At 74.7% G+C, this 55398-nt stretch carries 63 protein-coding genes (1 of these 63 only partly in view); 35 read left to right on the top strand and 28 right to left on the bottom strand.

Annotated features, from left to right (window positions below):
* The 3 genes from ABD994_RS14295 to ABD994_RS14285 form a co-directional block, all read right to left on the bottom strand.
* A protein-coding gene (locus ABD994_RS14295; RefSeq protein ID WP_345415617.1) for a sensor histidine kinase crosses the window boundary here: on the bottom strand, positions 1-413 show its 5' end (the start). The gene continues 1540 nt to the left of window position 1, outside the view; only the first 413 of its 1953 coding nucleotides appear in the window; it begins with the start codon at positions 411-413; its stop codon lies beyond the left edge, outside the window.
* The gene (locus tag ABD994_RS14290; protein ID WP_345415615.1) at positions 410-1066 is read right to left on the bottom strand and encodes a response regulator; all 657 of its coding nucleotides are present in this window, start codon (positions 1064-1066) and stop codon (positions 410-412) included. Before ABD994_RS14290 ends, ABD994_RS14295 begins: the two co-directional genes overlap by 4 nt.
* Positions 1067-1129: 63 nt before the next feature.
* Positions 1130-1645 carry a phospholipase A2 family protein gene (locus tag ABD994_RS14285; protein WP_345415612.1) on the bottom strand — a complete coding sequence of 172 codons (516 nt, stop codon included), beginning with the start codon at positions 1643-1645 and terminating at the stop codon, positions 1130-1132.
* Between the two features lie 158 nt (positions 1646-1803).
* Between ABD994_RS14285 and ABD994_RS14280 the strand changes: the two genes are divergently transcribed.
* Entirely contained in the window at positions 1804-2955 is a 1152-nt protein-coding gene (locus ABD994_RS14280) for a sensor histidine kinase (protein ID WP_345415607.1), read from the top strand.
* Positions 2952-3614, top strand: a complete 663-nt coding sequence (locus ABD994_RS14275) for a response regulator (RefSeq protein WP_345415604.1) — start codon at positions 2952-2954, stop codon at positions 3612-3614. Before ABD994_RS14280 ends, ABD994_RS14275 begins: the two co-directional genes overlap by 4 nt.
* A gap of 1 nt (position 3615) precedes the next feature.
* On the opposite strand, the gene ABD994_RS14270 is transcribed toward ABD994_RS14275, so the two are convergent.
* From ABD994_RS14270 to ABD994_RS14260, 3 genes are all read right to left on the bottom strand, one after another.
* Positions 3616-4833, bottom strand: a complete 1218-nt coding sequence (locus ABD994_RS14270; protein WP_345415601.1) for an MFS transporter — start codon at positions 4831-4833, stop codon at positions 3616-3618.
* Positions 4834-4901: 68 nt separating this feature from the next.
* Positions 4902-5873, bottom strand: a complete 972-nt coding sequence (locus tag ABD994_RS14265) for a LysR family transcriptional regulator (RefSeq protein WP_345415598.1) — start codon at positions 5871-5873, stop codon at positions 4902-4904.
* Between the two features lie 31 nt (positions 5874-5904).
* Positions 5905-6402 carry a putative immunity protein gene (locus ABD994_RS14260; protein WP_345415595.1) on the bottom strand — a complete coding sequence of 166 codons (498 nt, stop codon included), beginning with the start codon at positions 6400-6402 and terminating at the stop codon, positions 5905-5907.
* A gap of 220 nt (positions 6403-6622) precedes the next feature.
* Between ABD994_RS14260 and ABD994_RS14255 the strand changes: the two genes are divergently transcribed.
* From ABD994_RS14255 to ABD994_RS14230, 6 genes are read left to right on the top strand one after another with little or no spacing between them, the layout of a single operon-like run.
* Entirely contained in the window at positions 6623-7558 is a 936-nt protein-coding gene (locus tag ABD994_RS14255; RefSeq protein ID WP_345415592.1) for a fumarylacetoacetate hydrolase family protein, read from the top strand.
* Positions 7555-8541: a cyclase family protein gene (locus tag ABD994_RS14250; RefSeq protein WP_345415589.1), complete on the top strand. Its 987-nt coding sequence runs from the start codon at positions 7555-7557 to the stop codon at positions 8539-8541. The genes ABD994_RS14255 and ABD994_RS14250 overlap by 4 nt, the downstream gene beginning before the upstream one ends.
* The gene (locus tag ABD994_RS14245; RefSeq protein WP_345415585.1) at positions 8541-9671 is read left to right on the top strand and encodes an FAD-dependent monooxygenase; all 1131 of its coding nucleotides are present in this window, start codon (positions 8541-8543) and stop codon (positions 9669-9671) included. Before ABD994_RS14250 ends, ABD994_RS14245 begins: the two co-directional genes overlap by 1 nt.
* Before the next feature lie 12 nt (positions 9672-9683).
* Positions 9684-10619: a VOC family protein gene (locus tag ABD994_RS14240; protein ID WP_345415581.1), complete on the top strand. Its 936-nt coding sequence runs from the start codon at positions 9684-9686 to the stop codon at positions 10617-10619.
* Positions 10619-11587 (top strand): fumarylacetoacetate hydrolase family protein, encoded by a 969-nt coding sequence (locus ABD994_RS14235; protein WP_345415578.1) that lies wholly within the window; start codon positions 10619-10621, stop codon positions 11585-11587. The genes ABD994_RS14240 and ABD994_RS14235 overlap by 1 nt, the downstream gene beginning before the upstream one ends.
* Positions 11584-12600: an amidohydrolase family protein gene (locus ABD994_RS14230; RefSeq protein WP_345415575.1), complete on the top strand. Its 1017-nt coding sequence runs from the start codon at positions 11584-11586 to the stop codon at positions 12598-12600. Before ABD994_RS14235 ends, ABD994_RS14230 begins: the two co-directional genes overlap by 4 nt.
* 6 nt (positions 12601-12606) lie before the next feature.
* On the opposite strand, the gene ABD994_RS14225 is transcribed toward ABD994_RS14230, so the two are convergent.
* The gene (locus ABD994_RS14225) at positions 12607-13044 is read right to left on the bottom strand and encodes a hypothetical protein (RefSeq protein ID WP_345415572.1); all 438 of its coding nucleotides are present in this window, start codon (positions 13042-13044) and stop codon (positions 12607-12609) included.
* Between the two features lie 142 nt (positions 13045-13186).
* Between ABD994_RS14225 and ABD994_RS14220 the strand changes: the two genes are divergently transcribed.
* The 5 genes from ABD994_RS14220 to ABD994_RS14200 all read left to right on the top strand — a co-directional run bounded on the left by ABD994_RS14220 (position 13187) and on the right by ABD994_RS14200 (position 16380).
* Positions 13187-13615, top strand: a complete 429-nt coding sequence (locus ABD994_RS14220) for a hypothetical protein (protein WP_345415569.1) — start codon at positions 13187-13189, stop codon at positions 13613-13615.
* 17 nt (positions 13616-13632) lie between these two features.
* A complete protein-coding gene (locus ABD994_RS14215) occupies positions 13633-14769 on the top strand; it encodes a sensor histidine kinase (RefSeq protein ID WP_345415566.1) in 1137 nt (378 codons plus the stop codon).
* Positions 14766-15437 (top strand): response regulator, encoded by a 672-nt coding sequence (locus tag ABD994_RS14210; RefSeq protein ID WP_345415563.1) that lies wholly within the window; start codon positions 14766-14768, stop codon positions 15435-15437. Before ABD994_RS14215 ends, ABD994_RS14210 begins: the two co-directional genes overlap by 4 nt.
* Positions 15438-15499: 62 nt before the next feature.
* Positions 15500-16153 (top strand): alpha-ketoglutarate-dependent dioxygenase AlkB family protein, encoded by a 654-nt coding sequence (locus tag ABD994_RS14205; RefSeq protein WP_345415560.1) that lies wholly within the window; start codon positions 15500-15502, stop codon positions 16151-16153.
* Positions 16150-16380, top strand: coding sequence for an Ada metal-binding domain-containing protein (locus ABD994_RS14200; RefSeq protein ID WP_345415557.1), 231 nt, complete (start codon positions 16150-16152; stop codon positions 16378-16380). The genes ABD994_RS14205 and ABD994_RS14200 overlap by 4 nt, the downstream gene beginning before the upstream one ends.
* Before the next feature lie 58 nt (positions 16381-16438).
* Here ABD994_RS14200 and ABD994_RS14195 read toward each other — a convergent pair whose 3' ends face one another.
* Together ABD994_RS14195 and ABD994_RS14190 are read right to left on the bottom strand one after the other, a co-directional pair.
* On the bottom strand, positions 16439-19105 hold the full coding sequence (locus tag ABD994_RS14195; protein ID WP_345415555.1) for a DNA translocase FtsK: 2667 nt from the start codon (positions 19103-19105) through the stop codon (positions 16439-16441).
* Positions 19106-19176: 71 nt separating this feature from the next.
* Entirely contained in the window at positions 19177-19935 is a 759-nt protein-coding gene (locus ABD994_RS14190) for a CYTH domain-containing protein (protein WP_345415552.1), read from the bottom strand.
* A 560-nt stretch (positions 19936-20495) separates the two neighbouring features.
* Here ABD994_RS14190 and ABD994_RS14185 point away from each other — a divergent pair.
* The 13 genes from ABD994_RS14185 to ABD994_RS14125 all read left to right on the top strand — a co-directional run bounded on the left by ABD994_RS14185 (position 20496) and on the right by ABD994_RS14125 (position 29282).
* On the top strand, positions 20496-20954 hold the full coding sequence (locus tag ABD994_RS14185) for an MSMEG_3727 family PQQ-associated protein (protein WP_345415548.1): 459 nt from the start codon (positions 20496-20498) through the stop codon (positions 20952-20954).
* Positions 20955-20986: 32 nt separating this feature from the next.
* Positions 20987-22678, top strand: coding sequence for a PQQ-dependent dehydrogenase, methanol/ethanol family (locus ABD994_RS14180; protein WP_345415545.1), 1692 nt, complete (start codon positions 20987-20989; stop codon positions 22676-22678).
* Positions 22679-22722: 44 nt separating this feature from the next.
* The gene (gene pqqA, locus ABD994_RS14175; RefSeq protein WP_345415542.1) at positions 22723-22812 is read left to right on the top strand and encodes a pyrroloquinoline quinone precursor peptide PqqA; all 90 of its coding nucleotides are present in this window, start codon (positions 22723-22725) and stop codon (positions 22810-22812) included.
* A 93-nt stretch (positions 22813-22905) separates the two neighbouring features.
* Positions 22906-23121: a rubredoxin gene (gene rd, locus ABD994_RS14170; protein WP_345415539.1), complete on the top strand. Its 216-nt coding sequence runs from the start codon at positions 22906-22908 to the stop codon at positions 23119-23121.
* Between the two features lie 13 nt (positions 23122-23134).
* Positions 23135-23899, top strand: coding sequence for a ribonucleotide-diphosphate reductase subunit beta (locus ABD994_RS14165; RefSeq protein WP_345415536.1), 765 nt, complete (start codon positions 23135-23137; stop codon positions 23897-23899).
* A gap of 76 nt (positions 23900-23975) precedes the next feature.
* Positions 23976-24065 carry a pyrroloquinoline quinone precursor peptide PqqA gene (gene pqqA, locus ABD994_RS14160; RefSeq protein ID WP_345415533.1) on the top strand — a complete coding sequence of 30 codons (90 nt, stop codon included), beginning with the start codon at positions 23976-23978 and terminating at the stop codon, positions 24063-24065.
* 73 nt (positions 24066-24138) lie between these two features.
* On the top strand, positions 24139-25035 hold the full coding sequence (gene pqqB / locus ABD994_RS14155; RefSeq protein WP_345415530.1) for a pyrroloquinoline quinone biosynthesis protein PqqB: 897 nt from the start codon (positions 24139-24141) through the stop codon (positions 25033-25035).
* 11 nt (positions 25036-25046) lie between these two features.
* Positions 25047-25772, top strand: a complete 726-nt coding sequence (gene pqqC / locus ABD994_RS14150) for a pyrroloquinoline-quinone synthase PqqC (RefSeq protein WP_425550060.1) — start codon at positions 25047-25049, stop codon at positions 25770-25772.
* Entirely contained in the window at positions 25769-26050 is a 282-nt protein-coding gene (gene pqqD, locus ABD994_RS14145) for a pyrroloquinoline quinone biosynthesis peptide chaperone PqqD (RefSeq protein WP_345415524.1), read from the top strand. Before pqqC ends, pqqD begins: the two co-directional genes overlap by 4 nt.
* Complete coding sequence (pqqE, locus tag ABD994_RS14140; RefSeq protein WP_345415521.1) at positions 26043-27167, top strand: pyrroloquinoline quinone biosynthesis protein PqqE; 1125 nt, start codon at positions 26043-26045, stop codon at positions 27165-27167. The genes pqqD and pqqE overlap by 8 nt, the downstream gene beginning before the upstream one ends.
* Before the next feature lie 77 nt (positions 27168-27244).
* Positions 27245-27532, top strand: coding sequence for an amphi-Trp domain-containing protein (locus ABD994_RS14135; protein ID WP_345415518.1), 288 nt, complete (start codon positions 27245-27247; stop codon positions 27530-27532).
* A gap of 84 nt (positions 27533-27616) precedes the next feature.
* The gene (locus ABD994_RS14130) at positions 27617-28198 is read left to right on the top strand and encodes a TMEM165/GDT1 family protein (protein ID WP_345415515.1); all 582 of its coding nucleotides are present in this window, start codon (positions 27617-27619) and stop codon (positions 28196-28198) included.
* Between the two features lie 13 nt (positions 28199-28211).
* Positions 28212-29282, top strand: coding sequence for a sodium:calcium antiporter (locus ABD994_RS14125; RefSeq protein ID WP_345415512.1), 1071 nt, complete (start codon positions 28212-28214; stop codon positions 29280-29282).
* A gap of 6 nt (positions 29283-29288) precedes the next feature.
* Here the strand turns inward: ABD994_RS14125 and ABD994_RS14120 are convergent, their stop codons facing one another.
* Together ABD994_RS14120 and ABD994_RS14115 are read right to left on the bottom strand one after the other, a co-directional pair.
* On the bottom strand, positions 29289-29735 hold the full coding sequence (locus tag ABD994_RS14120; RefSeq protein ID WP_345415509.1) for a hypothetical protein: 447 nt from the start codon (positions 29733-29735) through the stop codon (positions 29289-29291).
* Entirely contained in the window at positions 29732-30334 is a 603-nt protein-coding gene (locus ABD994_RS14115) for a hypothetical protein (protein WP_345415506.1), read from the bottom strand. The genes ABD994_RS14120 and ABD994_RS14115 overlap by 4 nt, the downstream gene beginning before the upstream one ends.
* 51 nt (positions 30335-30385) lie before the next feature.
* On the opposite strand from ABD994_RS14115, the gene ABD994_RS14110 reads away from it, so the two are divergent.
* A complete protein-coding gene (locus ABD994_RS14110) occupies positions 30386-30772 on the top strand; it encodes an NUDIX hydrolase (protein WP_345415503.1) in 387 nt (128 codons plus the stop codon).
* Positions 30773-30830: 58 nt separating this feature from the next.
* Here the strand turns inward: ABD994_RS14110 and ABD994_RS14105 are convergent, their stop codons facing one another.
* The 3 genes from ABD994_RS14105 to thyX all read right to left on the bottom strand — a co-directional run bounded on the left by ABD994_RS14105 (position 30831) and on the right by thyX (position 34160).
* Positions 30831-32636, bottom strand: a complete 1806-nt coding sequence (locus ABD994_RS14105) for a ribonuclease J (protein WP_345415500.1) — start codon at positions 32634-32636, stop codon at positions 30831-30833.
* An 85-nt stretch (positions 32637-32721) separates the two neighbouring features.
* The gene (locus ABD994_RS14100; protein WP_345415497.1) at positions 32722-33354 is read right to left on the bottom strand and encodes a TIGR03085 family metal-binding protein; all 633 of its coding nucleotides are present in this window, start codon (positions 33352-33354) and stop codon (positions 32722-32724) included.
* 53 nt (positions 33355-33407) lie between these two features.
* A complete protein-coding gene (thyX, locus tag ABD994_RS14095) occupies positions 33408-34160 on the bottom strand; it encodes an FAD-dependent thymidylate synthase (RefSeq protein WP_345415495.1) in 753 nt (250 codons plus the stop codon).
* 63 nt (positions 34161-34223) lie between these two features.
* Between thyX and ABD994_RS14090 the strand changes: the two genes are divergently transcribed.
* Together ABD994_RS14090 and ABD994_RS14085 are read left to right on the top strand one after the other, a co-directional pair.
* On the top strand, positions 34224-35009 hold the full coding sequence (locus ABD994_RS14090) for a toxin-antitoxin system HicB family antitoxin (RefSeq protein ID WP_345415492.1): 786 nt from the start codon (positions 34224-34226) through the stop codon (positions 35007-35009).
* Positions 35006-35944 carry a DUF4097 family beta strand repeat-containing protein gene (locus ABD994_RS14085; protein WP_345415489.1) on the top strand — a complete coding sequence of 313 codons (939 nt, stop codon included), beginning with the start codon at positions 35006-35008 and terminating at the stop codon, positions 35942-35944. The genes ABD994_RS14090 and ABD994_RS14085 overlap by 4 nt, the downstream gene beginning before the upstream one ends.
* 168 nt (positions 35945-36112) lie before the next feature.
* Here ABD994_RS14085 and ABD994_RS14080 read toward each other — a convergent pair whose 3' ends face one another.
* The 3 genes from ABD994_RS14080 to ABD994_RS14070 are packed head-to-tail and all read right to left on the bottom strand — an operon-like array spanning position 36113 to position 39555.
* On the bottom strand, positions 36113-36868 hold the full coding sequence (locus tag ABD994_RS14080; protein WP_345415484.1) for a succinate dehydrogenase/fumarate reductase iron-sulfur subunit: 756 nt from the start codon (positions 36866-36868) through the stop codon (positions 36113-36115).
* Positions 36869-36880: 12 nt separating this feature from the next.
* Positions 36881-38857: a fumarate reductase/succinate dehydrogenase flavoprotein subunit gene (locus ABD994_RS14075; protein ID WP_345415481.1), complete on the bottom strand. Its 1977-nt coding sequence runs from the start codon at positions 38855-38857 to the stop codon at positions 36881-36883.
* Between the two features lie 2 nt (positions 38858-38859).
* Entirely contained in the window at positions 38860-39555 is a 696-nt protein-coding gene (locus tag ABD994_RS14070) for a succinate dehydrogenase cytochrome b subunit (protein ID WP_345415477.1), read from the bottom strand.
* A 76-nt stretch (positions 39556-39631) separates the two neighbouring features.
* Between ABD994_RS14070 and ABD994_RS14065 the strand changes: the two genes are divergently transcribed.
* Positions 39632-40576: a LysR family transcriptional regulator gene (locus ABD994_RS14065; protein WP_345415474.1), complete on the top strand. Its 945-nt coding sequence runs from the start codon at positions 39632-39634 to the stop codon at positions 40574-40576.
* Here ABD994_RS14065 and ABD994_RS14060 read toward each other — a convergent pair.
* On the bottom strand, positions 40546-41805 hold the full coding sequence (locus ABD994_RS14060) for a winged helix-turn-helix domain-containing protein (protein ID WP_345415728.1): 1260 nt from the start codon (positions 41803-41805) through the stop codon (positions 40546-40548). The genes ABD994_RS14065 and ABD994_RS14060 overlap by 31 nt on opposite strands.
* A gap of 135 nt (positions 41806-41940) precedes the next feature.
* On the opposite strand from ABD994_RS14060, the gene ABD994_RS14055 reads away from it, so the two are divergent.
* The 3 genes from ABD994_RS14055 to ABD994_RS14045 all read left to right on the top strand — a co-directional run bounded on the left by ABD994_RS14055 (position 41941) and on the right by ABD994_RS14045 (position 44866).
* A complete protein-coding gene (locus tag ABD994_RS14055) occupies positions 41941-42207 on the top strand; it encodes a hypothetical protein (RefSeq protein ID WP_345415471.1) in 267 nt (88 codons plus the stop codon).
* Between the two features lie 62 nt (positions 42208-42269).
* Entirely contained in the window at positions 42270-43562 is a 1293-nt protein-coding gene (locus ABD994_RS14050) for an acetyl-CoA hydrolase/transferase family protein (RefSeq protein WP_345415468.1), read from the top strand.
* Complete coding sequence (locus tag ABD994_RS14045; RefSeq protein ID WP_345415465.1) at positions 43559-44866, top strand: wax ester/triacylglycerol synthase domain-containing protein; 1308 nt, start codon at positions 43559-43561, stop codon at positions 44864-44866. Before ABD994_RS14050 ends, ABD994_RS14045 begins: the two co-directional genes overlap by 4 nt.
* Here the strand turns inward: ABD994_RS14045 and ABD994_RS14040 are convergent.
* On the bottom strand, positions 44827-45585 hold the full coding sequence (locus ABD994_RS14040) for a hypothetical protein (RefSeq protein ID WP_345415462.1): 759 nt from the start codon (positions 45583-45585) through the stop codon (positions 44827-44829). The genes ABD994_RS14045 and ABD994_RS14040 overlap by 40 nt on opposite strands.
* Positions 45582-46073: a beta-class carbonic anhydrase gene (locus tag ABD994_RS14035; RefSeq protein WP_345415459.1), complete on the bottom strand. Its 492-nt coding sequence runs from the start codon at positions 46071-46073 to the stop codon at positions 45582-45584. Before ABD994_RS14035 ends, ABD994_RS14040 begins: the two co-directional genes overlap by 4 nt.
* Positions 46074-46142: 69 nt before the next feature.
* Here ABD994_RS14035 and ABD994_RS14030 point away from each other — a divergent pair, with 69 nt between their 5' ends.
* Both ABD994_RS14030 and ABD994_RS14025 read left to right on the top strand, forming a co-directional pair.
* The gene (locus ABD994_RS14030; RefSeq protein ID WP_345415456.1) at positions 46143-46736 is read left to right on the top strand and encodes a GNAT family N-acetyltransferase; all 594 of its coding nucleotides are present in this window, start codon (positions 46143-46145) and stop codon (positions 46734-46736) included.
* 9 nt (positions 46737-46745) lie between these two features.
* Positions 46746-47330: a hypothetical protein gene (locus tag ABD994_RS14025; RefSeq protein WP_345415454.1), complete on the top strand. Its 585-nt coding sequence runs from the start codon at positions 46746-46748 to the stop codon at positions 47328-47330.
* Here the strand turns inward: ABD994_RS14025 and dapB are convergent.
* The 8 genes from dapB to ABD994_RS13985 form a co-directional block, all read right to left on the bottom strand.
* Positions 47321-48061, bottom strand: coding sequence for a 4-hydroxy-tetrahydrodipicolinate reductase (gene dapB, locus ABD994_RS14020; RefSeq protein WP_345415451.1), 741 nt, complete (start codon positions 48059-48061; stop codon positions 47321-47323). The genes ABD994_RS14025 and dapB overlap by 10 nt on opposite strands.
* The gene (locus ABD994_RS14015; RefSeq protein ID WP_345415448.1) at positions 48061-49353 is read right to left on the bottom strand and encodes a M16 family metallopeptidase; all 1293 of its coding nucleotides are present in this window, start codon (positions 49351-49353) and stop codon (positions 48061-48063) included. Before ABD994_RS14015 ends, dapB begins: the two co-directional genes overlap by 1 nt.
* Before the next feature lie 101 nt (positions 49354-49454).
* Entirely contained in the window at positions 49455-51761 is a 2307-nt protein-coding gene (locus ABD994_RS14010; RefSeq protein ID WP_345415445.1) for a polyribonucleotide nucleotidyltransferase, read from the bottom strand.
* A gap of 250 nt (positions 51762-52011) precedes the next feature.
* Positions 52012-52281, bottom strand: a complete 270-nt coding sequence (gene rpsO / locus ABD994_RS14005; protein WP_345415442.1) for a 30S ribosomal protein S15 — start codon at positions 52279-52281, stop codon at positions 52012-52014.
* A gap of 197 nt (positions 52282-52478) precedes the next feature.
* A complete protein-coding gene (locus ABD994_RS14000; RefSeq protein WP_345415439.1) occupies positions 52479-52922 on the bottom strand; it encodes a helix-turn-helix domain-containing protein in 444 nt (147 codons plus the stop codon).
* An 86-nt stretch (positions 52923-53008) separates the two neighbouring features.
* Positions 53009-53953, bottom strand: a complete 945-nt coding sequence (locus ABD994_RS13995) for a bifunctional riboflavin kinase/FAD synthetase (RefSeq protein ID WP_345415436.1) — start codon at positions 53951-53953, stop codon at positions 53009-53011.
* A 76-nt stretch (positions 53954-54029) separates the two neighbouring features.
* Positions 54030-54959 (bottom strand): tRNA pseudouridine(55) synthase TruB, encoded by a 930-nt coding sequence (gene truB / locus ABD994_RS13990; protein WP_345415434.1) that lies wholly within the window; start codon positions 54957-54959, stop codon positions 54030-54032.
* Positions 54960-54968: 9 nt separating this feature from the next.
* On the bottom strand, positions 54969-55398 hold a 430-nt coding region (locus ABD994_RS13985), incomplete at its 5' end, for a zinc-binding dehydrogenase (RefSeq protein ID WP_345415432.1).

Raw genomic sequence — 55398 nt, 5'->3', positions numbered from 1 at the left:
GCCGCGGTGCCGAGTGCCCGGGCCGGGTCGCCGGGCCGGTCGACGACCCCGCAGAGCAGCGGCGCCACGAGCGTCGTCACCGTGACGACGACGGCGGCCGGCACGGGCCGCACGCGGCGCACGACCCCGAAGACGAGAACGGCCCAGGGCCAGACCGGCGCCGAAGCCACCAGCCACCAGACCACCGGGACGCTCACGGCGAGGACGAGCAGCGCGCCGACCGGCCGCTCCCGGCGCCACAGGACGGGCAGCGTCTGCACCGCGCCGCCGAGGAACACCCCGACGCCGGCCCCGCCGCCCACGGCCTCCCCCACGGCGACGGCGTTGACGCCGAGCAGCATCAGCAGCACCGCGACGACGACGCCGTCGGAGGTGCGCAGCTCGGGGAGCAGGCGGCCCGGGCGAGCGGTCACGACGGGCGGACCAGCCCCGCCTCGAAGGCGTGCACGACGAGCTGCACCCGATCGCGCCGTTCGAGCTTGCGCAGCAGGTGCGCGACGTGGGTCTTCACCGTCGACTCGGCGACCACCATCTCGGCCGCGATCTCGGCGTTCGACAGCCCGCGGGCGACCAGCACGAGCACGTCGCGCTCGCGGGCCGTGAGCCCGTCGGCGGCCGGGTCCGGCGTCGCTGGGGCCGGCTCGTGGGCCACCCAGTCGCGCACGAGCCGCGTGGTCACCGACGGCGCGAGCAGCGACTCGCCGGCGTGCACGGTGCGGACCGCGCGCACGAGGTCCTCCGGGTCGGAGTCCTTGAGCACGAACCCGCTCGCGCCGCCGCGCAGGGCCCGGCGCACGTAGTCGTCGACGTCGAAGGTGGTGACGACGAGGACCCGCACGTCCGGGTGCGCCGCGGTGATCCGCTCGGTGGCCGTCAGGCCGTCGCCGCCGGGCATGCGCACGTCCATGAGCACGACCTCGGGGCGCAGCGAGGCGACCGCGCGCTCGGCCGCCGGGCCGTCCCCCGCCTCGCCGACCACGTCGACGTCACCGGCCGCGGTGAGCACGGCACGGAACCCGGTGCGGACGATCGGCTGGTCGTCCACGAGCAGCACCCGGATCCCCACGCTGCGCATCGTGCCAGGGGCGCCGGGTCGGCGGCCCGTGTCCGTCTCGTCCCGCGACGGCGATCACGCCGCGTCCCGCACGAACGGGCCGTGCTCGACGACCGGGACGCTCCAGCCCTGCCGCCACGAGTTGAGGTCGACGACGACGCCGACGACGCCGGCCAGCAGCCGGCAGGGTGCGCCGCCGCAGGCCGCGCGGAGGTCGTCCCCGAACCGCCGGTCGATCGCCGCCCGCGCCCACCCGCCCAGGGGCGCCCCCTGCGCGGCGGCGAACCGCAGGAGGTCGTAGCCGAGGTCGTGGGCGCGGCAGGCATCGCCGAACGCCCGCGGCAGCGCCACCGGTGACGAGCAGGCGCCGCCCGGGTCGACGAGCCTCCCGCCGACCAGCGCCACGCGGTGCCCGGCCAGGAACGCCGGCGGCAGCACGGCGGCGGTGCGGTCCGGGCCGGTCAGTGCGGCGACGGCCCGCGCCGACGCCGGGTCCTCCGGCCCTTCCTGGGGCACCGTGGCGCGGCCGGTCCCGGTGAGGAGCAGCAGCAGGGCGAGCGCCGGCAGCACCGCGGCGAGGGCGATCTTCACGGCGGGGAACGCTCGCCGTCGCCGGCCCGCGCGGGCATCGCCCCACGGAGCCGACGTCGCGGTCCACCCCCGGACCGGCGCCGGGGCGCGTGTCGTACCCGGGAGTGAGGACCGCGGGGTGACGACAGGCCGCCGCGGTCCTCCTAGCCTCCCCCGGTATGGGACGCGGCTGGTCGTGGGCGGGCCGGATCGTGCTCGCCGGGGTCCTGCTCGCCGTCGCGTGGCCGACGGCACTCGTCGAGCTCGCGGTCACGCCGGCGACGGCGCTGCCGGTCGCGCTCGTCGTCGCGCTGCCCGTGCTCGTCGCGCCGGAGCACCCGTGGCGGGCGTGGGTGGCCTCGGCGCTCGGCGGGGTGCTGATCGCCGTGTTCGTCGGGCCCGCGGCCGGCGACACGCTGAGCGTCCAGGCCGCGCACCTCGTGGTGCTCTGCGGCCTGACAGCGCTCGTCGTCGCGCGGTGCGAGCCGTGGACGGGCGGGGTCGGCACGGTCGGGCTGGTCGTGGTGTTCGTGCTGGCGACCCGGACGGCCGAGGGGGCCGGGCTCGGGCTCTTCTTCACGGTCGTCGTCCTCGCCGTGGGGCTGCTCGGGCGCCGCGTGCTGACCCAGCGGCGCCAGATCGCCGAGGCCGAGGAGCTGCGTGCCGACGAGGAGTCGCGGCGCGCGGTGCTGCAGGAGCGCACGCGGGTCGCCCGTGACCTGCACGACGTCGTGGCCCACTCGATGTCGATGGTCGTGGTCCGCGCGGAGACCGCCCGCTACCGGCTGCCCGCGGTCGACGAGGCCGCCGCCGGGGAGTTCTCCGCGATCGGGGACGCGGCCCGCGCGGCGCTCACCGAGCTGCGCGGCGTGCTGACGGTCCTGCGCGCCGACGACGAGGACGCCGAGCTGGCGCCCCAGCCGGGTGCCGACGACGTCGACGAGCTGCTCGCCGCGACGTCCGCGGCCGGCGTCGACCTGACCGTCACCACCTCCGGCGACCCCGCGGGCCTCGGACCGGCGGCCTCGGTCTCGCTCTACCGGATCCTCGCCGAGGCGCTGGCCAACGCCTCGCGGCACGCGGCCGACGTGCCGGTCGCGGTGACCATCGACCACACGCCGGACGCGGTGCGGCTGCGCGTGGTCAACGGACCCGGGCGCTCGGCCGCGGGCGCGGGTTCCGGGCTCGGGCTACCGGGCATGCGCGAGCGGGCCGCCGCCGTCGCGGGCTCGCTCACCATGGGGCCGACCGGCGACGGCGGGTTCGCGGTGGACGCCCGGTTGCCGGCCGGGCATGCGAGGCTCGACCCCGTGGTCGGGAGCGGCGCGTGACGCGTGTCCTCGTCGTCGACGACCAGGCGATGGTCCGCGAGGGCTTCGGCGCGCTGCTGGCCGCCCAGCCCGGGCTCGAGGTGGTGGGGCAGGCCGCCGACGGCGAGGAGGCGGTCGCCGCGGTCGAGCGCGACGTCCCCGACGTCGTCCTCATGGACGTGCGGATGCCGCGCCTCGACGGGCTCGCCGCGACCCGGCGCATCCTCGCGCGGCACGAGGGCGTCCGCGTGCTGGTGCTGACCACCTTCGACGTCGACGAGTACGTCTACGAGGCGCTGCGCGCCGGGGCGAGCGGCTTCCTGCTCAAGGACGCCCCGGCCGACGAGCTGGTGCGCGCGGTGCGCGTCGTGGCCGACGGCGACGCCCTCCTCGCGCCGTCGGTGACCCGCCGGCTCGTGGCCGAGTTCGCGACCCGGGCCGTGCCAGCCCGCGCGCCGTCGGCCCGCCTGGACGCGCTGACGGCCCGCGAGCGCGAGGTCCTCGTCCTCGTCGCCCGCGGGCTGTCCAACGGCGAGATCGCCGGGCACCTCGTGCTGGCCGAGCAGACAGTGAAGACCCACGTCGGGCGCATCCTCACCAAGCTCGACCTGCGCGACCGCGTCCAGGCCGTCGTGCTGGCCTACGAGACGGGCGTCGTCACCGCCCGGCTCGACCGCTGAGCTACACCTCGACCGGGGCAGCTCCGCTGCGCTGCGTGCCGCCCGACCGCACGATCATCGGCGCCGCGGCCGCCACCACGGCCGTGAGCACGCCGAGCGCGAGGATCGCCCCCGACAGCCCGCCCAGCGGGCCGGCGACCGCGAGCAGCACCAGCGGGCAGAAGAACTGGCCGATGAACATCGCGGCGGTCCAGAAGCCGGTGCCCCGGCCGCGCTCGGCGAAGCCCAGCCCGGACAGCGCCCAGGTCAGCAGCGTCGGCAGGAGCAGGCCGGTGCCGGCGCTGGCGATCACGGCGCCGACGGCGATCACCGGCACCGACGAGGTGACCCCGACGACCACGAGCCCGACCGCCGCGAGACCGAGCGCCACCGGGAGCAGCACGCGGGTCCCGCGCCGGGCGACCCGGCCGAAGGTGTAGCCGCCGGCCGCCGTCGCGAGGGAGGCGACGGCGCTGAGCAGGCCGATCGTGGCGGTCGACGTCACGCCCACCGAGGCCAGCACCAGCGAGAGCTCGGCGATCGGGGTGTAGAAGACGATGCCGCCGAACAGCGTGACCAGGCAGGGCACGGCGATGAGGCGCCACGGCACGGGCGGCAGCGACGCGGCCGGGGTCCGCCCGGTGGAGCGCACGAACACGGCCACGAGCACCGCGATGACCAGGCTGGAGAAGTAGAGGACGAACGGCGCGCGCCAGCTCACGGCGCCGAGGGCGCCGCCGAGGCCGAAGAAGACGGTGGCGGCGAGCGTCGTCGCGATCGTCTGCCGGCCGAACCAGCGGTCGCGGGCCGTGCCGTCGAAGAGGTCGGCGAGCAGGGTCGTGCAGGCGGTCATGATCGCGGCCTCACAGATCCCGACCCCGACCCGGCTGGCGACGACCGCGCCGAGCGAGTCCAGGTAGAGCGGCGCGGTGCCGAACAGCGCGTAGACCACCAGGGCGGCGACGAGCACCCGCTTGCGCCCGGCCGCGTCGACGATCCGGCCCGCGACCGGCGCGAGCAGGCCGATGACCAGCGCGGGCGCCGTGAGCACGATCGGGACCAGCACCTCGACGCCGGCGGTGCCCGCGAAGGCCTCCATCATCCGCGGCAGCACCGGGGCGAGCAGCACCGAGCCCAGGATCGGCAGGCAGCTGCCTGCCAGCAGGATCGCGCCCTGCCCCGTCGCTCCCCGCGACCGGGCCGCCCTGCCCTGGTCCTCCTCCTGGCCGATCACCGTCACGACGCCTCCGTCCCGTTTCCCCGCTCTGGTGACGGAGAGTGTCGAGGCGTGGGTCACATGATCGGAAATCACTCTCGTTGGGGGTCGCCATCGGTCGCGCTGATGGTCGGCAGGGCCTCGCCCACCTCGGTGAGCAGCCCGCGCAGCCACCGATGGGCCGCATCGGTGTCGTACGTGGGGTGCCACCACATGGCCTCGACCAGCGGCGTCGCGGTGAACGGGCAGGGCAGCACCCGCACCCCGTCGGCGGGGCGCAGCCGCGCGGCCAGCCGGCCCTGGACGAGGGCGACGCGGTCGGTGCCGGCGACGAGGTCCGGGATCGGCAGGAACGACTCCACGACCACCTGCGCACGGGGCTCGATGCCGTGCGCCCGCAGCTGCTGCGCGGCGGGGGTGAACGCCGTCGGGCGGTGGTAGACGGTCACCCACGGCAGCGTCGCGAGGTCCTCCAGCGAGACCGTGTCGGCGACCCGCTCGTTGGCGGTCGCGACCAGCACCACCCAGTGGTCCTCGTAGAGGTCGATGAACGGCAGGTCGTCGACGAACCCGTGGGGCAGCAGCAGCCCGTCGACCCCGCGGAGGCGCTCGGCGGCCCCGGTGACGTCCTCGGGGCGGTGCGGACACAGCCGCAGGCGGGCGTTCGGCGCGGAGCGGGCGAAGGCGGCCGCGAGGGGCGGACCGAGCACGCTCGTCGCGTAGTCGGAGACGAGGAGCGTGAACTCGCGCGTGCTGTCGGCGGGGTCGAAGTCGGGGGCGGCGGAGAACACCCGCTCGACGCCCGTCACCGCGGCCTGCACCCGGTCCACGAGGCCGGCCGCCAGCGGCGTGGGCTCGTAGCGGTTGCCGACGCGCACCAGGAGCTCGTCGCCGAAGTGGCGGCGCAGCCGGGCGAGCGCCGCACTGACCGCGGGCTGGGAGAGCCCGAGGACCGCCGCCGCCCGGGTGACGTTGCGCTCGGCGAGCAGGGCGCGCAGCGAGAGCAGGAGGTTGAGGTCGAGGTTCGCCAGCCGCAGCGGCTTCGGTGCCGCCTCCTCCGCCATCCCGTATCCCTACCGCATCTTCGGCGCAGCATCACCGGCGCAGCGCCGCGTCCAGCGCCCGCACCAGCTCCCCGGCCCGACCGCGTCCCGGGGGTGCCGGTGGGTACCGGCACAGGACGTCGACCACGTCGGGGGTGGCGAGCGCCGCGCACTGCGCGAGGTGGTCGTCGGGCGCGAGGGCCAGGGCGGCGTGGGCCGCCGCGCCGAGGACATGGTCGACCTGTGTGGCCTGCGCCAGCGGGTGCAGGAACGCCGCCCCGGGCGCGGGCCCGGTGGCCCGGGCGGCCTCGCTCGCCGCGGGCTCCCCCGCGTCCCGCGCTTCGCGCGCCGCCCGGTGCGCCGCCCACGCCGCGTTCCGGAGGGCCCTCGTGCGCGGCTCGCCGTCGGCGAACGCCTGCGCCGCCGCGATCGCGGCGCGCGGGCGCTCGTCCGCGTCGGCCAGCGCCAGGGCCGGTCGCGCGCAGGCGACGGCGTACGCGGTCACCGCGCGGATCTCGTCGAGCGAGAGCTCGATCGTCGGCCCCGGCACGCGGCCGAGTGTCCTCCCGCTCCGTGATCAGCAGTCCGAAAGGCACCTCGCGGGGGTCGCCACACGTGCCTTTCGGACTGGTGATCACGGATCCGGGGGGTAGGCAGGGGCGGGCGGCATCGACCGGGGCGATGCCCGCCATCAGCGGTTCGCGGTTCCCGGGCGGCAGGCGGTGGCCGCATCGTGGGCGGGACCACACCGACGGCGCTGCGGAGGACGCATGATCAGGCTGGGGACGTTCTCGAGACCCGGGGAGGATCGAGCGTTCCCGGGGCTCGTCACCGGGGAGGACGGCGTCGTCGACCTCTCCGACCTCGCGGCGAACATGTGCGACCTGCTCCGGGACTGGGACCGCGCGCTCCCCGAGCTCGACGCCCGCACCGGCGGCGAGCCCCTGTCCGGCCTGCACGTCCACGCCCCGGTCGAGCCCGGGCAGATCCTGCAGTCCGGCGCCAACTACCGCACGCACGTGATCGACCTGGCCGCCGCGCACCACGCCGAGCGCGGGACCCGGCCCGACGCGGAGATCCGGGCCGAGGTCGCGGAGATGATGGACCGGCGCGCGGCGGAGGGCACCCCGTACCTGTTCATCGGCCTCCCGTCGGCGGTCGCGGGCCCGACCGACGACGTCGTCGTCCCGCCGTGGACGCAGAAGCTCGACTGGGAGCTCGAGCTGGCCGCGGTGATCGGCCGCGAGGCGTTCCGGGTCGACCGCGCCCACGCGCGCGACCACGTCGCCGCCTACACGATCGCCAACGACCTCACGGCCCGCGACCAGGTGTTCCGCCGCGACATGCCCGAGATCGGCACCGACTGGTTCCGCGGGAAGAACGGCCCGGGCTTCACCCCGCTCGGTCCGTGGCTCGTGCCCGCCCGGGACGTCGACCCGACCGACCTGCGCATCCGCCTGGAGCTCAACGGCGAGGTGATGCAGGACGAGACCACCAAGGACATGCTCTTCGACGTCGCGGCCCTGGTCGCCGCCGCCTCGGAGATCACGCCCCTGCGGGCCGGCGACCTCGTGCTCACCGGCAGCCCGGCGGGCAACGGCATGGCGGTCGGGCGGCTGCTGCGCGACGGCGACGTCATGACCGGGTCGATCACCGGCCACGGCGTCGACCTCGGCACCCAGCGGACGCGGGTGGTGGCGGAGTGACCGACACCAGCGCGATCGTCGCCGCCGGGCACGACCCGGCCAAGCCCGAGGAGGCCGTCGCCGCCGTCGTCGCCCGCGTCTCGCGGTGGGGCCGCTGGGGTCCCGACGACGTCCTGGGCTCGCTGAACCTGCTCACCCCGGCCAAGCGGGTGGAGGGCGCGGCGTGCGTCCGCACCGGGACCGCCTTCTCGCTGTCCCAGCCCTTCGACGAGACCGGCCCGCAGAACGGCTGGAAGAAGCGCACCAACCCGGTGCACACCATGCTCGGCACCGGCCACGAGGCCCTCGACGGCGAGTTCCCCCACGGGATCGGCGGCGCCGACGACGTCATCGCGATGCCGCTGCAGTGCTCCACGCAGTGGGACGGCCTGGGCCACATCTTCGACCACGGCAAGGCGTGGAACGGCCGGGACGCCGCCGCGGTGGTGCGGGTCGAGGGCGACCGGCTCACCGGGATCGAGACCGCCGCCGCCCACCTGGCCGGGCGCGGGGTGCTGCTGGACGCCGGGCGGGTGCTCGGCGACGAGCAGGGCGAGCTGCCGGACTCCTACCCGATCACCGCCGAGGAGCTCGACGAGGTCGCGCGGGTCCAGGGCGTCGAGGTCCGGCCCGGCGACATCGTCTGCGTGCGCACCGGCCAGTACGCCCGCACCCGGCGCGAGGGCTGGGGCGGCTACGCCGGCGGCCCGGCGCCCGGGCTGTCGTTCACCACGCTCGACTGGCTGCACGACACCGACATCGCCGCGATCGCCACCGACACCTGGGGCGTGGAGGTGCGGCCCAACGAGTTCGAGGTCGCCTTCCAGCCGCTGCACCAGGTCGCCATCCCGCACCTGGGCCTGTTCCTCGGCGAGATGTGGGACCTCGACGGCCTCGCGGACGCCTGCGCGGCCGAGGGCCGCTACGCCTTCTTCCTCACCGCCGCGCCGCTGCGGATCACCGGCGCCGTCGGTTCCCCCGTCAACCCGATCGCGGTGATGTGATGAGACCGGAGCACGTCCTCGTCGTCGGCGGCGGCGCCGCCGGCACCGCCACCGCGATCCTGCTCGCCCGCGCGGGCGTGGCCGTCGACCTCGTCGAGGCCAGCCCGGAGATCGGCTCCTCCGGGTCCGGGATCACCCTGCAGGGCAACGCGCTGCGGGTCTTCCGCGACCTCGGCGTGCTGGACGACGTCCTCGCCGCCGGGTACGCGTTCGACGAGGTCGGGCTGCGCACGCCCGATGGCGGCGTCCTGGCCGTCATCCCCGACGCCCGCACCGGCGGGCCGGACCTGCCCGCCACCGTCGGCATGCCCCGCGGGGAGATGGCGCGGCTCCTGGCCGCGCGGGCGGCCGAGGTGGGCGTGAAGATCCGCACCGGGGTCCGACTGGAGGGCGTCACCGAGACCTGCGAGGTCGCCTGCTCCGACGGGACCTCGGACACCTACGACCTCGTCGTCGGCGCCGACGGCCTCAACTCGGCCGTCCGGAGCGCGATCGGGATCGACACCCGGCCCGAGCCGCTGGGCATGGGCATCTGGCGGGTCTTCACGACGCGGCCGGCGAGCATCACCCGCACCGACCTCACCTACGGCGGCGCGGCCTACATCGCCGGCTACTGCCCCACCGGCGACGACTCGATCTACGCCTACCTCGTCGAGGACGCCGCCGACCGGACCGGCCTCTCCCCCGACGAGCAGCTCGCCACCATGCGCGAGCTCGCCGGCCACTACGGCGGACCCTGGACGGAGATCCGCGAGCGGATGACCGACCCGGCCCGGGTGAACTACACGTGGTTCACCCACCACCTCGTCGACGGCCCGTGGCACCGCGGGCGCGTCGTGCTCGCCGGGGACGCCGCCCACTCGTGCCCGCCGACCCTGGCCCAGGGCGCGGCGATGGCCCTCGAGGACGCGACGGTGCTGGCCGAGGAGCTGCTGGCCGCCGACGACCTCGACACCGCGCTCGAGGCGTACACCACCCGCCGCCGGGAGCGCGCCGGCACGGTCGTCGCGGGCTCCGTGCAGCTCGCCCGCTGGCTGCTCGACCACGAGCCCCCGCCGCAGGCCGGGGGCGCCGCCGACGTCCCCGGGCTGATGGCCCGCACCTCCGCGCTGCTCGCCCGGCGACCCTGACCAGAGGACACCATGGACCGCCTGATCACCCACCTCCGGCACGTCGACCTCGCCGTGCCCGACTTCGACACCCAGCTCGCCTTCTACCGCGACCTGTGGAAGCTCTCCCCCGAGACCACCGACACCGGCATCGCGTTCCTCGCCGCCGAGGGCTCGCCCGAGCAGTACCAGGTGCGCCTGCGCGCCGACGCGGAGAAGCGCGTCGACCTCATCGCGTTCGGCGCGGAGACGGCCGCCGACGTCGACGCCCTGGCCGAGAAGCTGGGCCGCGAGGGCGTCACGCTCGTCAGCACGCCGGACAAGCTCCGGACTCCGGGCGGCGGCTACGGCTTCCGCTTCTTCGACCTCGAGGGCCGCACGATCGAGGTGTCCTCCGATGTCGCGACGCGGGCCCACCGCAAGGTCGAGGAGGGCGAGTCGGTCCCGGTCAAGCTCTCCCACGTGGTGATCAACTCGCCGCAGCCCGAGGCCCTGGTCACCTGGTACGACCGCCACCTCGACTTCACGCTCTCCGACACGCTGTTCTCCCCGCACATGGGCGAGATGATGTGGTTCCTGCGCTGCAACCCCCAGCACCACAGCCTCGCGATCGCCCGCTGCCCGCACGTGTCGCTGCACCACGCGTCCTTCGAGCTCCGCGGCATCGACGAGTACATGCGCGGCACCGGGCGGCTGCTGCGCGCGGGCGTCGAGAAGGTGTGGGGCCCCGGCCGGCACCTGGCCGGCAACAACACGTTCTCCTACTTCCTCGACCCGCAGGGCAACACCGTCGAGTACACGACCGAGCTCGAGTGCCTCGACGAGGACACCTGGCACCCGTCGCTGTACGACTTCACCAACCCCGAGGTCTCCGACCAGTGGGGCACCGCGAACCCGATGAGCGAGTTCGTCGCCAAGAAGTCGTTCAACGACCCCGACCGCGGCGTCTTCGTCGCCCCGCCGGTCTGATGAAGGTCGCATCGGTCCGCCACGAGGGAGCGGAGCGCGTCGGGGTGGTGGTGGACGACGGCGGCGGCCAGCGGGTCCACCTGCTCGACCGTCCCGTCACGGTGCTCGACCTGCTCCGCTCCGGGACGCTGCTCGACGCCGGCGAGGAGGCGCTGCGGGCCCGCCCGGTCGCCCTGGACGACGTCCGCCTGCTCGCCCCGCTGCAGCCGCCGACCGTGCGCGACTTCGTCGCGTTCGAGGAGCACGTCGAGGGGATGCGGAACCTGTCCGGCATCCCCGAGGCCTGGTACGACGCGCCGACGTTCTACTTCTCCAACCCCTACGCGACGCTGGGTCCCGGCGACGACGTCCCGGTCCCGCCGGGGTGCTCGGTGCTCGACTTCGAGCTCGAGATCGGCGCGGTCATCGGCCGCACGGGCCGCGACGTCGCCCCCGCCGACGGGTGGTCGCACGTCGTGGGCCTGACGATCCTCAACGACTGGTCGGCGCGCGACCTGCAGTCCCGCGAGATGCAGGTCGGGCTCGGGCCGGCGAAGGGCAAGGACACCGCGACGACGCTGGGGCCGTGGCTGGTGACCGCCGACGAGTTCACCCCCGACCCCGAGGGCTTCCTCGACCTCGCGATGACGGCGGCGGTCGACGGGACGGTCGTCGGGGAGGACCTGCTGTCCAACATGGGCTGGCCCTTCGGCGACCTCGTGGCCTACGCGTCACGCGGCACCGAGGTCCGCCCCGGCGACGTGCTCGGCTCGGGCACCTGCGGCCACGGCGGCTGCCTCGGCGAGCTGTGGGGCCGGGGCACGTCGCGCGACGAGCTGCCGCCGCTTCGCCCGGGATCGGTGGTGACGCTGACCGTCGAGGGCATCGGCACGCTGACCTCGCGCGTCGTCGCCGGTGCCGACCCGGTGCCGATCTCCCGCGCCCGGACCCGTCCCCGCACCCGCCCCGCCGACCGGGAGACCGCATGAGCCCGACCACCGACGTCCACGCCCACGTCCTCGTCCCGGCCGCCGAGGCGCTGGTCGCCGACGAGCCCGCCCTCGCCGAGGCCAGGTCCGCCGAGGCGCGGGCCGCCGGGCCGGCGTCGTCGCGGGTCAACCGCGAGCAGATCGCGGCCCTCGGCCCGGCGCTGACCGACCGCGACGTGCGCCTCGCGGCGATGGACGCGGCCGGCATCGAGGTGCAGCTGGTCAGCCCGATGCCCATCCACCACACCTGGGCCGACGGCGACCTCGCCGCCCGGTACGCCGCGGCGGTGAACGACGGCGTGCTGGCCCACTGCGCCGGCGCCCCCGACCGGCTCACCGGCCTCGGCACCACGCCCCTGCAGCACCCCGACCTCGCCGTCGACGTCCTGCACGCCGCCGTCGCCGCCGGGCTGCGCGGGGTGGAGGTCGGGACGTTCGTCGCCGGGCCCGACGGCGTGCGCCGCGAGCTCGACGACCCCGCGCTGCGCCCGTTCTGGGCCGCGGCCGCCGAGCTCGAGGCGGTCGTGTTCGTCCACCCCTGGGGCTGCACGCTCGGCGAGCGCCTCGACGTCGGTTACCTCTCCAACAGCGTCGGCAACCCGGTCGAGACGACCGTCGCGCTCTCCCGGCTGGTGGCCTCGGACGCGCTGCCCGAGGGGGTCCGGGTGCTCGCCGCGCACGGCGGCGGTTTCTTCCCGTACGGCACCGCGCGCCAGGACCACGCCTGGCACGCCCGCCCCGGTGACCGCGCGGCGCCGGCGCCGCCGAGCCGGGCCCTGCGGCGGCTCTGGTTCGACTCGCTGGTGTACACGCCGGAGGCGCTGCGCCACCTCGTCGCCGTCGCGGGGGCCGACCGCGTCGCGCTCGGCACCGACCACCCCTTCGACATGGGCGTCACCGACCCGCTCGACCGCCTCGCGGCGGCCGGGCTCGACCCCGCCGAGGCCGAGCTCGTCCGCGCCGGGAGCGCCGCCGCCCTCCTGGCCCCCGTCGCGGCGCGCGGAGCCGTCTGACCGGGGTCACGCGCGTCCGGTCCCGGCACGGACGGTCCGACGTCCCGGCGCGATCATCGCGACCACACCGAGCACGGCGGCCGCGATCAGCCCGACGGACATGACGACGTTGCCGACGACCGTGCCGGGGTTCGCGGACGTGAGGTTGGGCAGCAGGAAGCCCGCGAGGGCGCCGACGCCGACGATCCAGACCCCGATCAGCACCGCGAAGACGGGGTGCCATCGCCACCGCGACGTGGCCACGGTGAGCACCCCGGCCGCCAGGATGAACAGGATGCCGGGCGGGAAGGGGATGCCGCCGAAGGCGCCCTGGGCCTCGGTGAACTTCCCGGGGTCGGCGATCGCCTGGACGACGAGGCCGACGATGCCCACGAGGAGGCCCGCGAGGGACCACCGGGTGGCGCGGGGGAGGCGGCCGGCCAGGGACGTGAGGTGCTGGTTCATGACCGGGAGCGTCGCCCGCCGGACGTCGCCCGGTCGTCCGCCCGGACGCGGCCGGCGGCTACGCGGGATCGCGTAGGCCGGGCCGCCGCGGAGCCGCGACACGGCGGACGCCCCGCCACCGCCCGCCGCCGAGGCTGTCGGCATGACCGCGCCCCCGCCACCGCCGGACGTCGCCCGCCCGCATCGCCTCCGGGCCCTCCGCCCGGTCGCCCGGGGCCATCCCCGCCGTGCCGCGGGCATCGCCACGGTCGCCGGCCTGCTCGCCACGGCCGTGGGTGACGCCGCGCCCGAGGGCCTGCACTGGGACGGCCCCGGCCCGGCGATCTTCGCGGCGCTCGCCCTCCTCGTGGCGATCGTCCCGGGACGGTCGGCGGTCGTGCTCGCGGTGCCGGTCTCCGCGACCTTCCTCTACGGGGCGCTCACCGTGCCCGCGTCGCTGGACCGGCTGGCCGACCCGTCGGCGCTGCTGACCTTCGGTTCGGCCGTCCTGCAGCTCCTCGGCCTCGTCGTCGCGGTCGCGGCGGGCATCGTGGTCCTGTGTCCGGCGCGCGCCCGGACCCGGACGGCGTGACGACCTACGCTGCCGGCGTGTCGACCGGTCGGTGGTCGCCCTCGAGGGTGCGCGAGCCCTGGCGCACGGCCGCGCTCGCCGCGGTCCTCCTCGCCGGGACCGCGATCGCGGCGGCCGGCCAGGCCGCGCGCCCGGTCGACGTCGGCGCGGTCGGCGTCGTCGTCGGCGGTGTCCTGGCGGTGTCGGCGGTCTGGGCCGGGCACCGGAGGTGGCCCGAGGCCGCCGCGCTGCTGGCGGGCCTCGTCGTGGCCGGCTACCTCGTCCTCGGTGGTCCCTACGGACCCGTCCAGCTCGTCGTGGCGATGTGCGCGTTCGCCCTGGGCGACCGGCGGCCCCTCGGGCGCGCCCTGCTCGTCGGCGCGGCGACGGCCGTGGTGCTCACCGGCGGGCTCGCCACCCGGTTGCGCGCGGAGCTGCCCGTCGTCGCGACCGGGGTGCTCGTGGCCTGGGCCGCGGTGTTCGTCGCCCTGCCCCTGCTGCTCGGGGTCGTGGTCCGGCTCCGCCGCGACGCCGCCGCGCGGCAACGCGAGGAGCTGCTCGCCCGCGGTTCCGAGGCCGAGCGGCTCCGCGTGGCGCGCGACGTGCACGACATCGCGGGGCACGGCTTCGCGGTGGTCAGCATGCAGGCCGGTGTCGCCCTGACCGTGTTCGACGAGCAGCCCGACCAGGCCCGTCGCTGCCTCGAGGCCATCCGGGACTCGGCGGATGCCGCCCTCGGGGACCTCCACGGGATGCTCGACACGCTGCGCGGCCCGGCGCCCGGGGTCGCCGACCTCGAGGAGCTCGTCGACCGGGTCCGGGCCGCCGGACTGCCCGTCGACCTGCGCTCGGCCGGCGACGCGGGGACGGGCATGGACGAGGAGGTCTCGACGACCGTGCACCGCGTGGTGCAGGAGGCGCTGACCAACGTGCTCCGTCACGCCGGGCCGACCACCGCGAGCGTGGAGATCGACCACGACCCGGACGCGGTGGCCGTGGTGGTCCGCGACCGGGGGCGGGGCCTCGCGGGGCCCGCCGCGCCGATGAGCGCGCGCCACGGCCTCGGCAGTCTCCGGGCCCGGACCGAGGCGCTCGGGGGCACCCTCACCGTCACCGCGGGACGGGGTGGGGGCGTCGAGGTCGACGCCCGCCTCCCCCGGCGGGCACGCTCGTGACGGAGCCGATCACCGTGGCCCTCGCGGACGACGACGAGCTCGTCCGGATGGCGCTGCGTGTGCTGGTCGAGCGCGAAGCGGACCTCCGCCTGGTCGGCGAGGCGTCCGACGGGCACCAGGCGCTGTCCCTGGTCCGGTCGCGGCACCCCCGGGTGCTGCTGCTCGACCTGCAGATGCCCGGTCCGCACGGTCTCGAGGTCCTGCGCGCCGTCACCGCCGACCGTGCCCTCGCCGCGACCCGCGTCGTGGTGGTCACGACCTTCGAGATCGACGCGTACGTCTTCGAGGCGCTGCAGGCCGGGGCCAGCGGGTTCCTGCTCAAGAGCCGGGTCCCGGCCGAGCTCGTGGACGCGGTCCGGGTCGTCGCTGCGGGTCAGGCGCTGCTCTCGCCGTCGGTGACCCGCCGGGTCATCGCCGGGTTCGGGAGCCGCGGCAGCGGGCCCGCGGCCGACCGTGCGGCCTGGGGCTCCCTGACCACCCGCGAGCGCGAGATGGTGGCGTGGGTCGCCACCGGACGCGCGAACGACGAGATCGCCCGCGAGCTCGTGATCAGCCCCGACACCGTCCGCACCCACGTGAGCCGGGCCATGGTCAAGCTCGGCGCGCGCGACCGCGCCCAGCTCGTCGTGTTCGCCTACCGGGAGGGCGTCCGGCTGCCCGAGACCTGAGCGTGGCACCGGCCGTTCCTCCCCCGCCGCCACGATCACGCCGCCCGTGGTGTCCTCCCGGGGTGGCGCTCGAACTGATCCCCCGACAGCGGCGCACCCTCGCGCCCGGCGTGGTCCACGTGCCGGACTGGCTGTCCGTCGACGTGCAGCGCCACCTCGTGGGGGCCGCGCGGGGGTGGGCCCGCGAGGGCCCGGGTGCCCGGCACGCGACGCTGCCGGGCGGCGCCCGGATGAGCGTCGAGACCGTGTGCCTGGGCTGGCACTGGATCCCCTACCGCTACAGCCGCACCCGCGACGACCAGGACGGGTCGCCGGTCGCGGCGTTCCCTCGCTGGCTGGCCGACCTCGGGGCGGCGGCGGTCGCCGACGCGTACGGCGTGCCGGTCGACTACCGACCCGACGTCGCGCTGGTCAACACCTACCGCGGCGACGCCCGCCTCGGGATGCACCAGGACCGCGAGGAGCGGGCGCCCGACCCGGTGGTGTCGCTGAGCCTCGGCACCGCCTGCGTGTTCCGGATCGGGAGCCCGCACCACCGCCGCGGCCCGTGGCACGACGTCGAGCTGCTCTCCGGCGACCTCGTCGTCTTCGGCGGCGAGCACCGGCTCGCGTACCACGGTGTCCCGAGGCTGCTCCCCGGGCTCGACGTCCCCGACGTCGGCACCGCCCCCGGCGAGCGGATCAACATCACCCTGCGCGTCTCGGGCCTCGCGTGACCCACCGCCTGCTCGGCGCGGACGGGCGGCCGTACGCGTCGCGATCGCCCGGCACCCTCGGCGGGCACCGGCGCCTGCGGATCTACGGCCGGCTCGACTGCCCCAGCGCGCGGCGGTGGCTCGACCGCGGGTACTACGCCCGCCACCGCGTGTTCTTCGCCGACGCGGCGACGGCCCGCGCCGCGGGCTACCGGCCGTGCCGCGTCTGCCGGCCGGACGGCCGGTGATCGACGGGGAGTTCGGACGCGTAGACGCAGCGAACAGGCCGTTCGCTGGAGCAGCGGGTCAGTCCTCGGTCGGGGGCGGGATGTCCGAGTCCGGGTCGGCGGCCGGGGCCGGCGGGGGCTCGCCGCGCAGGGACGCCAGGAGGTCCGGCAGCTCGTCGGGCTTGAACAGCACGTCACGGGCCTTGGAACCCTCCGACGGGCCGACGACGCCGCGGGTCTCGAGCAGGTCCATGAGCCGGCCGGCCTTGGCGAACCCGACCCGCAGCTTGCGCTGCAGCATCGACGTCGACCCGAACTGGCTGGTGACGATGAGCTCCGCCGCCGCGACGACGAGCTCGAGGTCGTCGCCGATGTCCGGGTCGATCTCCTTCTTCTCCCCGGCGGCCTCGGTCGTGACGGCCTCGTTGTAGTCCGGGTCGGCCTGCTCCTTGCAGTGGTCGACCACCGCCGCGATCTCGTCGTCGGCGATGTAGGCGCCCTGCAGGCGGTTCGTCTTGCCCGCGCCCATGGGCAGGAACAGCGCGTCGCCCATGCCGATGAGCTTCTCGGCGCCGGGCTGGTCGAGGATGACGCGGCTGTCGGTCAGCGAGGACGTCGCGAACGCCAGCCGGGACGGCACGTTCGTCTTGATCAGACCGGTGACGACGTCGACGGACGGGCGCTGGGTGGCGAGCACCAGGTGGATGCCGGCGGCGCGCGCCTTCTGGGTGATGCGGACGATCGCGTCCTCGACGTCGCGGGGCGCGGTCATCATGAGGTCGGCGAGCTCGTCGACGATCGCGAGGATGTAGGGGTACGGGCGGTAGACGCGCTCCGACCCCGGCGGCGCCTGGATCTCCCCCGAGCGCACCTTGCGGTTGAAGTCGTCGATGTGTCGCACGCGGTTGGCCTGCATGTCCGCGTAGCGCTGCTCCATCTCCTCGACCAGCCACTGCAGTGCCGTGGCCGCCTTCTTCGGCGAGGTGATGATCGGCGTGATGAGGTGCGGGATGCCCTCGTAGGGCGTCAGCTCGACCATCTTCGGGTCGATGAGGATCATCCGGACCTCGTCGGGCGTGGCCCGCGAGAGCAGCGAGACGAGCATGGAGTTCACGAAGCTCGACTTGCCGGAGCCCGTCGAGCCCGCCACCAGCAGGTGGGGCATCTTCGCGAGGTTGGCCGTGACCATCCGGCCCTCGATGTCCTTGCCGAGGCCGATGACCATGGGGTGGGTCTCGGCCCGGGCCGTCGGCGAGGTCAGGACGTCGGCGAGGCGGACCATCTCGCGGTCGGTGTTGGGCACCTCGATGCCCACCGCCGACTTGCCCGGGATCGGCGCCAGCAGCAGCACGCGGTCGGTCGCCGCCGCGTACGCGAGGTTGCGGTGCAGCGCCGTGATCTTCTCGACCTTCACGCCGTGGCCGAGCTCGACCTCGTAGCGCGTGACGGTCGGGCCGCGGGTGAAGCCGGTGACCTCGGCGTCGACCTTGAACTGCTCGAGGACCCCGGTGATCGCCTCGATCATGGCGTCGTTGGCGGCGCTGCGGGCCTTCGGCGGCTCGCCGGGGGTGAGCAGGTCCGGCGGCGGGAGCCGGTAGTCGCCGTCGGTCTCGCGGTGCGAGCTGAACGACGTCGCGGCCTGCGGGTCGGTCTCGGTCTCCTCCGGCGGCTCGGGCGCGACCGGCGGCGGGGTGGCCGCCCGCGCCGGGGCCTTCGGCCGCTTCGCCGGCGGCGGCTCCGGTGCCGGCTCGTCCTCGGGCTCCCGGGTCAGGTCGGGCACGGCCGCCGCCGCCCGGTCGCGGTGCCGGGCGGGGTGGGCGGCCGCGTCGTCGTCGGCGCCCGGCTCGTCCGCCGCGGCGTCGTCGCCCTTCTTCCGCCGGCGCCGGGGGATCTCGGTGGTGGGCGCGGTGCCGTCCGGGTCGTCATCGACGTCGACGTCGTCCGGGCCGCCCCACTCGTCGTCCGGGTGCTCACCGGTGACGAGCAGCCGCAGCCGCTCGCCGACCTCGCGCACCGGCGTCCCGGTGAGCACGAGCAGCCCGTAGAGCCCGACGAGCACGAGGACGATCCCGGCGAGCCAGGAGGTGACGCCGCGGGCCAGCGGGTCGGCGACGACGGCGCCGAGCACGCCCCCGGCCCCGCGGCGGCCGGCGAGGTCCGCCGGCGCCCCGCCGATCAGGTGCCACACGGCGAGCACCGCGACGGCCAGCAGCAGCGCCCCGACGACGGAGCGCGGCCGTGTCTCGGGTGACGGGTCGGTGCGCAGGAGGATCACGGCGACGCCGACGAGCACCACGGGCAGGACGAGCGCCGCAGCACCGATGACGGTGCGCAGCCCGATGTCGAGGCCGGTGCCGACCGGGCCGCCCGCGCCCCACCACACCCCGGCGGCCGTGAGCACGGCGAGCACGACGAGCCCGAGGGCGACGCCGTCGCGGCGGTGGGCGGCGTCGACGTCACGGGCGCGCCCGAGCGTGCGCACGAGCGAGCCGAGCCCGCGGGCGGTGAGCACCCAACCCGTGCGCAGCGAGCGGACGATCGGCCCGGGGCCGCGGCGGCGGGCGGGCTGGCGCCCCTTCTGCGGTGCGCGGCCGGCAGGGCGGCCGCCCTTCGCGGGTCGTCGCGGCTGCTGCGGAGAGCGGGTGGTCGTGCCACCGCCCCGTGGGCGCGGGGTGCGGCCCCCGGTGAGCGGACGGCTGCGGTCCGAGCCCCCACGCTGGTCTCGTGTCTCCGTCCGGCCGGCCATGCCGCCACGGTATCCCGCGGGCACCACGGGTCCCGGTAACCACACGCGCCCCGCCCGATCGGGCCGGCGGATCAGCCCCCGTGACGGTGGGTGATCTCGTCGTGCCAGACCGAGGTCTTGGTGCAGTAGTCCGGGGCGACGGGGACGTCGCGCTCGTCGAGGAGCTGCTCGAAGCCCGACGCGGTCGCCTCCACCTCCGGCGGGTCGCAGCGCGTCGAGAGCTCCACCAGCTCGCGCCCGCTGGGGAACCGGAAGTGCTCCAGGTCGACCCGGCGCAGGCCCAGGTGCGGGGCCCCCACCTTCACCCGCCGCACCACCAGCGGCCCGTGCACGTGCAGCTCGGAGAGGCGGGCGTCGTCGACCACCTCGCTGCCGCCCTCGCACGCCCAGCCGCACTGGGTCATCGAGAGCAGGTCGCGCGACTTCGTCGAGCCGGCGATGACGGCGGCGGCCGTGGACGAGTCGATGTCCCGGCGCACCTCGATGTCCTTCCACACGCCGGAGGGGACGACGTCGTACTCCACGCGCGCGCCGCGGGGCCGGTAGCAGCCGAGCTCGGTGCCGCGGCGGCGCGCGGAGACCGCGAGGTCGAACTTCCCGCGGGCCCGGCGGCGCAGCCGCAGCTCCACCCCGGCGCGCAGGAAGTCCAGGTCAGCGGTGTCGAGGAGGTAGGTCTGACGGACGCTCCACGTGGGGGCGTGCCGGCCCGCGAGGGCCTCCGCCGCGGCTCCCGCCGGCGGCACGAGCAGGGTCTTCAGCTCGATGCTGTCGGCGTGCGTGCCGTGGGTGGCCAACCACGCGAGCGCCTCGGCCGTCCCGAACCTGCCCACCTGCGACCGACCTCCCACCGGACGGTGCATCCGCCCCCCGACAGCGGTTCCGCCCCGACCGCGACCCTAGCCGCGCCCCGTGACGCGCGACACCTACCGCGGTGGACCCCCTCCGGTCGTACAGGGGCGTCCGTACGCCCACCGGTCGTTCCGGTGTCCGGAACGACACGGGAGGCCACGCTGCGTGGTTCCTCCAGGCGAGAGCACTGATCGAGACCGCCGCCGGAGATCGATCCACGGTGACGCCCGGTCGCCCCTTGCCGACAGGCGGTCATCTCCCTACTGTCTCCTGTGGCTCAGCACACACCGCTCGACGGCCGTGATCGTCCGGTCGTCGCCGAGATGCGTGTGTCCTGCCGCCCAGTGGTCGACGTCGTCGGCCTGACGGTCGAGTGACCGGTGGCGGCCCGCAGCCTCCTCCCGCACCCGGCCCGAGTCGGCGACGCACCGCGACCCGCGGCGTCCACCGGTCCGCACCGGACGCGTCGCGCGGGCAGAGAGCACCTCGACGGCGTCGCGCCGCCGCGGGCAGGAGGGACATCCATGAGGAGGTACGTCGGATGACGTCCACAGATCGATCGGACGAGCTGCACGCCGCCGGCCTGGACGGGCAGAACAGGACCGCCCTGGGCCGGCTCCTCGGTACCGGCAGCATCGGGCACGCCGAGGTCGGCGACGACGGGATCATGCGGGCCACGGTCCGCATCCCCGAGGACGAGCTGATCTTCGAGCCCTCGATCGTGGTCTTCCCCGAGGGCGGCGAGGTCGAGCTCACGCTCATCAACGACGACAAGAACACCCACTGCGCGGTGCTGCCCCACAACGGTGACCCCAAGATCATTTGGTTGGTCAACCACTCGAAGGGCACGGCTCGCCTCTCGCTGGGCGGCCCCGGCACCTACTACTACGGCTCCACGACCGGCAACGACGAGGGCCGCGGGCTCACGGCGGCGCTCGTGTTCGGCGGCGAGGTCCCCGACGACGCGAAGCAGGACCGTCCGCCGCAGCCGCGCCCGTAGCCCCCCACGCGCAGAGACCGGAGAGGAAACCGATGACCGACTACGTGGACGCCGGCGAGGCCGTCCCGCACCGCACCCTGTCCGCCACCAAGGGCCAGGCCCCGGCGACGAGTGACGTCAACTACGAGCGCATCCTGCAGGCCCGCAGCGAGCCGGAGAACTGGCTCACCTACTACGGCGCCTACGACGGGCAGCGCTACAGCACGCTGGACCAGATCAACAAGGACAACGTCAAGCGCCTGACCCCGGCGTGGGTCTTCCAGGCCGGCATGAACGGCCTGCACTCCGGCGCGTCGACCTACTCGTTCGAGGCCTGCCCGCTGGTCGTCGAGGGCGTCATGTACGTCACCGGCCCGGACGGCAAGATCTGGGCGATCGACGCGGCCACCGGCGAGGAGCTGTGGCGCTACAAGCACGCCTCGCCGTACGACGTGTCGCTCTGCTGCGGCAACGTGAACCGCGGCTGCGCCGTGGGCCACGGCAAGGTCTACATGTACACGCTCAACGCCCACCTCATCGCGCTCGACGCGCAGACCGGCGAGCTGGTCTGGGACGTCGTCAACGGTGACGTGCGCGCGGGCGAGAGCGGCTCGGTCGCCCCGCTGATCGTCAAGGACATGGTCATCGTCGGCTCCGCCGGCGGCGAGTTCGGCCTCCGCGGCCACATGGACGCCTTCGACGCGCAGACCGGCGAGCGGCGCTGGCGCACCTACACGATCCCGAAGCCGGGCGAGCCCGGCTCGGAGACGTGGGGCGACGAGGCCGGCGAGGCGTGGCAGCGCGGCGGGGCCAACTGCTGGGTCACCTCGACCTACGACCCCGAGCTCGAGCTGCTGTTCCAGGGCACCGGCAACCCGGCGCCCGACTTCGACGGTGAGGTCCGCCCCGGCGACAACCTCTACACCGACTCGACCATCGCGGTCGACGTGAACACCGGCGAGATCCGCTGGCACTACCAGTTCACGCCCCACGACCTGTGGGACTACGACTCGACGATGGAGAACCTGCTCTTCGACGCGCCCGACGGCCGCAAGCTGCTCGCGCACGCCGACAAGAACGGCTACTTCTTCGTGCTCGACCGCACCAACGGCGAGCTGGTGCGCGTCTTCCCCTTCGTCGACCGCATCACCTGGGGCGAGATCACGCCGGACGGCAAGGTCACGCCGAAGGTGTACCCGGACGAGGAGGGTGTGCCCGTCCACTTCTGGCCCGGCCCGGCCGGCGGCAAGGAGTGGACGCACATGTCGTACAACCCGAACACCGGGTTGATCTACGTGCCCGTCCAGGAGGTCGGGGCGACGGCGACCCGCCGCCGCCGCGAGTTCCGCGAGAGCATCCCCTACTGGGGCGCCGGTGTGGCCGTCGACCTCGACGACTTCTATGGCTACGTCGCCGCGATCGACCCGCTCACGGGCGAGGAGAAGTGGCGCTGGAACAACGAGTACCCGATGTGCGCCTCGACGCTGAGCACGGCCGGCGGCCTGGTCTTCCAGGGCACCCCGACGGGCGAGCTCGTCGCGCTGGACGCGGACACCGGCGAGAAGCTCTACTCGTTCCAGTGCGGCAGCGGTCACCACTCGAGCCCGTCGACCTACTCGGTCAACGGACGCCAGTACGTGGCCGTGCCGACCGGTTGGGGCGGCTGGGTCGAGGGCTTCCTGCCCGGCCTGCTCGGCGCCTCCGCCGGTGACGCGCTCTTCGTCTTCGCCCTGCCCGAGAGCTGACACCCGCTCCACCACCCGGAGCCATGATCGGAAGGAGAAATCGCATGGAGATGCACGACTGGGAGACCCCGCAGTTCGAGGAGATCGGCGTCGCGCCCGAGGTGACGATGTACGTCGCCCAGATGGACGACTGACCGACACCGCACCGTGAAGGGGCGCCGGAGCAATCCGGCGCCCCTTTGCGATGTCTCCCTCCCCCACTCCCCGGAGATCCGCCAGGAGATGCGATGACCGTCGAGCAGACCGAGGCGCCGGCCGAGGCCACGCGCTGGCTCTGCGAAATGTGTGGATTCATCTATGATCCGGAGGAGGGCGATCCCGACAGCGGTATCCCGCCGGGCACGCCCTTCGAGGACATCCCGGACGACTGGATGTGTCCGATCTGCGGAGCCGAGAAGTCGGACTTCCGCGCGCTGGAGCCGGGCGAGTTCCCGGAGATGTGAGGGTGCAGCCGAAATGATCACCGGGTACGGCCACTTCGTCCAGCTCGCCGAGTCGCTGCAGTGGGACGAGACCACCATCGACCTGACCGCCGACGCCGAGGCGTGGCCCAAGCTCGAGCAGGAGGAGTTCGACCAGGTCCTCGGGCTTCTCGCCGGCTTCTGCGTCGGCGAGACCTCCGTCGCCACGCACCTGACCTCGTTCCAGAGCGCGGCCAGCACGGACGACCGCATGGTCGAGGTCCTGCAGGCCCAGGCCCGGGACGAGGCCCGGCACGCCCGGTTCTTCGACCGGGTCGTGCGCGAGGTCGCCGAGATCCCGGGCGACACCATGGCCGACCGCATCGACGCGCTGCGCGATCGCATCAGCCCGGACCTCCTCGAGCTGTTCGAGGAGCGCCTGCCGGCGACCGCGGCGCGGGTCGCCGAGGACCACGAGCAGCTCACCGCCGCGGTCGGGCTCTACCACATGATCCTCGAGGGCGTGGTGCTCACGGCCGGGCAGCACGCGCTGCTGCAGGCCCTCAAGGGGTGCTCGGTCAAGATGCCGGGCATGGTCAAGGGAATGGAGCTCGTCCTGCGCGACGAGCGCTGGCACATCGGTTTCGGCTCACGCGTGATCCAGAGCGCGGACGTCGTCGACGACCAGATGGAGGAATTGCTCACGCAGGGGGTGAAAGCCGCGTCGGCATGGGGCGACCTGATCTCCCACGACGACATCAAGCACGTCGAGCACCTCCACCAGCGGCGACTCAAGTCCGTCGGCATCAAGTTCTGGTGATCGCCCGAACCCCTGCCGCGGCGACGCCACGGCGGGTATGTTGACCTTCGTCGACAGAAAGGAGGTGGCAGGAGACATGGAGTCGATCTCCACCTGGGAGACGCCGGAGTTCGAGGAATTCGGCGTCGCCCCCGAGGTGACCATGTACGTCGCCCAGCTCGACTGACGACATCGGGTGCAGGGGCGTCGGGCACGTCCCGGCGCCCCTGTCGCCGTCGTACCCCCTGGAGGAATCAGCGATGTGGCTGCGGGTGCTCGGCGCCGGCGCGGGTGGCGGTTTCCCCCAGTGGAACTGCGGGTGCCCCGGCTGCCGCGCGGTGCGCGAGGGCTCGCGTCCCGCGACGCCGCGCACGCAGTCGTCGATCGCGGTGAGCGTCGACCGCTCGACGTGGTTCCTCGTCAACGCCTCCCCCGACCTGCGGGCCCAGATCGAGGCCACCCGCGCGCTGCACCCCCGCGCCGGCCGTGACAGCCCGATCGCGGCGGTGCTGCTCACCGACGCCGAGCTCGACCACACGATGGGCCTGCTGCTGCTGCGCGAGGGCCCGGGCGTCACGGTCCACGCCACCGACGCGTCGTTCGCGACGCTGCGCGAGGGCACCGGATTCCTCACCGCCCTGGAGCGCTACACCGAGGTCGAGCGCCGGCGAGTGGTGCCGGGCGAGTCCGTCGCCCTCGCCGAGGGCCTGAGCTACACGGCGTTCGACGTGCCGACGGTGAAGAAGGCCAGGTTCGGGGGCGGCGCGGACAGCGAGGGCCGGGTCGTCGGCTACCGCTTCACCGACACCGCCACCGGGCGCACCGCCGTGTACCTGCCGGGCGTGCAGGAGATCGTGCCGGCGGTGCACGACGAGCTCGCGGCCGCCGACGTCGTCCTCGTCGACGGCACCACCTGGACCGACGACGAGATGATCCGCCTGGGCCTCGCGTCGAAGACCGCGCGGGACATGGGGCACCTGGCCGTGGGCAGGCCCGGCGGGAGCCTCGAGGTCCTCGCGTCCCTGCCGGCCGAGCGCCGGATCTACGTGCACATCAACAACACGAACCCGATGCTGCTCGAGGACTCCCCCGAGTACGCCGAGGTCGTCGCCCGCGGGGTCGAGGTCGCCCCCGACGGGCTCGAGGTGGAGGTCTGAGAGTGACCACGGTGCAGGCGACGAACGGCCACGGGACGCGTGCCGACAGGGGTGCCGCGGTCGGCCCCGACGAGCTCGTCGAACGGCTGCGCGCCCAGGCGACGCGGTACCACAGCGAGCACGACTTCCACGTGCGGATGAACGCCGGCGAGCTCTCGCCCGCGCAGATCCGGGGCTGGGTGGCCAACCGCTTCTGCTACCAGGAGGCCATCCCCCGCAAGGACGCCGCGATCCTCGGCAACTGTCCCGACCGCGAGGTCCGCCAGCGCTGGATCCGGCGGATCACCGACCACGACGGCACCGACACCACCGAGGGCGGCATCGAGGCGTGGCTGCGCCTGGGCGAGGCCTGCGGCGTGCCCCGGGAGGAGATGGAGGACGGCCGGCACATCGTCCCCACCGTGCGGTTCTCCGTCGACGCCTACGTGACCTTCGCGCGCACCCGGCCGTGGCTGGAGGCCGTCGCGTCGTCGCTCACGGAGCTGTTCGCGCCGGGCCTCATGGCCGAGCGCCTCGCGGCGTTCGAGAAGCACTACACGTGGATCGAGCGCGACGGGCTCGACTACTTCCGCAACCGCCTGCACCAGGCGCCGCGCGACTCCGAGCACGCCCTGGAGATCGTCAAGGAACGCTGCCGCACGGCCGAGCAGCAGGACGCCGCGGTCGCCGCGCTGGCGTTCAAGAACGACGTGCTCTGGAGCATGATGGACGGCATCGACAAGGCCTACCCGGCGTGACCGGTACCGTTCCGCTCACCGGCCGCCCCGCGCTGACGCGCGGGGCGAAGATGCGGTGGGACAAGGCACGGGACCGCCACGTGTTGCTCGGGCCGGAGACGGTCGTGGTGCTCAACCCCACCGGCGCCGACATCCTCGGCCTCTGCGACGGGGCGCGCAGCGTCGCGGACATCGTCGACGAGCTCGGCCGCCGCTACGACCGCGTCGTCGACGAGGAGGTCTCCGGGTTCCTGGAGAAGCTCGTCGCGCGGCGCTGGGTGGTGATCAGCGATGACTGACCTCGACGGACCGCTGGGCCTGCTGGCCGAGCTGACGCACGCGTGCCCGCTGTCGTGCGCGTACTGCTCCAACCCGCTGGAGCTCACGAAGCGCTCGCAGGAGCTGAAGACCGACGACTGGCGCCGGGTGCTCGACCAGGCCGCCGACCTCGGCGTGCTGCAGGGCCACTTCTCCGGCGGCGAGCCGCTGCTGCGCCGCGACGTCGTCGACCTCGTGGCCCACGCGAGCGGGCTGGGGATGTACACCAACCTCGTGACCAGCGCGATCGGGCTGTCGCGCCCACGCGCCGAGGCGCTGCACGCGGCCGGGCTCGACCACGTGCAGGTCTCGATCCAGGCCGACGAGCCGGTGCTCTCGGACCGCCTGGCCGGCATCTCCTCGTTCGACAAGAAGATGGAGGCCGCGCGGCTGGTGAAGGAGCTCGGCTGGCCGCTGACGCTCAACGTCGTGCTGCACCGGCAGAACATCGACCGGATCGGCGCCATCCTCGACCGCGTCGAGGAGCTGGAGGCCGACCGCGTCGAGCTCGCCAACACCCAGTACTACGGGTGGGCGCTGCGCAACCGGTCGGCGCTGCTGCCGAGCCGCGAGCAGCTCGAGCACGCCGAGGCCGTGACCCGGGAGGCCCGCGAGCGCCTGCGGGGCCGCACCGACGTCATCTACGTGATCCCCGACTACTACGCGCAGTACCCCAAGCCGTGCATGGGCGGGTGGGGATCGCGCCAGCTCGTGGTGGGCCCGGAGGGCAACGCGTGGCCGTGCCTGGCCGCGCACGAGCTGCCGCTGCCGCCCGCGAACGTCCGCGAGCACGACCTCGCGTGGATCTGGCGCGACTCGCCGCTGTTCGGCGCGTTCCGCGGCACCGACTGGATGCCCGACCCGTGCGCGAGCTGCGACCGCCGCGAGGTCGACCTCGGCGGCTGCCGCTGCCAGGCGTTCCAGCTGACCGGGGACATGCACCGCACCGACCCGGTCTGCGTCCTGTCGCCGGACCGGCACCTCGTCGACGAGGCGGTGGCGGCGGCCAACGACCCGGCCGGGCCCGCCACGCCGGCCCGCGAGCCGGTGCTCGTGCCGATGCCGGAGCTGGTCTCGCGGCCGCACCGCGCGGACTGACCGTCCGGACGGGGTAATCCGGTCATTCCGGGCCCTAGGCTCGGCCGATCCGGACCCCGGAGAGAGGAGGCCCCGCCATGTCGGGTGGTGGAGGGAAGATCGAGCAGCGGGTGATCCTGACGCGTCAGGAGGCCGCGCGGTGGCTGCACGAGGTGGCGTCGGCGCTCGAGGCGGGCGGCACCGCCGAGATCTCGCTCGTCGGGCCGACGGTGGCGCTGAACCTCCCGGAGGAGGAGTTCGAGGTCGAGCTGGAGCTCGAGCCGTACGGCGACAAGGTGGAGCTCGAGATCGAGTTCGTGTGGCCGCGGCGCGATGCGACCTCCAACCACCGCACGACGGTCGCGGCGCCGCAGGCCCTGCGCTGAGATCCCGGCGCTGAGATCCCGGCGCGCGATCGCGGACGGGTCATTGCGGTGCCGGACCGCGACCGGTAACCATGCCGTGTGTCCGTGGTCGCGATCACCTTCGCCCTCGTCGCCCTGGCGGAGATCGCGGACACCAGCGGGCTCGTGACGCTCGTGCTCGCCACCCGCTTCCCGGCGCGGTGGGTGCTGCTCGGTGTGTTCGCCGGGATGCTCGTGCACGTCGGCGTGGCGATCGCGGCCGGCAGCCTCGTCTCGCTGCTCCCGCAACGCCCGCTCGAGGCGGTCCTCGCCGTCGTCCTGCTCGTCGGCGCGGTGCTGCTGTGGCGCGAGGGCAACGAGGACGACGACGATGATGACGACGACGAGGTCGGCGGCCAGGCGCCGCGCACCCGGTGGGGCGTGTTCGCGACGGCGTTCGGGGTCACCGCGCTCTCCGAGCTCGCCGACCCGTCACAGATCCTCACGGCCGCGCTGACCGCCCGGTACGGCGACCCGCTGCTCGTCGCGATCGGGGCGCTCCTCGGCCTGTGGGCGGTGTCGGCGATCGCGGTGTACGGAGGCAACCGGCTGCGGCGCTACGTCCCGGTGGTGTGGATCACGCGGGTGGCCGCCGCGATCATGGTCGTGCTCGCGGTGATCAGCGCGGTCGACGCGATCCGCGGCTGAGGGACGACCCGCGGTGCTCGCGATCCTCGAGTTCGCCCTCGGCCTCGCGGTGCTGGTCTACAGCGCGGAGAAGCTGATCGGCCTCCTGGTCGGCGTCGCCAGCCGCTGGGCGATCTCGCTGTTCCTCGTCGCCGTCGTCTTCACCGGGATCGAGTTCGACGACCTCGCGTTCGGCGTCGTGCTGTCCGTCGAGGACCTCCGCGACGTCGCGCTCGGCACCGTCATCGGCACCACGGTGGCCCTCACGGGCGTGGTGCTCGCGCTGGCCGCGATCGTCGCGCCCACCGCCGTCGAGGTGCCGCGCGACTACCTGGGGCTGTTCGCCGCCGCCCCCGTCGTCCTCTACGCGCTCGCCCTGACCGGGACGCTGGGGACCGCCGCGGCGGTGGTGCTCCTCGTGCTGTTCGCGGGGTTCGTCGGGTGGGTCGCGCTGCGCGAGTACGGCGCGCGGCGCCCGGTGTGGCGGCACGCGGGGCTCTACGAGCAGCTCGACCACGCCACCCTCGGCGGCGGCCGGGCACCGGGTCGCCCCGGGCAGGCCCCGGCGCCGCGGCGGCTCGACGTGCCGCCCGGCCTGCGGATCGACCGGGGCTTCCTGCGCGCCCGGCGGCACTCCCCCGGCGGCGCCCTGGCGCTGGCCCTGCTCGCCCTGGCGGGCGTCGTCGTCGGCGCCGTCGTCGCCGGCGAGGGCACCGAGGCGGTCCTGCGGACCTCCGGGCTCTCGGGGACGGTCTTCGGCGTCACGGTCGCGACCCTCGCGCTCTCGCTCGAGGACGTCCTGCTCACCGTCGAGCCCGCCCGCCGCGGCGCCCCCGAGATCGGCGTGGCGAACGTCGTCGGCAGCGTGGTGTTCTCCGTGACCGGCAAGCTCGCGATCGTCCTGCTCGCCGGCGGCGCCGTCACCGTCACGCCCGACGTCCTGCGCTGGCACCTGCCGGTGCTGGTGCTGATGACCGGGCTCGCGGCCACGTTCCTCGCGACCGGACGGCTGCGGCGCTGGCACGGGGTCGTGCTGCTCGGCCTCTACGCCGCGTACTTCGCGGTCAGCCTGGCGGCGTTCGGGGCGGCACCGCTCGGCGGCTGACCGGCCTCAGGGCGGGCCGGCCGACCAGTCGTGCCCGGAGAGGCCGGTCCGCGCACCCGGCAGCTCGACGTAGTGGTCGAGGGCCGCGAGCAGCAGGGACGGGTCGGTGTCGAGCCCGGCCGTGGGCAGCACCAGCGTGCGGACGCCGTCGGGCCGACCGGGCGGGCCCGCCGTGAGGTGCTCGACGAGCGGCGTCACCGGCACGTCGACGACGTCGAGCGCGACCCGGCGCGGACGCCCGTCGGCGTGCTCCGGGCCGTGGGAGCGCACGGCGAGGACGTGGCCCCACGGGAGGGCGACGCCGTCGCGCCGGGTGTCGATCTCCACGCCGTCGGCGGTCAGGGCGATCGCCCGCAGCCGCCGGCCCCGCCCGTAGCGGGCGACGAGGGCCCACCGGGGGGTCCGCCCGGGCCGCTCGCGGCGGCGCGGGCCGACCCCGCGCGCGGTCCTCACGGCACCCCGGCGAGCAGCAGCACCGCGGTGGTGACGCCCGCGCCCACCACCAGGCCGGCGAGCACCTGCGCGAGCGTGTGCGCCCGCAGGACCAGGCGCGCCCAGCCGACCACCGGCACCGCGAGCCACGAGAGCCCCCACCAGGGACCGCCCAGCAGCGTCAGCACCGCGGCCGCCGCCGCGACGACGGCGGTGTGGAAGCTGACCTTCCACACCAGCGTGATCCCCGTCGCCACCCCGACGGTGACGAGCACGGCGAGCTGCAGCGCGGTGATCGCCCGGGGCGCGCCCGCCGCCAGCAGCACCACGACCCCGACCGCCACCGAGAGCGCCGCCAGGCCCAGCGGCACCGCCCGCTGCTCGCGTTCGCGCAGGTGGTGGTCGGTGTAGCGCCCGGTGCGCACGCCGCGGTCGACGATGAACGCCGGGATCGCCACGGTGAACAGCATCCCGATCAGCGACCACGCCACCCCCGCCGGCCCGGCCGCCAGCGCCCCGACCACCGGGTAGAGCACGGCGAGCAGCAGCGTCGGCGACGTCACCGTCGTGACGAGCGCGGCGGCGCGCCGGGCGCGCGTCGCGGCGACGGGGACGGTCACGCACCGGAGCCTAGGCGGCGCCGGAGATCACGCAGGTGGTAGGCAGGGCCCGTGAGTCGGGACGCACAGCTCGTGCTGGCCGTGGTGACGGCGCCACCGGGGCGTCTGCTGCTCGTCCACCGGCCGGGCGAGATGCCGCCCGCGGTGCTGCCCGGCGGGCGGCCGCAGGCCAAGGAGTCGCCCGGCGCGACCGCCGAGCGCGGCTGCCGCGAGGAGACCGGCGTCGAGATCCGCGCGGGCCGCCAGCTCGGGCGGCTCAACGTCGACGGCATCGCGACGATCTACGTCGCCGCGAGCCCCCGCTACGACGTCGACCCGGAGGCCATCCCCGACAGCGTCCGCGCGGGCTGGTACCTCCACGACCAGGTCGACCTCGTGCTGCCGGACCTCTGGGCGCCGGTGCGGGCGCACCTGGCCAAGACGATCCGGCGGCGCTGAGGCACGAAGCATCAAGAGGAGCACGCCGATGGGGGAGCTGCCGACCGGGAGGCCGAGGTCAGACCGGCAGGACCGTCGGGACGATCATCGGGCGGCGGCGGTAGGTCTCCCCCACCCACTTGCCGACGACGCGGCGCACCGCCTGGGCGATGCGGTGGGTGTCGGTGATGCCCTCGGCCTCCGTGCGCGAGAGCTCCATCTCGACCAGCGACACGACGTCCTCGAGCGCCTTGGGGTCGTCGGAGAAACCCCGCCCGGAGATGCGCGGCGGTGCCACCGCGCGCCCGGTGGCGGCCTCGACGGCGACCGTGATGGCGATGAAGCCGCCCTCGCCCAGGACGAGACGGTCCGAGAGCGTCGACTCGCCGACGTCACCGACCTGGTTGCCGTCGACGTAGACGTGCCCGACCTCGACCCGCCCGGAGATCGCCGCGTGCCCGTCGACGAGGTCGACGACCACGCCGTCCTCGGCGATCACGACGTTCTCGACGCCGGTGCGCCGCGCGATCTCGGCGTTGGCCCGCAGGTGGCGCCACTCGCCGTGCACCGGCATGACGTTGCGCGGCCGCAGCGCGTTGTAGAGGAACAGCAGCTCGCCCGCCGACGCGTGCCCGGAGACGTGCACGCGGGCGACGCCGGAGTGCACGACCTCGGCGCCGAGGCGGGTCAGGCCGTTGATGACGGCGAAGACGGCCGTCTCGTTGCCGGGGATGAGGCTCGAGAGCAGCACGACGGTGTCGCCCGGCACGATCGTGATCTGCCGGTGGTCGCCGCGGGCCATCCGCCCGAGCGCCGAGAGCGGCTCCCCCTGGGACCCGGTCGAGACCAGGACGACGTCGGACTCGGGCATCGCGAGGGCGTCGTCGAGGTCGACCAGCAGCCCCTCGGGCACGCGGAGCAGGCCGAGGTCGGTGGCGATGCCCATGTTGCGGACCATCGAGCGGCCCGTGAAGCACACCTTGCGGCCGTGCTGCGCGGCGGCGTCGAGCACCTGCTGGACACGGTGCACGTGGCTCGCGAAGCAGGCGACGATCAGTCGGCTCGGCGCCTTGCGGAACACGTCGTCGATCACCGGGGCGATGTCGCGCTCCGGGGTGACGAAGCCGGGGACCTCGGCGTTCGTGGAGTCGACGAGCAGCAGGTCGACGCCCTCGTCGCCGAGCCGCGAGAAGCCGGCGAGGTCGGTCAGCCGCCCGTCGAGGGGCAGCTGGTCGAGCTTGATGTCGCCGGTGTGCAGCACCGTGCCGCCCGGGGTGCGGACGGCGACCGCCAGCGCGTCGGGGATCGAGTGGTTCACCGCGAAGAACTCGCAGTCGAACGTCCCGTGGTGGTTGCGCTCGCCCTCGCGGACCTCGAGCAGCCGCGGCGTGAGCTGGTGCTCCTTGCACTTGGCCGCGACCAGGGCGAGCGTGAAGCGCGAGCCGACGACGAGCAGGTCCGGGCGCTGGCGCAGCAGGAACGGCACGGCACCGATGTGGTCCTCGTGCCCGTGCGTGAGCACCAGCGCGTCGACGGCGTCGAGGCGGTCCTCGACGGCGCGGAAGTCCGGCAGGATCAGGTCGACCCCGGGTGAGTCCTCGGAGGGGAACAGCACCCCGCAGTCGACGATGAGCAGCCGGCCGCCGTACTCCAGCACGGTCATGTTGCGGCCGATCTCGCCGATGCCGCCGAGCGCGACGACGCGCAGCGCCCCCTCGGGCGTCGGCGGCGGCGTGCCCTCGGAGCCGGGGACCGACTGGGTGGGGACGCCGGAGCCGCGGGCGCAGTCGTGGTCGTGCTGGCCCTGCTGCTGGCCCTGCTGCTGGCCCTGCTGCCGGCCCTGCTGCTGGCCCTGGTCGGGGCGGCGGGCGGTGGAGCGGCTCATCGGACGGTCCCCGGGGTGGGGGTGGTACGGGCGGTGATCGGGTCCTCCTGGGACTGCGACTGGGATGTGCTGGTGCGGGTGCGGCTCACAGGCCGCGGTCGAGCGCCATGACCGCGGCGACGTCGGCGGGCTCGCCCTCGGGGTGCACGACGCACTCGTCGCGCCCCGCGGCGTGCAGGAGCAGCTCACCGGGCTCACCGGTGAGGATGACGGTGCGGGGCCCCGAGCGCACGGCGTGCTCCTCACCGTCGGGGCGGCGCAGCGTGACGGCCACCGGGCTGGAGCGGTAGCTCAGCCGCCCGAGGAGGCCGGCCATGCGCCACAGCTGGCGGTCGCGCGCCGCGTCCGGCGGGCGGGGCGACCAGCCCGACTGCGCGCGGCGCACGTCCTCGTGGTGGATGAAGAACTCCTGGACGTCGACGGCGCGCAGCGGCGGCAGCGCCATCGGGCACCAGAACGGCGGGCCGGAGCGCAGCGTGCCCACCAGCTCGCCGAACTCGCCGCGCGCCACCTGCGACTGCACGTGCTGCGTCCAGCCGGCGAGCGGCGGGATGAGGATGCCCGGCGCCGCGTCGGGACGGCGCTCGCGGGTGATGAGGTGGGCGAGGAGGTCGCGCGTCGTCCAGTCGCCGCACAGCGTCGGCTCGTCCGGGCCGAGCCGCAGGAACAGGTCGGCGAGATCGCGACGCTCGGCGTCGGCGATCTGGGCGGCACTCATGGACTCCTCCTACCCGGTGGCCGCGCGACGATCACGCCGGCGACCTCGCGGGGTCACCCCTCGGCGACGAACGGGCTGCTCGCGACCTCGGAGCCGCCGGGCAGCCGGGTGATCTCGAAGTCGGCGAACACGTTGGGGACCTCGGCCTGCAGGATCTTCAGGCAGGCGACGGCGAGGTCGCGGATCTCGACGTCGGCGTGCTCGCTCGCGCGCATGGCGATGAAGTGGCGCCAGGCGCGGTAGTTGCCGGTGACGACGATGCGCGTCTCGGTGGCGTTGGGCAGCACGGCGCGCGCGGCCTGGCGGGCCTGCTTGCGGCGCAGCGTGCGGTTGGGCTCGTCGGCGAAGCGCTCCTCGAGCCCGGCGAGCAGCTTCTCGTACGACGCGAGGGCGGCGGCGCTCGCCTCGGCGAACAGCTGGTGCAGCTCGGGGTCGTCGGCGATGACGTCGGGCTCGACCATGGCCGCGTCGCGCTCGGGCACGTAGCGCTGGGAGAGCTGCGAGTAGGAGAAGTGCCGGTGGCGGATCAGCTCGTGGGTGAGGCTGCGCGACATGCCGGTGAGGTAGAAGCTGACGGTGCCGTGCTCGAGCACCGAGAGGTGCCCGACCTCGAGGATGTGGCGCAGGTAGCCCGCGTTGCTGGCCGTCGCCGGGTTGGGCTTGCTCCACGACTGGTAGCAGGCCCGGCCCGCGAACTCCGCGAGCGCCTGGCCGCCGTCGGCGTCGGTCTCCCACGGCACCCCGGGCGGCGCGCGGAACTCGGTCTTCGCGATGAGCGTGACCTCGGGCTGAACGGTCTCCGGCACGGCTCCACGGTAAATGACACCATCATGGTGGCGGCCACGCTGGCATGGTGTCACAGTGGTGTCATGGACCTGACACCGTACGTCTCCTCCCTCCGGGACGACCTCGCCGCGGCGGCCGCCGTCGGCGACGAGGCCACCACGCGCGCTGCCGGCTCGCTCGCCGCCGCCCTCGAGCCCGCCGTCCGGCTGGCGCTGATGAACGCCCTGTCCGACCTCGCCGGCGAGGTCACCGAGGCCCTCGGCGACCGCACGGTCTCGCTGCGCCTGGCCGGGCGCGAGGTGGACGTGGTCGTCGACCGTCGCGACGGCGGTGCCGGCGGTGCTGACGAGGGCTTCTACGCCGGCCCGTCGTCGTCCCCCTTCGCCGGGGCGCCGAACGGCGGCGGCCCCGGGGGCCCGCACCGCCAGACGCCGCCCCCGCCGCCGCCCGGCCCGGGCTTCCCCGGCGGCTTCGGGGGTCCCGGCGGTCCGGACGTCGGCGACATCTCGCGGATGACGCTGCGCCTGGTCGACCAGATCAAGGGCCAGGCCGAGAAGGCCGCCGCCGCACAGGGCATGTCGCTGAACTCGTGGATCGGCCAGGCCGTGCAGGGCGCCCTGCGCCAGCACGGCGGTCCGCGCGGCGGCTCGTGGGGCGGCTGGGACGGTGGCTGGGACCGCGGGCGGGGTGAGAGCCGCGACGAGAGCCGCGACGAGAACTGGCGCAAGGGCTGGGACCAGGGGGCACCGGGCGGGTCCGGCACGACCGGCAGCACCGGGTCCGGCCCGTCCGCCCCGCCGTCCACCCCGCCGTCCACCCCGAAGGACGACGGTGACGACGGCGGCGTCGACGGGTGGGTGAAGGGGTGACCGCCCCGGCGCGCGAGGCCGTCGGCCACGGACCGGGGCCCGCGGACCTCGACCTCGCCCTCGACGCCGGCACGGTCCGCGTCCACCTCGACGACGCGGAGACCACCGACCCGGGCGCGGACACCGTCCGCGTGCGGGTGGAGGTCGACCCGGACGCCCCGCCCGGCTGGCTGCGGGGGCTGTCGGGGCTGCTCGGCCTCCTCGGGAGCTTCGGCGGTGGCAGCGCTCCGCAGGACCCCGACGAACGCGCCGCGGCCGCCGTCGCCGCGACGACCGTCGACTGGAACGAAGACGCCCGGCGCCTCACGGTGCGCGGGCCGCGGGAGACCGCGCTGCGCGGCATCCCGCTCGCCGTCACCGTCCGGGCCCCCGCCGGGTCGTCGCTGCGGCTGCGGGCCGGCGCCGCGCGCGTGCGCGTCGAGGGCCGCGCGGACGAGGTGTCGGTGCACGGCAACGGCGAGGTCGACCTCGACGAGGTCACCGGGCGCGCCGAGCTGCGCTGCGGGGCCGGCGAGGTGCGCGTCGCCCGTCTCGGCGGCCCGCTGCGCATGACCGGCGGGGCGGGCGGGGTGCGGATCGACCACGTCCTGGGCCCCGCCGAGATCACCACGGGCGCCGGGCGGGTGCGGCTCGGCGAGGTCCGGGCGGACGTCGCCGTGCGCGCCGCGGCGGGCGACGTCGAGATCGCGGACGCCGTGGCCGGCGACGTCGAGCTCGGCACGGGCGTCGGGTCGCTGTGGGTGGGCGTGCACGCCGGCGTCGACGCCCAGGTCCGCCTCGACGCGACCGTCGGCCGGGTGCGCAGCGAGCTCCCGGTGCGCCCCGAGCGACCCGAGACCGTCGACGGCGGCCCGCTGCGCGTGCGCGCCCGCACCGGCGCCGGCGACGTCACCGTCGCCACCGCCCGCACCCCGGCGCTGCCCACCGCGTCGTGACCCGCCCCCGGAACGAGCGAGGGGGCCCTCCGGTCGGCTAGATCGACCGAAGGGCCCCCTCGCTCAGGGCCGCGGTGGCGCTCCCCGTTCTGGCCAGGGGCGCCCCTCGCCCGTCTATCCGACCGAGGGTGCCCCTCGCTCAGCACGGGGGTGCGCGGTACGACGCGCCTAGTCCGAGCGCGCGCCCGCCAGGGTGGCGCCGAGGACGTCGTGGTTGAGCTGGGAGATCGTCGCCAGCGGGATACCCTTGGGGCACACCTCGTGGCAGGCCCCGACGTTGGTGCAGCCGCCGAAGTCCAGCTCGTCCTGCTTGGCGAGCATGTTGACCGCCCGGGTCTGGCGCTCGGGCTGCCCCTGCGGGAGCAGGCCGAGGTGGGTCACCTTGGCCGCGGTGAACAGCATCGAGCTGCCGTTCGGGCAGGCCGCGACGCAGGCGCCGCAACCGATGCAGGTGGCCGCGTCGAACGCGTCGTCGGCCGACACCTTGTCCACCGGGATCGCGTGCGCCTCGGGCGCCGATCCCGTGTTGACCGAGACGTAGCCGCCGGCCTTGATGATCTCGTCGAAGGCGCTGCGGTCGGTGACGAGGTCCTTCACCACCGGGAACGCCCGGGCCCGCCACGGCTCGATGTCGATGGTGTCGCCGTCGTCGAAGTGCCGCATGTGCAGCTGGCACGTCGTGGTGTTCTTCTGCGGGCCGTGCGGGGTCCCGTTGATGACCATCGCGCACGAGCCGCAGATGCCCTCACGGCAGTCGTGGTCGAAGGACACCGGGTCCTTGCCGTCCAGCTGCAGCTTCTCGTTGAGCACGTCGAGCATCTCGAGGAACGACATGTCCGGCTCGACGTCGTCGAGGGTGTACTTCTGCATCTTGCCCTTGGCGTCGGGTGACGCCTGGCGCCAGATGCGCAGGGTGAGCTTCACGATCGGACTCCGCTACTTGTAGCTGCGCTGGCTCGGGTGCACGTAGTCGAACTCGAGGTCCTCCTTGTGCAGCACCGGCCGCTGGTGGTCTCCGCCGTACTCCCAGGCCGCGACGTACGAGAAGTTCTCGTCGTCGCGCTGGGCCTCGCCGTCCTCGGTCTGGTGCTCGACGCGGAAGTGGCCGCCGCACGACTCCTCGCGGTGCAGCGCGTCGATGCACATGAGCTCGGCGAGCTCCATGAAGTCGGCGACGCGGCCGGCCTTCTCGAGCGACTGGTTGAAGCCGTCACCGGTGCCGACGATCTTCACGTCGCGCCAGAACTCCTCGCGCAGCGAGGGGATCCGGTCGAGGGCCTTCTCCAGGCCCTCCTTGCTGCGGGCCATGCCGCACTGGTCCCAGACCAGCTGGCCGAGCTCGCGGTGGAACGAGTCGACGGTGCGGTGGCCGTTGGCCGAGAGCAGCTTGTCGATGCGCGAGCGGGTGGCCTCGACCGCCTCGGTGACGGCCGGGTGGTCGTCGGGCACCTCGTCGAACGGGGCGTCGGCGAGGTAGTCGGCCACCGTCGTCGGCAGCACGAAGTAGCCGTCGGACAGGCCCTGCATCAGCGCCGAAGCGCCGAGGCGGTTGGCGCCGTGGTCGGAGAAGTTGGCCTCGCCGCCCACGAACAGGCCCGGGATCGTCGAGCGCAGGTCGTAGTCGACCCACAGCCCGCCCATCGTGTAGTGGATGGCCGGGTAGATGCGCATCGGGACCTCGTACGGGTCGTCACCGGTGATGCGCTGGTACATCTCGAAGAGGTTGCCGTACTTGGCCTCGACGGCGTGGCGCCCGAGGCGCTCGATGGCGTCCTTGAAATCGAGGTACACGCCCAGCCCACCGGGCCCGACGCCGTGCTCGGCGTCGCACATGTTCTTCGCAGCGCGCGAGGCGATGTCGCGCGGGACGAGGTTGCCGAACGCCGGGTACTGGCGCTCCAGGTAGTAGTCGCGCTCGTCCTCGGGGATGTCGTTCGGGTGGCGGTCGTCGCCGCGCTCCTTGGGCACCCACACCCGGCCGTCGTTGCGCAGCGACTCCGACATCAGCGTCAGCTTCGACTGGTACTCGCCGGAGACCGGGATGCAGGTCGGGTGGATCTGCGTGTAGCAGGGGTTCGCGAACAGCGCGCCCCGCTTGTGCGCCCGCCAGGCCGCCGTGACGTTCGAGCCCTTGGCGTTGGTCGACAGGTAGTAGACGTTGCCGTAGCCGCCCGAGCAGAGGATGACCGCGTCGGCGAGGTGGGTCTCGACCGCGCCGGTGAACAGGTTGCGGGTGACGATCCCGCGCGCCTTCCCGTCCACGACGATGAGGTCGAGCATCTCGGTGCGCGGGTGCATCTCGACGGTGCCGGCCGCGACCTGCCGCTCCAGGGCCTGGTACGCGCCGAGCAGGAGCTGCTGGCCCGTCTGCCCGCGGGCGTAGAAGGTGCGCGAGACCTGCGTGCCACCGAAGGAGCGCGTGTCGAGCAGGCCGGAGTACTCGCGGGCGAACGGCACGCCCTGCGCCACGCACTGGTCGATGATGTTGAGGCTGACCTCGGCCAGGCGGTGGACGTTCGACTCCCGCGAGCGGAAGTCGCCGCCCTTGACGGTGTCGTAGAACAGGCGGTGCACCGAGTCGCCGTCGTAGCGGTAGTTCTTCGCGGCGTTGATGCCGCCCTGCGCGGCGATGGAGTGCGCGCGGCGCGGGCTGTCCTGGAAGCAGAACGACTTCACGTGGTAGCCGGCCTCGCCCAGCGTGGCCGCCGCGGCGCCGCCGGCCAGGCCGGTGCCCACGACGATGACGCTCATCTTGCGGCGGTTGGCCGGGTTGACCAGGCGCGCGGAGAACTTGCGGTCGTTCCACCGGTCGCCGATCGGGCTGTCCGGGGCGCGGGTGTCGGCGATCGCGTCGCCGACGACGTAGCGGCCCTCGCCCTGCGTGGCGGTGGGCTCTTGCTGCAGTTCCGACATGGTCACCTCACCAGACCGGTCATGACCGAGATCGGGATGATCACGAAACCGATCGTGATCACCGCGGCCACGACGAACGAGAAGGTCTTGAGCGCGTTCTGCTTGAGAGCGCTGTTCCGGCCGAAGGTCTGGATCGCCGACCACAGGCCGTGCCGGATGTGGAGGCCCAGCGCGACGACGGCCAGGATGTAGAAGATCGCGACGACGGGCCGGTCGAAGCTGGCGACGAGCTTTTCGTAGGCGCCCGCCCCGGGCGGCGCGGGGTTCACGGTGCCGGTCGTCAGGTCGAGGATGTGCCAGATCACGAACAGACCGACGATCACCCCGCCCCAGCGCATGGTGCGAGCGGCGTAGCTGCCCTCCCACTTCTGCCGGTGCTGGTACCCGATCGGCCGTGCCCGCTTCGCGCGGTACCAGAGCGCGAACGCCGCCCAGACGTGCAGCACGACGCTGCCGAGCAGGACCACGCGCAGGACCCAGAGCACCCCGGAGTAGCCGAAGATGTCCGCGCCGAGGGTGCGGAGGTGCTCGGAGTAGTCGTCGAACGCCGTGATCCCGAAGAAGATCTTCAGGTTGCCGAGCATGTGGGCGATGACGAAGAGCAGGAAGATCCCACCGGTCACCGCCATGACCGACTTCTTCCCGACGGACGAGCCCCACGTCCTCGAGACGATGTTGCGCTGCGGGGTGATGACCACGTGAGGACGGTAAGTCGAGCAACCCCCAAGCGCTAATGCATGCCACACGGCCGTGCCATAGCGTGGAGCTATGGCGATGACCATCAAACAGCTCAGCTACTTCCTCGCTGTGGTGGACACGGGCCGGTTCACGCAGGCAGCGGCCCTGTGCCGGGTCGCCCAGCCGACGCTGAGCAAGCAGATCCGCAGCTTGGAGGAGGACCTGGGCGAGACGTTGCTCACGCGCGGTCACGACAACGTCACACCCACTCCGGCGGGCGAGGCCCTCCTGCCGCTCGCCCGGCGCATCGTCGCCGACTCCGAGACGGCCCGGATGGAGATCGCCGAGCTCGCCGGCCTGCGCCGGGGCCGCCTGCGTCTGGGGGCGACGCCGAGCCTGTGCGTCAGCGTCGTCGCCGACGTGCTCGAGGTCTTCCACGGCCGCTACCCGGGCATCGCCATCCAGATCTCCGAGGGCGGCTCGCAGGACCTCGTCGCCGACCTGCAGCGCGGCCAGCTCGACGTCGCGCTCGTCATCGACCGCACCGAGGCCGTCTCCGACCTCGCCCTCACCCCGGTGCTGCGAGAGGAGCTCGTCGTGGTCGCCGGCCGCGGGTGGCCCGACCTCGGCGCCCACATCGGCGTCGCCGAGCTCGCCGAGTACCCGCTCGTGGTCAACCGGCCCGGCTACGAGCTGCGCGAGGTGACGCTCGCGGCGTGCGCCGCCGCCGGGGTCACCCCGCGCATCGCCGTCGAGGGCGGCGAGATGGACGCCGTGCTGCGGATGGTGGAGCGGGGCCTCGGCGTCGCGATCGTGCCGAGCCTCGTGCTCGCCGGGCACCCGTCACTGCGCGCGACCCGGCTCGACGGCGGGGCCTGGAGCCACCGCACGATCTCGCTGGCCCACCGCACCGACGTCGCCCCCACCCGCGCCGCCCAGGCCTTCCGCGAGGACCTGCTGGCCGTGCTCGCCCGCACCGCGCGCACGGGCCACCTGCCGCCCGGGGTGCGCTACGTCCACCCCCCCACGTTGTCGGCCTGAGCCTTGACCGCCTGAGAAAGGGCGGGCGCCAGGTCGCCGCCCTCGACCACCACGCCCTCGAGACCGAGCCACCCGGCCATCGTCGCGAGCTCGGCGGCGAGGGCGTCGGCGACGCGGGCCTCGCCGGGGTGGTCGCGCCCGCCCTCGAGGAACGCCCCGGGCACCCGCAGCACGCCCGCGACCCGGTCGGCCTTGAGGTCGACCCGCGCGACCAGCCGGCCGTCGAGCAGGAACGGGAAGACGTAGTAGCCGTGCGTGCGCTTCTCGGCGGGCGTGTAGATCCCGATGCGGTAGTGGAAGTCGAACAGCCGCAGCGTGCGCGCCCGGAACCAGATCAGCGGGTCGAACGGCGCGAGCAGCGCCTGCCCGGTGACCCGCCGCGGCCGCGGGGCGTCGGGAGACAGGTAGGCGGGGGCACCCCAGCCCTCCACCTCGACCGGCACCAGCTCGCCGGCGTCGACGAGCTCGGCCACCGCGGCCTGGCTCTCACCGGGCGGCAGGCGGAAGTAGTCGCGCAGGTCCGGCTCGGTGGCCACGCCGAGGGCACCCGCGGCGTGCCGGGTGAGCGCGCGCATCGCCTCCTCGCGGGCCGGCTCGCGGGCCAGGACGTCGGCCGGGAGCACGCGCTCGGGCACCTCGTAGGCGCGGCGGAAGCCCCGCCGCGTGCCCGTGGTGAGCGCGCCGGTGGCGAACAGGTGCTCGCAGGCCACCTTGACGTCCGAGCGCTGCCACCAGCCGCCGTACGCGCGGGCCCGCCGGTCGCCGGCGTCGCCGAGCACCTCCGCGACCTCCGACGCCTCGAGCGGCCCGTGCTGCGCCACCGCGTCGTGCACGGCGTCGAGGACGTCGGGCCGGTGGTCGAGCGCCGCGCCGAGCCACCGGCTGGTGCGTGCGGAGTTGTCGCGCATCCGCCAGCGGAACAGCGGCCAGTCCTCCACCGGCAGCAGGCTCGCCTCGTGCACCCAGTACTCGACGAGCGTGCGGCGCCGGCCCTCCGCCCGCGTGCGCGGCCAGGCCAGCGCGTCGAGCGCGTCGCGGTCGTACGGGCCCAGCCGGGAGAACAGCGGCGCGTAGTGCGCGCGCACGGCGACGTTGACCGAGTCGAGCTGCAGCAGCCCGAGACGCCGGACCCCGGCGTCGAGCGTGCCCCGGGTGGGCCGCCCGCGCCGGGCCGGCCCGGCGAGGCCCTGCGCCGCCACGGCCGTGCGCCGCGCCTGCGCCGCCGACATCGTCTCCACGGGGCCGATCCTGCCGGAGACCCCCGACAGGAGACGTAGCGGAGCGGAGCTCGACCATCGACACAGCGGGCGGAATGACCGGGCCCGCACCAGCGTTGACCTGGGTAAACGCTGTGAGGAGGACCCATGGTCGGGGACCGTGTGGAGATCGTCGTCGACGCCGGTGGCGCGACGCGGACGTGGGAGGTGGAGGCCACCCGGGCCGGGCGGCGCGTGGAGATCGCGCACGGCCGTGGCGTGGTGGAGGTCAGCGAGGTGACCCGGGGCGGGACGCCGGTGCGGACGGCGCGCTTCATGGCGTCGCGCGTGCTCGCGCTCGTCGAGCACCCGGCCGCTACCGCCCGCATGTCCGACGACGAGCCGCCGGCGCTGCCCCTCCCTCGTCCGGCCTAACCGCCGGAGAGATCGTCACGGAGAGCCTGGATCCCGGGGCCCGCGTCGCCCAGGATGTGATCGTGACCCCGGGTGTCCAGGACATGATCGCCGCCGCACGCCGGCCCGCCGAGGCCGTGCTGGAGCACGTCGGGCCCGGCAGCCAGATCGTCGCCAACTCGTCGAACGGTGATCCCGCGACCGTGCTGGACGCCCTCGAGGCCGCCGGCGACCGGCTGGACGGCGTGCGCGTGCACCAGATGCTCGCGCCGCGCCCGCGCCCGTCGATCGAGGGCAAGATCCCGGGGTTGCGGCACGTGTCGTGGTTCCTCTCCCCCGCGACGCGCGACGCGTTCCGCGCCGGGCACTGCGACCTGGTGCCCAACAACTTCAGCGACGTGCCGCGACTGATGCGCCGCTCCGTGCGGCCCGACCTCGTCATCGCCTCGGTGTCGCCGCCGGACCGCCACGGCTACTTCTCGCTCGGCACCGACGCCACCTACAGCGCGGCGTTCATCGGCGAGGTGCCGTTCTTCGTCGAGGTCAACGCGCGGATGCCGCGCACCTTCGGCGGCAACCAGCTCCACATCAGCGACGTCGTCGGCTGGTGCGAGGCGGACCGGGCGATGGCGGAGCTGCCCACCCCGGTCGCCACCGACCGGGACCGGGCGATCGCCGCGCTCGTCGCCGAGCGCATCCCCGACGGGGCGACGCTGCAGATCGGCATCGGGGCGGTGCCCGACATGGTGCTGGCGAGCCTGCACGGCCACCGGGAGCTCGGCGTGCACTCGGAGGTGTTCGGCACCGGCTTCGTCGACCTCGTCGAGGCGGGCGTCGTCACCGGCACCCGCAAGGCAACCCACCGCGGCAAGATCGTGACGACGTCCGCGCTCGGCAGCCAGCGGCTCTTCGACTTCATCGCGGACAACGGCGGCGTCGAGTTCCACCCGGTCGACCACACCAACGATCCGTGGAACATCGCCCGCGAACCGCTGATCCGGTCGGTGAACGCCACCCTCGAGGTCGACTTCCTCGGCCAGTGCGCCTCGGAGTCGCTCGGCAGCCAGTACTTCTCGTCGTCCGGCGGCCAGCCCGACTTCGCCCGCGGGGCGATCATGGCCGAGGACGGCGCCGCGTTCATCGTCCTGCACTCGGCCACCCACGACGACACCGTCTCCCGGATCGTCCCGCAGCTGCAGCCGGGCGCCGCGGTGACGACCTTCAAGAACATCGTCGACCACGTCGTCACCGAGTACGGGGTCGCCGAGCTGCGCGGCGCGTCGGTCGCCGAGCGCACCTCCCGGCTCATCGCGATCGCGCACCCGAACTTCCGCGACGAGCTCACCGCGCAGGCCCGGGCGATGGGGTACCTGTGACCGAGCCCGCGTGCGTCCCCCTCTCGGACGAGGACCGCGCGATCCTCGACCTCGAGTGCACCACCGTCGTCGGGCACGTCCTGCACGGGGCGGTGCTCGACGGCGAGCCGGTGACGGCCGCCGCGCTGCGCGAGCGGATCGCGGCCCGCCTGCCCGCCGCACCGGAGCTGCGCTACCGGCTCGCCGGCACGGCCGAGGAGCCCGTCTGGATCCCGGACACCGCGCTCGACCTCGACCGCCACGTCGTCGACGCCCCGGCCGGGCCCTATGACCACGCCGCGCTCTGCGCCCTGGTCGCCGAGCGCTTCGCCCAGCACCTCGACCGGGCGCGGCCGCTGTGGTCGATCGACGTGGCGCCGCTCGCCGGCGGCGGCACGGCGCTGCTCTGGCGCGTGCACCACGCGCTGGCCGACGGCGCGACGATGACCCGCCTGTCGCACACCGTGCTCTACGACGAGGGCCCGGTCGACGACGACGGGCGGCCCGCCACCGGCCCCGCCGTGTCGCCGCCCGCCACCGTGCGCGCCGACCACCGGCGCCGCCGCGAGCACCTCATGGCGGTGATCCGGCGCGAGTTCACGGTGGGCCCCTCGCGCTCACCGTTCGACGGCGAGATCAGCACGCGGCGCGGCGTCGCGTTCCTCGACACCGACCTCGGCGCCCTGCACGCCGCCGCCCGCTCGGTCGGCGCGACCGTCAACGACGCGTTCCTGGCGGTGCTCGCGGGCGGGCTGCGCCGCTGGCTCGACCACCACGCCGGCGCGGTGACCGACCTGCGCGTCCGGGTGCCGGTGAGCCTGCCGCGCGAGGACCCGTCGGCCGGCAACCGCGACTCGGCGTTCGACCTGCCGCTGCCGCTGCACGTCACCGACCCGCTCGAGCGCCTGCACGCGGTGCACGAGCTGACGACGTGCCGCAAGGACGCGGGCGACGCCGCGCGCCTCGACGAGCTGCTGCACCGCCTCGGGGAGGTCTCGCCGCCGCTGCGCCGCGTCGCCGACCGGCTGCGGGCCACCGCGCGGGCGTTCACCGTGAGCGTGTCCAACGTGCCCGGCCCGCGGGAGCCGGTCGCGGTGCTCGACCGCCGGGTCCGCGCGACCTGGCCGCTCGCCGAGATCGGGTTCCACCACGCGCTGCGGGTCACCGCCGCGTCGATGGTCGACGTGCTGTCGTTCGGCATCTGCGTCGACCCGGGCCTCGTCCCGGAGGTGGACGTGCTCGCCGACGGCCTGCGCGCCGAGGCCGACCTGCTCGTCACCGCCTGTCAGGCGAGCCCGGCCAGCCGGGACGCGGCCTCGCGGTAGCGGCTCACGGCCACGAGGTGCACGCCGTCGACGCCGGTGTCGCGCAGCGCCAGCGCGTGCTCGACGGCCGCGTCCACGCCCGCCGCGGGGTCCTCCGCCAGCGCCTCGGTCAGCCCCTCCGGCAGGTCGAGGTCCATGCCCTCGGCCACCCCGCGCGCCATCCGCGGACCGGTGGGCACGAGGACGCCCGCCCGGACCGGGCGTCCCAGGTCGGCGTGGCGCCCGAGCCAGCCGGCCACGGCGGGGATCGAGAACGTCGGGGCCAGCCACACGACGTCGGCGTCGCGCTTCCACCCGGGCAGGTCACGGTGCGGGGCGGCGACGACCCCGATCCGCAGGTCGGCGTCGTGCTCGGCCGCCAGCGCGCGGGCCTCGCGCAGCATCGCGCCGACGGTCAGCGGCCCGTCCTCGCGGTCGTCCTCGGGCCGGTCGCCGCGCAGCAGCAGGACCTCCCGGACGCCCAGCGCGAGCAGGCCGAGCAGGTCCCGGCGCAGGCCGAGGGTGTTGCGGTCGCGGGCGTTGAGCACCGCCACCGCCTCGTGGCCCCGCCGGCGCACCTCGGCGGCCACGACCAGCCCGGCGACGGCCGCCCGCGCCGTCGCGTTGTCGGGCACGAGGAACCGCGCCGCGACCGGCGCCAGCGCGTCGAGCTGCCGTCCGATCGGGGCGAGGTCGGGACGGTGCGGGACGTCGAGCTCGGCGGTGATGTCGAGGCTCACGAGACCTCGGTCAGCGCTCCCGTGTCCACGTCGTAGACGAAGCCGCGCACGGCGTCGGTGTGCACGAGGAACGGGCTGGAGCGCACCGCGGCGAGCGAGTCGCGGACGTCCTGCTCGGTGTCGGGGAACGTGCCCGGCGCCCAGCCGGGCCGCTGCCCGGTCTCGGCCTCGAGCTCGGCGACGAAGTCGTCGTCGGTGAACGTCGCCATGCCGCACTTGGTGTGGTGCAGGAGCACGACCTCCCGTGTCTGCAGCTTGCGCTGGCTGACCGCCAGCGAGCGCAGCACGTCGTCGGTGACGACGCCGCCGGCGTTGCGGATGACGTGGGCCTCGCCGTCGCCCAGGCCGAGCACGCGGTAGACGTCGAGACGCGCGTCCATGCACGCGACCACGGCCACCCCGCGCGACGGGGGTCCGGGCAGCCCTGGCTTGTCGAAGCCCTGGGCGAAGCTCCTGTTGGCGGCCACCATCTCGTCGGTCGCGGTCATGCCCGCATCCTGGCGAGACCCCCACCGCGGGCGCACGCCGGGGTGACCGGGATCCCTAGGCTCTGCGGCATGGCGCTCGCCTCCGTCCGCCCCGCGGCCCCCGACGACGCCCCGCTGATCGCGCGCGTGCAGCGCACGGTGTGGACCTCGGCCTACGCCGACATGCTCCCGCCCGGGGCCGTCGCGGGGTTCGACGAGGCCGCGGTGGCGGGCGGCTGGGCCGACCCGATCGCGGCGGGCGCGGTGTGGGTCGCCACCGAGGGCGACGCGCTGGTCGGCTTCTGCGCGGCCGGCCCGGCGACGCCCGACGACCTCGCCGACGCGGGGGGCGCGGTGCCCGACGACGCCGGGTCGGTCGCGGTCGTCGCGGCCCTGCTCGTCGAGCCGCGGTGGGGACGCCGCGGGCACGGCGGCCGGCTGCTCGTCGAGGCGGCCGCGGCGCTGCGGACGGCCGGCGCGACCCGGGCCGTCGCCTGGGTGCCCGAGCGCGACACCGCCTCCCGCCGCTTCTACGAGCGCGCCGGCTGGGACCCCGACGGCACCGTCCGCACCCTCGACGCGGGCGGGCGCCCCCTGCGCGAGATCCGGGTCGACGGCACGCTCGACCTCGAGTTCCGTCCCGAGCCGTCGCTCGACGACCTCGATCTGCCCCTGCTGAGCTGAGGAGCACCCGTGCTGATCGTCTACGGCTTCACCCGCGTCGCCGTGGTGGTGCGGCGGTGGTTCGAGATCTCCCCCGACGCGGTGACGGAGCACGGCGCGCGCATCGAGCTGCGGCTGCTCACCCCGCAGGAGCACCGGGGCAGCGAGTCGGCCGCGCAGCGCACCGTCGTCGACGCCGCGTTCTGGCGCGCCGACCTGTTCGACCGCCTCGACCGGCCCGCGGGCTCGTTCTCGGCCGCCCACGTCCACCCGTTCTTCGACGGCGACGAGCCCTCCGACCGTGTCTGGTCCACGGATCTCACGACCGACCCGTGGGGCTGGCTGGCCGCCCAGCTCGACGACGTCGGCGCCCGCCTGGAGGGTGCCGGGCTGGACCCGGCACTCGCGGCCGACGACGCCGACGACGTCCGGGCGGCCGTGCCGGCGATCGTGGCCGCGGCGCGGACGTTCGGTCCGGAGCACCGGATGTCACGCGACGAGGACTTCCGCCTCACCAAGGACGCCGCCGAGCGCGTGCGCCGGATGGTGGCGCTGATCCCCGAGGGCGTCGCGGTCGACCGGGAGTACCTCCGGCCGTGGCTCGATCAGGCCTGACCGAGGTCGAGGAGGGCGTCGAGACCGACGGTGAGGCCCGGGTGCTCGGCGACCCTCCGGCACGCCAGGAGCACCCCGGGCATGAAGGAGCTGCGGTGCAGGGAGTCGTGGCGCAGCGTGAACGTCTCGCCCTCCGAGCCCAGCAGGACCTCCTGGTGCGCGACGAGCCCGGCCATCCGCACGGCGTGCACCGGGATGCCGTCGACACGGGCGCCGCGGGCGCCGTCGGGGTCGTGGGTGGTGGCGTCCGGCCCCGCGCCGAGACCGGCGTCGGCGCGCGCGGCGGCGATCAGCTGCGCGGTACGGGTCGCGGTGCCCGACGGGGCGTCGGCCTTGCGCGGGTGGTGCAGCTCGATGACCTCGACCGAGTCGAAGAACCGCGACGCCTGCGCCGCGAAGCGCATCATCAGCACCGCACCGATGCCGAAGTTCGGCACGACCAGCACGGCCTGCCCCGGCCGCAGGCGGCCGCGGACGTCGTCGAGGACGTCGTCGGTCACGCCGCTCGTGCCCACGACGACGTGGAGGCCGGCGTCGACGCACCAGCGCAGGTTGTCGCCGACCGCCGACGGGTGGGTGAAGTCGACGACGACGTCGGCGGCGCGCAGCGCCTCCCGGTCGTCGCCCACATCGACGCGGGCCACCAGCTCGAGGTCCTCGGCGCCCTCGACGGCACCGCACGCCTCGGCACCCATACGGCCCCGGGCACCCAGGACACCGACCTTGACCACTACGAGATCATCTCCTGCACCTCGCCCGGCAGCTCGTCGACGTCACCGTAGGGCCCGACGACGGCCGCGACGCGCGGGCCGGTGAGCAGCTCGGACGCGAGCGCCGCGACCTGCTCGGCGTCGACGGCGTCGATGCGGTCGAGGGTGCCGGCGAGGTCGGTGGCGCGGTCCAGGCCGCCGTGGTCGAGCTCGCGGCGCCCGAGGCGGGTCATGCGGGCCGAGGTCTCCTCGAGACCCAGCACCAGCTCGCCGCGCAGCTGCCCGCGGGCGCGGGCCAGCTCGGGGGCGGTGACGCCGTGGGCGGCGAGGTCGCCGAGCTCGGCCGAGACGACCGCCGCGGCCGCGCCGAGCCGCTCGGGCGCGCACCCGACGTAGACCGCCAGCGTGCCCGTGTCGGTGTAGCCGGTGGTCGCGGAGTACACCGAGTACGCGAGCCCGCGCTGCTCGCGGACCTGCTGGAACAGCCGCGAGCTCATGCCGCCGCCGAGGACGGTGGACAGCACCTGCAGCGCCGGCCAGCGCTCGTCCGCGCGCCGCAGCGAGGGCACGCCGAGCATGAGGTGGGCCTGCTCGGTGTCCTCGTCGCGGACGGCCAGGCGGTCCGCCGGGTCGGCGGGGAGGGCCCCGGCCGGGCGGCGCCACGGGTCCGTGCCGCCGGTGAGCCGGGCGCCGTAGGCCTCCGTCACCGCCGCCAGCACGTCCGCGTGCGCGACGTTGCCGGCCACGGCCAGCACCGAGCGCGACGGGACGTAGTGGCGGGCGTGGAAGTCGGCGAGACGGTCGCGGGTCATGCCCCGCACCGACTCCTCGGTGCCGATCACCGGCAGGCCGAGCGGGTGCTCGCCGAACAGCAGCGCGTCGAAGTCGTCGGCCAGGAGGTCCTCGGGGTCCTCGTCACGGCCGGCGATCTCGGAGAGCACCACGTCGCGCTCGAGCTCGACGTCCCCCGCGGCCATCACCGCGTCGAGGACGACGTCGCCGAGCACGTCCACCGCGAGCGGCATGTCCCGGTCGAGGACGTGCGCGTAGAAGCAGGTGTGCTCCTTGCCGGTGAACGCGTTGAGGTCGCCGCCGACGGCGTCGATCTCCTCCGCGATCGCCCGGGCCGAGCGCCGCCGCGTGCCCTTGAACAGCAGGTGCTCGAGGTAGTGCGCGGCGCCGTGCGTCCCGGCGCCGCTGCCCGGCTCGTCGCGCGAGCCGACCTCGACCCACAGCCCGACCGACGCCGACCGCGCGCCGGCGACGTGCTCGGTGACCACCCGCAGGCCCCCGGGCAGCACGGTGCGTGCCACGCCGGGGGCCGGGTGGTCGGCCTCCACCTGGAAGGCATCGAGAGCCGTCCCGATGGTCGAGCTGCGCTGCCCTATCGGCGTGCTCCCCTCGACGTCTCCGGTCACGCCTGGGTGCCGCCCCCGATGGCACCGGTGACGGCGCCCGAGGTGGCGGCCGGGGCGGGCTCGGCGTCGGCGACCGGGGCCTCCGCACCGTTCCCGTTCTCGGAGGGCGCGGCCGCCGCGTCCTCCTCCTTGACCGGGATCAGGCTGATCTTGCCACGGTTGTCGATGTCGGTGATCTCGACGCGCAGCTTGTCGCCGACGTTGACGACGTCCTCGACCTTGCCGATGCGCTTGCCGCCGCCCAGCTTCGAGATGTGGACGAGGCCGTCGCGGCCCGGCAGCAGCGAGACGAACGCGCCGAACGCGGCGGTCTTGACGACCGTCCCGAGGAAGCGCTCGCCGATCTTCGGCAGCTGCGGGTTGGCGATCGCGTTGATGCGGTCGATCGCGGCCTGGGCGCTGGGCCCGTCGGCGGCACCGACGTAGATCGTGCCGTCGTCCTCGATGGAGATGTCGGCGCCGGTCTCCTCGGTGATCGAGTTGATCATCTTGCCCTTCGGGCCGATGACCTCGCCGATCTTGTCGACCGGCACCTTCACCGTGGTGATGCGCGGCGCGTACTCGCTCATCTCGTCCGGGGCGTCGATGGCCTCGGCCATGACGTCGAGGATCGCGAGGCGGGCACCCTTGGCCTGCGTGAGCGCCTTGCCGAGCACCTCGGACGGGATGCCGTCGAGCTTGGTGTCGAGCTGCAGCGCGGTCACGAAGTCCTTCGTGCCGGCGACCTTGAAGTCCATGTCACCGAACGCGTCCTCGGCGCCGAGGATGTCGGTGAGGGCGACGAAGGTCTCCTTGCCGTCCACCTCGCCCGAGACGAGGCCCATCGCGATGCCCGCGACCGGCGCCTTGAGCGGCACACCGGCGTTGAGCAGCGACATCGTCGAGGCGCAGACCGAGCCCATCGACGTCGAGCCGTTGGAGCCCAGCGCCTCGGAGACCTGCCGGATCGCGTAGGGGAACTCCTCGCGCGTCGGCAGGACCGGGACCAGCGCGCGCTCGGCGAGCGCGCCGTGGCCGATCTCGCGGCGCTTGGGCGAGCCGACGCGGCCGGTCTCGCCGGTGGAGAACGGCGGGAAGTTGTAGTGGTGCATGTACCGCTTGGTGGTCTCCGGGCCGAGCGAGTCGATCGTCTGCTCGAGCCGGAGCATGTTCAGCGTGGTGACGCCCAGGATCTGGGTCTCGCCGCGCTCGAACAGCGCCGAGCCGTGCGCCCGCGGGATCACCTCGACCTCGGCGGCCAGCGGCCGGATGTCCGTGGTGCCGCGGCCGTCGATGCGGAAGCCGTCGCGCAGGATCCGCTGGCGGACGGTCTTCTTGGTCAGCGAGCGGAACGCCTCGCCGATCTCCTTCTCGCGGCCCTCGAACTTCTCGCCGAGCTCCGAGACCAGGCGGTCCTTGATGGCGTCCTGGGCGTCGTCGCGCTCGTGCTTGCCGGCGATCGACATGGTCGCGTCGAGGTCGGAGCCGACGGCCGACTCGACCGCGGCGTAGACGTCGTCCTGGTACGGCGGGAACGTCGGGTAGTCCTTCGTCGTCACACCCGTGGCGACGTAGAGCTCCTTCTGGGCCTCGCACAGGGTGCGGATGAACGGCTTGGCCGCCTCCATGCCCTGCGCGACGATCTCCTCGGTGGGCGCCTGGGCACCCTCGCCGATGAGGCCGATCGCGCGGTCGGTGGCCTCGGCCTCGACCATCGCGATCGCGACGTCGGAGCCGTCGGCGGTGACCGAGCCGGCGATCACCATGTCGAACACGGCGTCGTGGAGCTGCTCCCAGGTCGGGAACGCGACCCACTGTCCGTTGATCAGCGCGACCCGCGTCGCCCCGATCGGCCCGTCGAAGGGCAGGCCGGAGATCTGGGTGGACGCCGACGCGGCGTTGATCGCCAGGACGTCGTAGGGGTCCTTCGGGTCCAGGCTCTGGACCGTGATGACGACCTGGACCTCGTTGCGCAGGCCGGCGGTGAACGTCGGGCGCAGCGGGCGGTCGATGAGCCGGCAGGTGAGGATCGCGTCGGTCGACGGGCGGCCCTCGCGGCGGAAGAACGAGCCGGGGATCCGGCCCGCGGCGTACATGCGCTCCTCGACGTCCACCGTCAGCGGGAAGAAGTCGAAGTTGTCCTTCGGCCGCTTCGAGGCGGTCGTCGCGGACAGGAGCATCGTGTCGTCGTCCAGGTAGGCGACGACGGCGCCGGCCGCCTGACGGGCCAGCCGGCCCGTCTCGAAGCGGACGGTGCGGGTGCCGTAGGCACCGTTGTCCAGGACCGCGGTGGTCTCGTGGACACCCGAGTCTGTCTCGGTCATGAAGGGTTCTCCTCTGCGAGGCCCCTACCGCGCCCCGACCACGGCGGTCGTGCCACGCGGCCGGTCTTCGATCGAAGCCCCGGGACGCCTCTGCGTCCCGGGGCCACTACCGAGGACCGGACGACGCGCGGGCAGCCCGGTGACGTGGCGGGTGGCGGTGGGGCCGGATACGGGTTCTGCGCACGCCGACGCGCCGACCGGCGTCGTGGCCGGCCGGCGCGGGGCGTGCGCGGGGTTCAGGTGGGCCTTCTCAGCGGCGCAGCCCCAGCCGCTCGATGAGCGAGCGGTAGCGGGCCACGTCGACGGAGGCGACGTACTTCAGCAGGCGACGGCGACGCCCGACCAGCAGCAGGAGGCCGCGGCGGGAGTGGTGGTCGTGCTTGTGCATCTTCAGGTGCTCGGTGAGCCGCACGATGCGCTGCGTCAGCAGCGCGACCTGCGCCTCGGGCGACCCGGTGTCGGTGTCGTGCACGCCGTACTCGGCGAGGGTCGCCTTCTTCTGCTCGGTGGTCAGTGCCACGGGGGTGGTGCTCCTCTTGTTCCGTCGGTGCCGTGACGTCCGGCGGCACCCACCACGACGGATCATGGATGCGGGCGACGCACGCTCGCGGGGGTCCGGGACCACCCGCCGCCCGGCCACCACGGACCGCAGCCGGACGAATCGCTTCCCAGTGTACCGAGGGGTCCGCCGCCGCTCCCGGCGGGCCGGACGACGCGTCAGGCCTGGCCGGCGGCGCGGCGCAGCAGCCCCGCGAGGGAGGGGAAGCCCCGGTCGAGCGTGTCCGCGGCGCGGGCCAGCTCCTCGGGGCCGGCCACCGTGCGCAGGACGTCGTAGGACTCGCTCCCCCGGTCCGGCCGCTCGCTGCGCGGCTGGGCGGCGCGGACCTCCGCGAGCAGGGGCGCCACGTGCTGCGCCGACCCCGCGACCACCCGCGCCTCGAGCATCTCGAGGCGCCCCAGCACCGCCGGCGACCCGATCTTGGCCCGGCGCCCGCTCATCAGCTGGGAGAGCATCGGCGAGCTGACGCCGAGGGTCTCGGCCAGCACCGCCTGCGAGACGTCGAGCGCCGCGAGCAGGCGGCGCAGCCGGTCGCCCAGCGGCTCGCCGTAGAGGCGGCGCTGGAGCTCGCGGTTGCGCCGCACGGCCTCCGCATCGCGCACGGCCACCCTCCCCTCCCGCCCCCGCGTCCGGTCCCGTCGGCGATCGTGGCAGGCACGCGACGGCGGTGGGTGCGGTTCGGGGAAGGTCAGACGCCGAGGACCTCGCGGGTACGGGCGACGTCGCCGTCCATGGTGGTGATGAGCTCCTCGATCGAGTCGAAGCGCTCCATGCCGCGCACGCGCTCGACGAAGTCGACCGCGACGCGGGCGCCGTAGAGGTCCTCGTGGGTGTCCAGCACGAACGCCTCGACGGTGCGCTGGCGGCCCGAGAACGTCGGGTTGGTGCCCACCGACGTCGCCGCCGCGTACACCCGGCCGCCGTGGTGGAACCAGCACGCGTAGACGCCGTCGGCCGGGATCGCGGCGTGCTCGCCGCAGTCGACGTTGGCCGTCGGGTAGCCGAGCTCGCGACCGCGCTGGTCGCCGCGGACCACGACGCCCTCGAGACGGTGCGGGCGGCCCAGCGCCTCGGCGGCGGCGCGGACGTCGCCGGCGCTGATGCAGGCGCGGATGTAGGTCGAGGAGAACGTCACCGTCGACCCGGCGGGCGCCGACGCCTCGGTCACCAGGTCGACGCCCTCGGCGGCGAAGCCGAAGCGCTGCCCGAGGCGCTCGAGCTCCCCCACGTCGCCGGCCGCGCGGTAGCCGTAGGTGAAGTTCCGCCCGACCACGACCATCGCGGCGTGCAGGCGGTCGACGAGCAGCTCGTGCACGAACTCGTCGGGCGCCACCCGTGCCAGCTCGGCGGTGAAGGGCAGCACCCAGAACGCGTCGACGCCCAGCTCGGCGACCAGCTCGGCGCGCCGCGTGAGCGACGTCAGCCGCGCCGGGTGTGTGCCGGGGCGCAGCACCGACGCCGGGTGCGGGTCGAACGTGATCAGCACGACCGGCAGGCCGAGGACCCGCCCGTGCTCCACGGCGCGCGCGATGAGCTGCTGGTGGCCGCGGTGCACGCCGTCGAACACGCCGATGGTCACGACGCACCGACCCCAGCCCGACGGCACCCCGTCGAGTCCCCGCCAGCGTTGCACGGCGGCGAGCCTACGGGCGGTGCCCGCGATCACGCCGTGTCGAGGGGGCGTGCGGCGGGTGACGTCACGCCGGCGCTCATGCGGGGGCCAGGACCAGCACCGGGCGGGCGGCGCCCCGGTCGTCGGCGACGAGGCCGATCACGTGCCCGTCCGGGCCGAACACGCCGACGGTGCCCGGCCCGCCGCCGGCCGGGAGCGGACGGCCGTGGGCGAGGCCGGCCGCCTCGTCGGCGTCGGCGTCGCGGCGCGGGAAGGCCGTGGCGACCGCGGTGTCGAGGTCGAGCGACAGCGACGCCCGGCCGTCGGCCTCCTCCTCCGCGGCGAGGGTCTCGATCGTGCGGGCGTGCGCGAGCGTGAACGGCCCGACGCGGGTGCGGCGCAGCGCGGTGAGGTGCCCCCCGACGCCCAGGCCCGCCCCGAGGTCGCGGGCCAGCGCGCGGACGTAGGTGCCCGACGAGCAGTCGACGAGCACGTCGAGGTCCCGGAACGGGCCGTCGGTGCGGGCGGCGAGGACGTCGAAGCGGTGCACGGTCACCGGGCGGGCCGCGAGCTCGACCTCCTCCCCCGCGCGGGCGCGCTCGTAGGCGCGGCGGCCGTCGACCCTGATCGCCGAGACGCTGCTCGGGACCTGGTCGATCGCGCCGGTCAGCGCGGCGACCCCGTCGGCGATCGCCCGCTCGCCCAGGCCGGCCGTGTCGGCGGGGTCGCCGACGGCCTCGCCCTCGGCGTCGTCGGTCGTGGTGGCGAGGCCGAGCCGGACCGTCGCGAGGTAGGTCTTGGTGTCCAGGGCGAGGTGGCCGAGGAGCTTCGTCGCGCGCTCGACGCCGAGCACCAGCACGCCGGTGGCCATCGGGTCGAGCGTCCCGGCGTGGCCCACCTTGCGGGTGCCGACGAGACGCCGCGCGCGGCCGACGACGTCGTGCGAGGTCCACCCCGCCGGCTTGTCGACCACCAGGAGACCCGGCGGCGGGGGCTCACGCCGCGATCGCTGACCCTGTCCGGACACGGCGGCCCATCATGCCCGGTGGGGCTCGACGACCACGACCTCGCCCGGCACGGGCGGGGCCGCCAGGGCGGCCGGGGCGGCGTCCAGCCCGATCCGGCGGGTGACCAGACGCGCGGGGTCGAGCCGCCCGCCGGCGACGAGCGCGGTGAGGCGCGGGTAGTCGGCCGCGGCCATGCCGTGGCTGCCCAGCAGCGCGAGCTCGCGGGCGACCACGTCGGGGACCGGGACGGTCGGCTCGGCGGCCAGCAGCCCGACCTGCACGAGCGTGCCCTGGCGGCGCAGGGCCCGGACGCCGAGCGCGAGCGAGTCCGCCCGCCCGGCCGCCTCCACCGCGACGCGCGCGCCGCCGTCGCCGATCGCCTCCCGCAGCGCCTCCGCGTCGACGGCCGGGTCGAGGCCGGCGCCGACGACGAGCACGAGGCCGCGCTCGCGGCCGAGC

The sequence above is a fragment of the Actinomycetospora chlora genome, assembly GCF_039542135.1.
In the GTDB taxonomy this organism is placed as follows: domain Bacteria; phylum Actinomycetota; class Actinomycetes; order Mycobacteriales; family Pseudonocardiaceae; genus Actinomycetospora; species Actinomycetospora chlora.
This window is presented reverse-complemented; position numbering and strand designations above follow the sequence as displayed.

Bases quoted from the DNA above. Each gene is read 5' to 3' on its own strand.
- ABD994_RS14165 (WP_345415536.1), top strand. From the start codon at position 23,135: ATGATCACCGGGTACGGCCACTTCGTCCAGCTCGCCGAGTCGCTGCAG.
- pqqE (WP_345415521.1), top strand. From the start codon at position 26,043: ATGACTGACCTCGACGGACCGCTGGGCCTGCTGGCCGAGCTGACGCAC.
- pqqB (WP_345415530.1), top strand. From the start codon at position 24,139: ATGTGGCTGCGGGTGCTCGGCGCCGGCGCGGGTGGCGGTTTCCCCCAG.
- ABD994_RS14060 (WP_345415728.1), bottom strand. From the start codon at position 41,805: ATGTCGGCGGCGCAGGCGCGGCGCACGGCCGTGGCGGCGCAGGGCCTC.
- ABD994_RS14235 (WP_345415578.1), top strand. From the start codon at position 10,619: ATGAAGGTCGCATCGGTCCGCCACGAGGGAGCGGAGCGCGTCGGGGTG.
- ABD994_RS14230 (WP_345415575.1), top strand. From the start codon at position 11,584: ATGAGCCCGACCACCGACGTCCACGCCCACGTCCTCGTCCCGGCCGCC.
- ABD994_RS14225 (WP_345415572.1), bottom strand. From the start codon at position 13,044: ATGAACCAGCACCTCACGTCCCTGGCCGGCCGCCTCCCCCGCGCCACC.
- ABD994_RS14030 (WP_345415456.1), top strand. From the start codon at position 46,143: ATGGCGCTCGCCTCCGTCCGCCCCGCGGCCCCCGACGACGCCCCGCTG.
- ABD994_RS14090 (WP_345415492.1), top strand. From the start codon at position 34,224: ATGGACCTGACACCGTACGTCTCCTCCCTCCGGGACGACCTCGCCGCG.
- rd (WP_345415539.1), top strand. From the start codon at position 22,906: ATGACCGTCGAGCAGACCGAGGCGCCGGCCGAGGCCACGCGCTGGCTC.
- ABD994_RS14220 (WP_345415569.1), top strand. From the start codon at position 13,187: ATGACCGCGCCCCCGCCACCGCCGGACGTCGCCCGCCCGCATCGCCTC.
- ABD994_RS14135 (WP_345415518.1), top strand. From the start codon at position 27,245: ATGTCGGGTGGTGGAGGGAAGATCGAGCAGCGGGTGATCCTGACGCGT.
- ABD994_RS14195 (WP_345415555.1), bottom strand. From the start codon at position 19,105: ATGGCCGGCCGGACGGAGACACGAGACCAGCGTGGGGGCTCGGACCGC.
- ABD994_RS14100 (WP_345415497.1), bottom strand. From the start codon at position 33,354: ATGAGTGCCGCCCAGATCGCCGACGCCGAGCGTCGCGATCTCGCCGAC.
- ABD994_RS14265 (WP_345415598.1), bottom strand. From the start codon at position 5,873: ATGGCGGAGGAGGCGGCACCGAAGCCGCTGCGGCTGGCGAACCTCGAC.
- ABD994_RS14245 (WP_345415585.1), top strand. From the start codon at position 8,541: ATGAGACCGGAGCACGTCCTCGTCGTCGGCGGCGGCGCCGCCGGCACC.
- ABD994_RS14185 (WP_345415548.1), top strand. From the start codon at position 20,496: ATGACGTCCACAGATCGATCGGACGAGCTGCACGCCGCCGGCCTGGAC.
- ABD994_RS14075 (WP_345415481.1), bottom strand. From the start codon at position 38,857: ATGTCGGAACTGCAGCAAGAGCCCACCGCCACGCAGGGCGAGGGCCGC.
- ABD994_RS14255 (WP_345415592.1), top strand. From the start codon at position 6,623: ATGATCAGGCTGGGGACGTTCTCGAGACCCGGGGAGGATCGAGCGTTC.
- ABD994_RS14240 (WP_345415581.1), top strand. From the start codon at position 9,684: ATGGACCGCCTGATCACCCACCTCCGGCACGTCGACCTCGCCGTGCCC.
- pqqA (WP_345415542.1), top strand. From the start codon at position 22,723: ATGGAGATGCACGACTGGGAGACCCCGCAGTTCGAGGAGATCGGCGTC.
- ABD994_RS14010 (WP_345415445.1), bottom strand. From the start codon at position 51,761: ATGACCGAGACAGACTCGGGTGTCCACGAGACCACCGCGGTCCTGGAC.
- ABD994_RS14180 (WP_345415545.1), top strand. From the start codon at position 20,987: ATGACCGACTACGTGGACGCCGGCGAGGCCGTCCCGCACCGCACCCTG.
- ABD994_RS14065 (WP_345415474.1), top strand. From the start codon at position 39,632: ATGACCATCAAACAGCTCAGCTACTTCCTCGCTGTGGTGGACACGGGC.
- ABD994_RS14105 (WP_345415500.1), bottom strand. From the start codon at position 32,636: ATGAGCCGCTCCACCGCCCGCCGCCCCGACCAGGGCCAGCAGCAGGGC.
- pqqA (WP_345415533.1), top strand. From the start codon at position 23,976: ATGGAGTCGATCTCCACCTGGGAGACGCCGGAGTTCGAGGAATTCGGC.
- ABD994_RS14280 (WP_345415607.1), top strand. From the start codon at position 1,804: ATGGGACGCGGCTGGTCGTGGGCGGGCCGGATCGTGCTCGCCGGGGTC.
- ABD994_RS14055 (WP_345415471.1), top strand. From the start codon at position 41,941: ATGGTCGGGGACCGTGTGGAGATCGTCGTCGACGCCGGTGGCGCGACG.
- ABD994_RS14035 (WP_345415459.1), bottom strand. From the start codon at position 46,073: ATGACCGCGACCGACGAGATGGTGGCCGCCAACAGGAGCTTCGCCCAG.